Source organism: Blastocatellia bacterium (assembly GCA_025055075.1).
GTDB lineage: Bacteria > Acidobacteriota > Blastocatellia > HR10 > HR10 > HR10.
This window is the reverse complement of record JANWYV010000054.1, coordinates 57,672-100,891: the sequence shown is the minus strand read 5'-3', so window position 1 is coordinate 100,891 and position 43,220 is coordinate 57,672. Positions and strand designations below refer to the sequence as shown.

The window sequence follows — 43,220 nt, the reverse complement described above, 5'->3', positions numbered from 1 at the left end:
CGCTCGCCGATGCCGAAGATCCGCGAGATGCGGATGTCGAGGAGATTCACGTTCGGCAGGCGCACCTTCCCACGCTCGACCAGATCAACGGCCTGGCTGACCTGGGTCAGATTGGGAACATGAGCTGTCGTCACGGTGAAGACGCGGCGCAAGGGGTAACCGGTGAAGTGTTGGAAATTCCCACTGATCTCAAACCCCCAGGGGAGTTGATACGTTCCGGCGAGCTTGAAGATATAGGGCGAATCGTTGCCGACGATGCCCTTGCGATTGATGTTGAAGTTCGGGTTGTTCAGGTCGTCGAGTCCGAGGACGAGGTCGCCACGGAATGCGCCGCGCTCCCGTCCGATGGTCAAGCCGCCCAGAAGCTGCCATCGCTGCGACATCCGCTTCGTGAAGGTGATGTCCACACCGTTGTATTCGCTGTCCAGCGCCTTGAAGTTCGTGAGCAAAAAGTCCACGCGGCCACGTGTCGCCGGATCTTGGTTGTAAACGGTGATCGTCTGTCCGGCGAAGGGGGCCGGCAAAGTCGCCGGGAGCGTGAGCCGAACAGGGGTGTAAGCGGAAGGAGGAACGGCCATGTTCGCTCGCCCTACCTGTCGCCGGTTATCTCGGTGCCAGGCCGTGATCGAGACGACGAGATCGCGATAGATTTGCTGCTGGATGCCGAGCGAGTACTCCCAGGAATAGGGCCGCTCCAGATTCGGATCCATCCGCGTCGTCAGGCCGCCGACGAATCCAGGGCCGGGCCCGATCTCATCCCGTTGGGCGAGGCCATCGCCGTTGCGATCCGTCCACGTGCGAGTCTCGACGCTCAAGCCCAAGGGATTAACGCTCGTCGGATATGCCATCCCAACGTTTTGTAGGTAGCGACTGGCGCTCGCCTTGAGGACCGTTCGCCCTGTGCCCATGATATCCCAAGAGAGTCCGAACCGCGGCGCCCAATCTTTGAAGTTCGGCACATCTCGGATCTCCGGAAACCTCCGTTCGGGGACAAACGTCCCGGCAGCCGACCGCTGCGGCGGGATCACGCCGAGGACATATTCGTACCGCAAACCGAGATTCAATGTGAGCCGTCCGCGAATAGTCCAAGCATCTTGAGCGAACCACGCGAATTGATGGAGGTAGTTCGCTTGCTCGATCGGCGTGTTATAGACCCGCACGAAGGCCGGCCGACCGTTGTCGAAGATCAAGCCGTGATCGCCGTTCATCGTGTAGATCTGGCGAAAGAGGCTACGCATGAATTGGATCCCGAACTTGAAGCTGTGCGCTCCACCGAGCCCTGTCGTCACATACGAAGCCGCCGAGTCGATGGAGATTCGGTAGGTGGGATTCAGGTAGTTGTAGAGCGCCGCATTGCTGCGCGTCGAGAGCGTGATGTCCTCTTTCATGATGTCGGTCGGCTTGACCTCTTTCTGATAGCGCAAGGGGAACACGATATGCGTCCCGGCGATCCCGGAATCAATGACCCATTTCGCCGAGGGCGTGTAGGTCCACTTGATGTGAGTGCTATAGCCGGGCATGTCTTGTAGCCAGGAGGCCTTGTCCTCGATGAAAAACGGCGGCGTATCGCGTCGGTGGAAGCGATTCTTCTCGTTGCGATTGTACATGAACGAAAGTCGGTGTTGCCCGCTCACTTGCCAGGTCACTTTCGCGGAGGCATTGCGGATGCGATTGTCGTCAATGGCTTGCGTTTCGTCGGGATTGAACGCGCCGGAGACGAGCTGATCCACCCCCCACTGACGCAGGGAAACGAACCACCAGAGCTTATCCTTGATAAAGGGACCGCCGATGTTGCCATTCAGGTCGTAGACGTTCTTGATGGGATTACCGGCCTTCACGTCCGGGCGCTGACGAAGTCGTGCGGGCACGCGTGCCAGTAGCTTTTCCCGCAGCTCCGGCGTCACATTGTTCGCTTGCATCCCTTCAGTGGCGCCGATGAAGAGGATGGAGCCGTGGATCTCATTGCCGCCATCTTTGGTCACCATGTTCATGTAGACGCCCCCTTGGGAGATCTCCGCGGGCAGAGCGCCGACCTGATAGTTGACCTCTTTGAACATACCAGCGTCATAGTAGATGGCTGTGGCGCCTCCGGTGCCCCCCGGCCAGTTGATCTCCAGACCGTCAATGGCGAACTTCTTGTCGCTATCCCGCGAGCCATGGACCGTCAGCGCGTACTGCTGCATCCCTTCAGTTCCTCCCACGTCGAAGCGTCCCGCAGTGACGCCTGGGACCATTCGGGCAAGCACCCATGGGTCGCGCGGGTTCGGAATGCGCTCGAGAATATCTTGTGAGATCACCGTCTGCGTCACCACGTTGCTCGTGTCAATGACGGGAGACTCACCACTGACCGTGACGACTTCGACGACCTCTCCCACATCGAGTTGGACATTGACCGTCGCTTGAAAGGCCGAGGTGATGACGATCCCCTCTCGGACATGGGTTTTGAATCCGGGACGCTCAAAGCGCAAGGTGTATTCGCCCGGCTTCAGATCGAGGAACTTGTAATACCCATTCTCGTCGGTCGTCACCGTGCGCGGGCCGCCGATCAGCGCCGGTCCGCTCACAGTGACCGTGACCCCCGGCAGGACCGCGCCCTGAGCGTCCTTCACGGTTCCGGCGATCGAGCCCACCTGGACTTGGGCGAGGCCGACCGCAGCTGTTCCGAATGTGAGCGCGACGCTCACGAGAATCACGAGCGCTCGAGATGAAATCTTCACGACGTCGCGGTTATGTGCTCTCGTTCCCATGGTCGATCCCTCCTTAGTTTGATTTGGCCGCGGATTCGAATACGGGTTCCGCGCACCGAAAAACTTTTATGGGGAACCCCACAGTTCCCCCTCCCCATGAGGGCGCGCGCTCTATCGCACACCTTGCGAAGTCGCGTTCGATTCCGGCACCTGACGGCGCTTGGCTTCGGCGACCATGCGCGCCACATCGGCCAGAAGTTTCTTCGCGTCGTAGATGATCCCGTCCTTGATCGTGTATTTCACCCCGCCGACGCGCTCGACCTTGCGCGTTTGATCGTTGAGCCGGATGGCTCCAGTGCCGTAGAGCACCTTCAGATTTTGGATCGGATTCTCCTCGACGAGGATCAGATCGGCGAGCATGCCCGGGCGGATGACGCCGAACTCAATCGGTTTCCCCTTGGGCTTGAAGAGCGCTTCCGCGCCCCACAAGGTGGCCGAGCGAATGACCTCCAGCGGATGGAAGCCCGCTTCCTGCAGAAGCTCCAGCTCGCGAATGTAATCGAAGCCGTAGAGCTTGAAGATGAATCCGGAATCGGAGCCGGTCGTCACGCGTCCGCCGCGATTCTTGTATTCGTTCACGAAGGCCATCCAGAGGCGATAGTTGTTCTTCCACTCGATCTCATCCTGCGTCGTCCAGTAGAAGAAGAACGAACCGTGAGCCTCGCGGTTCGGTTGATAGAACTCCCAGAGCGATGGCAAGGTGTACGTGTCGTGCCATTCGGCGCGCATGGCGCGCATGAGGTCGCGGCTCGCTTCGTAGATGCTGAGCGTCGGATCGAGCACGAGCCCGAGCCGGATCAACTCATCCATGACGGCATTCCACTTCGGGCTTCCCGGCGGCGCGGCCTGCTTCCACAATCGTCCGGCTTGTCCGAAGCGGTGTTGCTCGTCGTTGTAGTTGTAGTCGTAGGGGAAGTCTTGGACGGTGCGATCCGCGAAGAGGGCTTCTGGCAAGCCGTACCAGTGTTCGAGCGTCGTCAGACCCAGGCGCGCAGCATCCAGGGCGTTCATTCGGGCGACGCCCGTCTGCGCCAGGTGCGCGGCCGTTCCAAGCCCGTGCTTTTTCGCTTCGTCAATGAGCGCCGCCATGATCTCAGGATCATACGCTGTGAGTTTGAGCCCATCTACTCCTTTAGCAGCGGCCCATCGGACGTACTCGCGCGCCAGCTCCGGCGTGGTGATCGGACCGCGATCCCAGCCCATGCCCGGACGGACGTAGACGAAGATGCGCGGGGCGACGATTTGATTCTTCGCGCTGCGTTCGCGTTCGCGCAACGTCCAATCCACACCATTGCCGGAGCCCGGATCGCGAACGGTGGTGATTCCGTGCGCCATCCACAGCTTGTACACGTATTCGGCTGGCGTGCCTTGTGCGGCGCCACCAATATGTCCATGCAGGTCTACGAATCCAGGCAGCACGTACATGCCGTGCGCGTTAATCTCGCGCGTCGCTCCCTGCGGACGGCCCGCTTCGCGGATTGGGACCCCCGGATACCCGACACTGCGGATCTCCTTGATGCGATTCCCCTCGATGACGATGTCCACCGGGCCGATGGGCGGCGCTCCCGTCCCATCAATGAGCGTGGCGCCGCGGATGATCAAGCGCTCGAACGGCCCCTCTCCTTCATCGGGTCGCCGATCCGGCGCTGGCGGAACGCCACGGCGCTCCTGCGGCGCCGTTTGTGAGAAAGCCGAGAGAACCATGCCCCAGATCACGACGATGAGAAGCGCGATCAGTTGCTTTCGTCTAGCACCTCGCATCATTCACCTCCTGGATTGAAGGCATTCCCTCCATGTTCAAAGCCTCAGCCAACACCACTCGCGGGTGAGCGGCGTCTGATTGAGGGCCACGCCGCGCTCTCGCGTCACGAGCACGCAATTGGAGTGGTTGTAGCCGAATCCGGCTTCGGGATTGTAGAGCCCCGGTTCGTTGCTGAACATCATGCCCTCTTCGAGGACGGTCTCGTCACCCGGAGCGATGTATGGCGGTTGATGTCCTTCCATCCCCTGACCATGTGCTGGTCGGTGATAGATGTAGCGCTCGAGCCCGGCGCGCACGGCGATCTCCAAGACCTTCTCGGCGATCTCCTGGCAGCGGACGCCCGCCTTACTGAGCTCCTGTTGCTTGAGAACCATCTCCGTATGCACATCCCACATCTTCCGTTGCAAGTCAGTCATCGGCTCGATGTGCAAGGCGCGATAGCCCTCCCCCCCGTAGCCGCCGATCGTGATGACGGCGGCGATCTGGACGGCCTCGCCACGTCGAATGCGCGCGTAGAAGAACTGGTTCGGATGGGGATAGGCCGTCGCCACGCCGGCACGGCAACTGAAACGGAGGCTCACGCCGACGGCGTCATGGGGGCGCCCGGTGGGTTGCATGAGCCGCATCAACTCGTGCGTGGCGAACTCTTCGGTCCGATGGCGCACTTCGAAATCAGTCGCGTCCGTCCCGTGCTTGAGGATGTAGTCACGAGCGAAAGCGAGCATCCGATCATGCAGCGCGATCGCCTTGCGCGTCAACTCGATCTCTTCAGGCGTCTTGATCATCCGCATGCGGAGTAAGAGATCTCCGGCCACTTCGAATCGCGCTTCGGGCAAGGCCTCCTGCATGCGCCTCATCGTCGTCGGCCCCACCTCTTCCTCGATGCCCAGACGCGCGCGCCCGAAGCCGCGCTTGGCTAGTCCCTTGAGCATCCATTGCAGCAAATCAGCCCTCGGTCCCGCCTTGTACGCGAGTGTGTTGAACGGACCGGCGTGCGGATAGTCGAAGTACCATTCGCCCTCTTTGATCCACCAGGTGTTGACGAGGTCCTTATCGAGACCCGGATAGAAGAAGACGGGCTCCCCACGCGTCGGGACGAAGAGCCAGAACGGCCGTTCCGTCGTCGTGTGGAATAGGCCGGAGACGTAGATGATGTTCCACCGGTCTTTCAGGATGATCCCATCGAGTCCCCGTTGGGCCAATCTCTCCTGCAGACGCTTCACTGTCTGTCGGTACCAGCTCTCCGGCAGGCGAAATGGTGGAGAAAGTGGAGTGACTTGGGGAATCGGCTCCCGCGGATGATCCCATCCGGCGGAGACCAGATCGCCGCGCGATCCGAAAAGGCGCATCGGAGATCCCAACGATGCGGATACGCCCAGGGAGGCCAGAAAAGCTCGTCGCGTCAAACGCTGCATAGATCCCCTCCCTTGCCGCCTCAATTTCAAGCGATCGAGAATATATGCCTCGTTTCGAAGGAGTGTCAAGCGAGGAGGGGAAAAACACGTCCTTGCCCGTTTCTCACGATGGCTTCGGGCCAGGTCATGGCATCATGGGCTCACTTGAAGCTGGCGCTGTCGAATCGCGTGAGCGGTGCGCCGAGCTTGTTCGCGCACAGCTTCGGGCCATTCCGATCCGGCTTGCGCGTAACGTTCGACTTCGGGAAGATCCTCCTCTCGCCCGATGAAGTAGAGTGCGCGCAAGGCTTCATAGACCTGTTGACTCTCTGGGGCGAGCGAGAGGATCACCTCTCCAGCGCGCACGTGTGCTCCACTGGCGACCAGCAGGCGTTCGATGCGCCCCGGCCAAGGCGCGCGCACATCCACCTGGCGTCCATCGGCGCAACGGATCCGGGCGAGCAACGTCTCCGCTCGCACATCGTCCCCGGCGGAGACCCCTACGGTGACCGTTCCTTCCTCCGGGGCGCGAATTGGCTCGAAGCGAAGCATCTGCTGAATTTCCGTGCGTCCACTCCCATCCCCGAAGCGCACCAAGCCGAGTGCCGCATTGCGCCGCACCATTGGAGCAGGATCATTCAAAAGGCGTTTGAGCGCGCGGTGGAATTCCTCCGAGCGATTATCTTGCCCCATCACCCACGCCACCATCACGCGGATCTCCGCGCGCGAGTGCTCGGCGAGACTCACGATCTTCGGATACCATCGTCGCACGGAGGGATCGCCGCGCAGGATTCGATCGGCGATCTGCGAGAGGGCGTGTTGGATGTGGCGCGGCTTCTCCTGATCGTCGAGGTAGCGCTCGATCTGCCGGTCCGTGAGGGGCCGTCCGAACCATGTGAGGTACCACGTCAGGAAGGGAACGAAGATGAAGAGGAAGGCCAGGAAGATCATCAGCAAGACCGATCGCGGGCGTGGCGCTGTCGTTGGCGTCTTCATGTCCCTCTCTCGGGTGGCGCTTTGGAAGAAGCAGTGTACCGAGGGCTTCGGCTTAGAGCAAGGGGAGAGAATCCGACGAGTGGGCGGATTTGCCCGCATGGCGTGGGAGTTGATACAATTCGCGCCCTATGAGGCGAGCACAAGGTGTGGCGATCATCGGACTTCTCCTGGCGCTTTGGCTGGTCGGCTGTCGAGAACGCGCTTCCGAGCGAACATATGCGGTCAAGGGGCGCGTCGTCGCCGTCGCGGCCAATCGGCAATCGGTCACCCTCGCCCATGAGGAGATCCCCGGCTACATGCCGGCGATGACGATGCCATTTCCCATCAAAGATCCGCGCGTGCTCGAGGGGATCGAGCCCGGTGACGAAGTCGAGGGGGAACTGGTCGTCACCGAAAAGGAGGGATGGCTCGCGCGTTTGCGCGTCGTGAAGAAGGGACAGCCCCAGCCGCTTGATCGGTCTAAGGCCGTTCCCATTGAATATCTTCTCAATCCGGGCGACGATGTTCCCGACATCACCTTAGTGGATCAAGATGGGCGCACGTTCCGGCTCGGCGACTGGCGGGGTCGGACGATCGCCCTCACTTTCATCTTCACCCGGTGCCCTTTCCCGAACTTCTGCCCGTTGATGAGCCGCCGCTTCGTCGAAGCGCAGGAAGCCCTACGGAAGCGGCGGCCCGAGTGGTTTGAAGCCGACCGAGTGCGCTTTTTGACCTTGAGTTTCGATCCCGAATATGACACGCCGACCGTACTCAAGGCCTACGGCGAGCGGTGGAAAGCGGACTTCCGCCATTGGACATTCGCTACGAGCCCCGCTGCGGAGATGGCGCGCTTTGGCGCAAGCTTCGGACTCTCGTTCTGGACTGAGGGGGGAACGATCAATCACAATCTCGCGACGGCGGTGATTCGTCCTGATGGGAAGCTACAGAAGGTCTTTCGCGGCAACGAATGGACGGCGCTTGAGCTGGTACAGGAGATCGAAGCGGCCACGCGGTGAATCCCTCGCCCATCAGCGCGCCGCGTCTTCCGAGCGAGAGCGGCTCAGGACGTAGTCTCGCACCTTCTTCAAATCCTCCCAGGCTTCGCGTTTTCGTTCGGGCGCGCGCAGGAGGAAAGCCGGATGGAAGGTCGGCAGGACCTTTGTCCCATGTGCGTCGAAAAATCGTCCGCGGATTTGGCCAATGGGCGCTTTCGTCCCTAAGAGCGATTGCGCGGCGATGGCCCCGAGGGCGACGACGACGTCGGGCTTGATCACGCGAATCTTCCGGAAGAGGAAGGGCTCGCATGTCGCGATCTCATCGGGTTCGGGCGTGCGATTATTTGGCGGGCGGCACATGACGACGTTGGTGATATAGACCTCCTCTCGCCGAAAGCCCATGGCTTCGATCATGCGATTCAAGAGTTGCCCCGCGCGTCCCACGAACGGGCGTCCTTGCGCGTCCTCTTCGGCTCCGGGGCCTTCGCCGACGAACATTATGCGCGCACGCGGATCGCCTTCGCCGAAGACGATCGTCGTACGCGATCGGTGGAGCTTGCAGCGCGTGCAGTCTCCGACATCGGTGCGAATGTCGTCCAACGTGCGGTCCTGGACGGGCGGCGCTGTGGAGAGAAGCGGAAGATCGCCAAAGAGCGCCGGCTGCTCCGTCGCGCGTTCGGGTCGTGCCTCAACCGAATGTGTGGAGCGTCGCTTGCTCGCCATAGGCTTTTCCTCCTCCGGAGTATCCTCCTCGACGACTGCCTCGGAGACTGCGCCCGGCGAAGCCGGGAGTCCCCGAACGCCCTCCTCGTCGCGCGCGGTCGTCGAAGAGGAGTGGGCGCGCTCGAGCCATTCTTTCAAGAGATCGCGCGAGGCTGAGCCTTCCTCCACATGCGTCGCGCCCAATTCCGCGAGATATTGCAGATGGGCGCGCACGTCTCGGATCAGTTCGATCGCGCGAGATCGAAGATCGTGGTCCGCAGCGTTCATCGGCTCATCCCTCGTCCGCTTTGCGCAATTCGCTCGCCGGAAATCCGCGCGCAGATTCTCCGATCTCCTGTGCGCGTTGGCGCTGCGCCAGCAGCGCCCGCACGCGATCGAGGATGCGCATGGCCATCTCGTACTTGGACATCCGCGGCAGTTCGAGAGCATTGCCGTCGCGATCCAGGAGCACACCAGCGTTCTCCTCGGCGGCGAATCCCGTCTCCGCGCTCGCGACATCGTTGACAAGGATGAAGTCGAGATTCTTCTCGATGAGTTTCCGCCGTCCGTATTCCAGATGGGCTTCCGTTTCCGCCGCGAATCCGACGAGCACGCGCGATCCCTTCCGTCGTCCGAGTTCGGCCAGGATATCGGGAGTGGGCTCGAGCGCGAGCTGGAATTCAGCTGCGGCCTTCTTGAGCTTCGTCGGAGAGAACGCCGCGGGACGATAATCGGCCACAGCGGCGGCTTTGATGATGATGGTCGCGCGCTCCATGTGCGAGAGGACGGCGCGATACATCTCCTCGGCGCAGCGCACGAAGATCGTCTCAGCGTCTGGAGGGGGAAGCAACGTCGTCGGTCCACTGATGAGCGTCACCTGAGCGCCGCGGGCGAGCGCCGCATGCGCCAACGCGTAGCCCATCTTGCCCGTCGAGCGATTGGTCAGGTAGCGGATCGGATCGAGATCTTCGCACGTGGGGCCGGCGGTGATCAGAACGCGTTCTCCTTCCAGATCGCGAGCGTATGGGCGGGCGGCCAGGATCACCAAAGCGCGCGCGACAATTTGTTCGGGCTCGGCCAGGCGGCCTTCACCTTGGACGCCCGAAGCAAGATACCCACGCTCCGGCGGGATGATGGCGATGCCTCGCTGCCGCAACCGAGCGAGATTCTCTTGCGTCGCGGCGTTCTCCCACATCTCGGCATCCATAGCCGGAGCCAGCAGGACCGGACAGCGCGCCGAGAGATAAAGCGTCGTGAGGAAATCATCGGCCAAGCCGTGCGCAAAGCGGGCCAGAGTATGCGCCGTCACCGGGGCGACCAGCAGCAGATCGGCCCATCGCGCCATCTCCACATGCCGGACGACGACGTTCACGTCCGGCTCGAACATCTCGACGATGACAGGGTGGCGCGAGAGCGCCTCGAAGGTCACGCGACCGATGAAGCGTGTCGCCGCGCGCGTCAGCACGACGCGCACCTCAGCGCCGCGTTGTTGGAGTTGCCGTAAGATCTCCGGCGCCTTGTAGGCGGCGATGCCGCCGGTGACGCCGAGGACGACGCGATAGGGACGATCCGGACTCATGATTCCTCCGCGCGGATTGGACCTTCGAACGTTTGGAGAATTCGTTGAACGTCCTCCTCTAAACGCTCTCGGCGGTGGCGCTCGGCGAGAATGACCGCCTCCAGGAGAGCGAGGGCTTCTTCCAATCGGTCGTTGACGATCACGTAGTCGAAGTCCCGATAGTGCCGTACTTCTTCGCGAGCAATGGTCAGGCGGTGCTCCACGCTCAGCCACGCATCGGTCTTTCGCGCCCGCAAACGCTCAGCGAGCACCTCGAACGAAGGCGGGAGGATGAAGATGCTCACCATCGGTAGCGAGAGCTTCCGGAATGTCGCCGCTCCTTGCACGTCAATACTCAGGATCACATCGCGCCCAGCAGCGAGTTCCCGTTCGATGGCGACGTGCGAGCGCCCATAGAGGTGTCCGTAGACCTCCGCCCACTCGATCAGCTCTCCGGCCGCGCGCATGCGCTCGAATTCCCGTCGGGAGACGAAATAGTAGTCCCGCCCCTCGACTTCCGTCGGTCGTTGCGGTCGCGTCGTGTACGAGACCGAATAGACGAGCCCCGGCACGCGCGCGATCGCGCGATTGACGAGCGTGGATTTCCCCACGCCCGAGGGGCCGGAGACGATGAAGAGCAATCCCCGCCTATTCGACATTTTGCACCTGTTCGCGCAGCTTCTCGATTTCGACTTTGATGGCGAGCGCTCGTTCCGCGAGGGCGACATTCCCGGCCTTCGCCAGGATCGTATTGATCTCGCGATGCATCTCTTGGAAGAGGAAGTCGAGGCGCTTACCCACGGCCGTTCCTTCATCCAAGAGATCGCGGCATTGAGCGAGATGGCTGCGCAGCCGGGTGATCTCTTCGCTGATGTCGGCGCGATTCACGAAATGGAGGATTTCCTGCATGACGCGCGTGGGATCCAGAGGAAGCTCGCGGGCCCATTCGTTCCAGCGCTCCGTGAGTCGCTGACGATAGAGCTCCGGCAGCGCGGCCGCCTCTCGCTCGATCGCGTGCAGATGTTCGGCGATGAGCGCAAGCCGAGCGAGCAAATCCTGGCGGAGATGTGCTCCTTCGGCCGCGCGCATCTCGGCGAGGGCGCGCAACGCGTCCTCGGTGACCGTCTCGAGCTTCTCAGCGAGCGTCGGAGGGATCTCCACAAGTGGGCGCGGCCGCAATAGGTCCCTCACTTGAAGGAGGGCGTTGATGTCCACCTCTCCCGAGAGACCGAATTCGTCCCGAATTTGGCGCAGCGCCGTCACATAGGCCATCACGAGCGGACGATTGACCTCATAGGTGAGCCAGACGGGCGTCGCCGGCATGAATTCTAACGCGAAGACGATACGCCCGCGCTCGAAACGCTCCTGAATCTTCTTGCGCAGCACGGGCTCCCACGCCCCGAGCGCTTCAGGAAGGCGGATGTGGATCTCCAAGAAGCGGTGATTCCCACTGGAGACGGTCGCCCGCAGCGAGAAATCCTCGCCCTCGTAAGCGGCGCTGCCATATCCGGTCATGCTGCGCACCATCGTCGCTTCACTCGGAGAGAACTTCGGACATCTGATGAGCGAATTGCCGCTCGTAGAGGCGGCTGTAAAGGCCGCCGCGCCGAAGCAAGTCGGCGTGCGTGCCCTCTTCGACGATCGTCCCGCCATCCAGAACGACGATGCGATCGGCGCGACGAACAGTCGAGAGTCGATGGGCGATGACGATGACCGTGCGCCCGGCCATCAGGTTGAGCAGGGCCTGCTGCACGCCGTGCTCGGATTCCGCATCGAGCGCCGACGTCGCTTCGTCCAAGATCAGAATGGGTGCATCTTTCAAGATGGCGCGGGCGATCGCGATTCGCTGGCGTTCTCCACCGGAGAGGCGAATGCCGCGCTCTCCGATCACCGTCTCATACCGCTCGGGCAATTCCTGGATGAAATCGTGAGCGAGCGCCGCACGCGCCGCTCGCTCGATTTCCTCCGGCGTGGCTTGCGGTCGTCCGTAAGCGATGTTGTGTCGCACCGTGTCGTTGAAGAGGATCACCTCCTGTGTGACCAGCGCGATCAAGCGGCGCAACGCATCCAGACGAATGTCGCGGATGTCCACGCCGTCAATGAGAATGGCGCCTTCGGTGACGTCGTAAAAACGCGGTAGCAGCTTCACGAGCGTCGTCTTCCCGACACCGCTCATCCCCACGATGGCGACCATCTCTCCGGCGCGAATGGTCAGATTCACATTTCGCAGAACGTACTCCTCGGCATCGGGGTATCGGAACGAGACGTTGCGGAATTCGATCTTCTCGCGAAAGCTCGTGAGCACGATCGCGTCGGGCCGATCCGTCAGCTCCGTGTGAGTATCCAGCAACGTGAAGACCCGGTGGCAGGCGGCCAGAGCGTGTTGCATCGCGTTCTGAATCCGGCTCAACTTCCGCACCGGATCGTAGAGGCTGAAGAGGAAGAAGAGGAAGACGAAGAACTCGCCCGGAGTCATCTCGCGCCGAGCGATGATCCGCTGGGCGTAGAGGATGAAGCCGGAGGCCGCGACGATCCCGATCAACTCGATGATCGGCGGGGAGAGCGCCGCCGTGCGCGCCGCCTTCAAGACCGAGCGCATAACGGCATGCGCAGCGCGCCGAAAGCGCTCCGATTCCAGGGATTCGGTCCCAAACGCTTTCACGACGAGATTCCCCGAAAGCGTCTCTTGGGCGACGTTCAGGATTTGCTCGTACCCCTCTTGCACGCGCCGCCCCGTCCGCCGCAAATGGCGACCGAAGTAAACCGTCGCCTGATAGACGAGCGGTCCCAACCCGAGCGCCAACAGGGCCAGCTTCCAATTCAGCTTGAAGACGATGACCAGGAAGACGATGAGCGTGAAGGATTCACGCAGCGCGTCCGTGAGGGTGCGCGAGACGGCCATCTCGATCTTCTCGACGTCGTTGACCAGATGCGAGGTGAGCACGTTCGTCGGATAGCGCGAGAAGAAAGGCGCCGATTGCCGGAGCAGATGATCGTAGAGCGCGCAGCGGAGATCGAAGACGGCTCGTTGCCCGATCCGCGCCATGAGATAGTTGGAGAAAAATTCGGCCATCCCCTTCGCGATCGTGATAAGGATCATCAACGCAGCGAGCAAATACCAGCTTCGTTCGCTCTCCAACGGGAGATAGCGATGGAAGTCCACGAGGTTCTTCGCTCGCGGGGCCGAAGCGACGATGCCGCTGGAAGCGAGCAAACCATCGGAGATCGGAACAAGGAGGCTCCGCAGCGCCCCTTCGAGCACAGCCACCGCGTTCATCAGAAAGAGCGCCAGGAGGAACACCCCCCAGTACGGGCGCACATAGCCGAGGAGCCGAGAGAATTCCCTCCATCCGCGCGCGCGTGACGTCTCCGTCCTTCGCGACCCATCGAGACGTAAGGATGAAAGGGTCGCGCTCGATCCCTGCGAGGTTTCTTCACTGCGCCAGAACGCGAGGTTCATGGCAAGTGCGTCGCGACTTCGATGATTTCCTCCCTCGTGTTATACAGATGCGGAGAAATGCGCAGCCGTCCCAAGCGCGCTGAGACGATGATCCCGCGCTCCTCAAGCCGCGCGGCCAACTCCCGCGCCGAGTAGCGAGGATGCGTGAAGCAGAAGATGCCGGACGTCTCGCCCGGGCGCCGCGAGCTGACGAGGTGATACCCCTTTGCCTGCAACCGTTCGCACAATTCTCGCCCGAGGGCGGACACATGCTCTTCGATTCGTTCGATGCCTACCTCCAGCAGCAGCTCCACGGAGGCGCCGAGGCCGCAGAGGCCACACGCATTGAGCACTCCCGATTCGAAGCGAAGCGCTCCATCGCGATAGGTGAGATCGTAGGTCAGCTCGTCCGCGGAGATCGAGTCCATCCAGTTTCGCACGGACATCCAGCCCACGAGCGTCGGCTCCAAGCGATCGATCACCCGCGACGAGATGTAGAGGACGGCGGCGCCTTCCGGGCCGAGCAGCCACTTATGGCCATTGGCGGCGAACACATCCACGTGAAAGCGCTCGACGTCGAACGGAAGCACGCCGAGCCCTTGAATGGCGTCCACGACGAAGAGGATGTCTCGTTTTCGGCAAAATTCTCCCAGCCGTTCCAAGTCCACGCGGAACCCGCTGGCGTATTGGACGAAGCTGATGGCGAGCACGCGCGTACGGCGATCCACGAGTGCGAGTAGGTCATCCGCTTCGACGCGCCCGTTGCGCTCGGGAGCCAGACGCAGCTCGACGCCGTAGGCCCGCAACCGCATCCAGGGATACACATTGGCCGGGAATTCGCACTCGGCCGTGACGACGTTATCCCCATCCCGCCATCGAAGCCCGTTGGCGATGACCGAGAGCCCATCGGAGGTGTTCCGCAAGAAAGCGATCTCTTCGGGCCGCGCGTTCACCAAGCGCGCCACTTTCTGGCGCGTCCGCTCGATGGCCTCCCACCATTCGGCCAGCTTCACCGTCCCATGCCGCATGACTTGCTCGGTCTGATACCGCATCGCTTCGACCGTCGGTTTGGGCAAGGGGGAGACGGCCGCATGATTCATGTAGATGTATCGCTCCGTGATCGGAAAGAGTCGTCGGAGAGCCTCGTTCATGTCCCCTCCAGTCGGAAACACGGTCGAACAGCTCCAACGATCATCCCTCGATGATCTTTCACCGGCTTGCCGGAATAGGCGGACAGCTTCTCCAGAGCAGTGCGATCGAGCACCTCGAGCTGTCGCAAGACTTCGAGGACGACGGGATTCCGAGCTCGACGCTCATCACCGTCTTCGATCTTGATGGCGATGCCCAACCCCTGGGGAAAGCGCGGGCACGGGAAGATGCCGAGCGCGAAGACTCCTTCGGCGCCCGCCTTCGCGAGCACACGTCCTTCGGTCTCGCGCATGAGATCGGTGTCCAAGCGGTGGCGCGTTCCCCCCACCATCTCCGGATGCTCGCGCATGGCGCGCGTGACCTCAGCGATAGCCGCGCGCATGGGCGCCTCCAACTCGGCCGCTTCGGGATTCACCAAACGCGCATACGCGAGCGCTATTCGCTCAAGCGGTATCGCGAAGGTCGGCGCCCCACATCCATCCCCTCCCAGGCTGATCGCTGTTGGCGAGAGATCAACCAATTGAGCGAGCGTCCGTTGGATCTCCTGTTGAACGGGATGCTCCGGGTCGAGGTACCGATCGAGGTCGCTGCTGAGGAACCGAGCGAGCGCGAGCATCCCAGCGTGTTTGCCCGAGCAGGCATTGTGCAATGGGGTCACGCCCGACGGTCCCAAGCGGCGCGCTGTCTCCGCGTCGAGAGGCGGATGAAGCCCGCATTGAAGGGCCGTCTCTTGAAGACCGATCTTCCGAAGGAGCTGCGCGATCGTCTCGGTATGCAGCGGTTCGCCGCTATGCGAACCGCAGATGACGGCCAATTCCTTCCGGGTGATCTCGAAATGGCGGGCTGCGCCACTTGTCACCAACGGCAACGCTTGGATTGGCTTAGCCACGGAGCGCAGGTAAGTCATGAACCCGGAGTCGCCGAGTCCGAAGAGCTTCCTCCCCCGCGCGTCGCACGCGACGATCATCGCGCGATGACGCGATTCTACGAGAGCACCGCGCACGACTTCGACGACCACCGGCGCCGCATCCATCGGCAGAAGGGTACCAAACCCGTTGGAGGACGGCAAGAAGAGCGTGTATCCCCCTCAGGAAGGCCACGGGGATATTCGGCTCGAGAAACCGCGCGGGCCGTTGCGCTAAGGAGGGAGCATTCGATATCTTCCGGCCTTCGAGGGATCCAGCGAACTCGGTGGTGGGAGGAACGAGTTATGAAGCGCATGGCTCAAGGCCTGAGTCTGTGGCTCATTCTGAATGGGGTGGGAATCGGCGCTTCGGCGCCGCTGCGTCAAGCGGAAGCTCCATTACCCCTGGTCTCCCCAGAGACCGTCGGGATGTCGGCGCAGCAACTGGCGCGCATCGATGAAGTCGTGCAGGAGGCGATCGCGCGGCGGGAATTGCCCGGTGCCGTCATCCTCGTCGCTCGTCACGGCCGCATCGTCTATTGGCAGGCGTTCGGACACCGTGCCATAGAACCGGAGCGCCTCCCGATGACGCGGGACACAGTTTTCGATCTCGCCTCACTCACGAAGGTCATCGCGACGGCCACGTCGGTGATGATCTTGGTCGAACGCGGCAAGATCCGTCTCGGCGATCCGGTCGCTCGCTATATTCCCGAATTCGCCCAGAATGGGAAAGAGCGGATCACCATCGAGCAGTTGCTCATGCATCGTGGTGGGCTCGTCGCCGGTAACGATTTGGCCGACTATCGCGATGGTCCGGAGAAAGCGCTGGAGCGGATTTACGCATTGGGGACGGTCGCTGAGCCAGGCACGCGCTTCATCTACAGCGATGTCGGCTATATCGTGCTCGGAGAACTCGTGCGCCGCGTATCGGGCCAGCGCTTGGACGAATTCGCTCGCGAGAACATTTTCCGTCCGCTCGGCATGACGGAGACGACGTTCGCGCCCGCGGGAACGTTGCGCCAGCGATGCGCGCCGACAGAGCGCCGCGAAGGACGATGGATGCAGGGCGAAGTGCACGACCCGCGCGCGTATGCGCTCGGCGGCGTCGCCGGTCATGCGGGCCTCTTCTCGACGGCGCGCGATCTGGCCATCTATTGTCAGATGATCCTCAACGGCGGGGAATTTCGCGGCGTGCGCATCCTCAGCCCGCTGAGCGTACGGCGCATGGTCGAGAGTCGTGGTCTCCCGTTCAACGAGATGCGCGGCCTCGGATGGGACATCAACACCGGTTACTCCTCCAATCGCGGGGATCTCTTCCCGATCGGCTCTTTCGGACATACGGGGTTCACGGGAACCTCGTTCTGGATTGATCCGGCGAGTCAGACGTTCGTCATCTTCTTGAGCAATCGGGTGCACCCGGATGGACGCGGCGATGTGACGTCGCTGCGCGGGCGCGTGGCTTCGATCGTCGCGGCGGCGATCCGACGACCACCCTTTCCAGAGCTATGGCCAGCGCCGCTTGCGTTCTGGCGCGAGACCGAGCGCCCTCGCGTTCGGGAGGGTTTGGAGACGGCCACGGTGCTCAACGGCATTGACGTTCTGCGCCGCGACGGATTTCGATTGCTCGAGGGCCGACGCGTCGGGCTGATCACGAATCACACGGGACGGGCTCGCGATGGGACGAGCACGATTGATCTCTTGGCGCGTGCTCCTAATGTGACGCTTGTGGCACTCTTCAGTCCCGAGCATGGCCTGCGGGGACAAGCCGACGAGCCTGTGGGGGATGCGGTGGATGAAAAGACAGGGCTTCCCGTCTACAGCCTCTATGGGCCGCGGCAGCGACCGACGGCCGAGATGTTGCGAGGTTTGGATACGCTCGTCTTCGATATTCAGGACATCGGCGCGCGGTTCTACACGTACATCACGACGATGGGGTATGCCATGGAGGAAGCCGCGGCGCGCGGCATCCGCTTCATCGTGCTCGATCGTCCGAATCCGATCAATGGGCAGGACGTGGAGGGCCCGGTGGCCGATCCCGATGCCCTCTCGTTCACCGCGTATCATTCGATCCCAATTCGGCACGGGATGACGATCGGCGAGCTGGCGCTGCTCTTCAACGCGGAGCGAAAGATCGGAGCCGATCTTCACGTCGTGAAACTGGAGGGATGGAAGCGCGAGTATTGGTTCGATCAAACGGGGCAAGAATGGGTGAACCCTTCGCCTAACATGCGAAGCCTCACAGCCGCGACACTCTATCCGGGCATCGCGCTCCTGGAGACGACGAATGTCTCGGTCGGACGAGGAACGGACCGACCCTTCGAGCTGTTCGGAGCGCCGTGGATGGATGGACGACGCGTGGCTGAGGAATTGAATCGGCGCAATCTTCCTGGCGTGCGCTTCATCCCCATTCGGTTTACCCCTCGTTCGAGCACCTTCGCCGGAGAGGAATGTGGCGGCGTGGCCATCGTCGTCACCGAGCGTGCGGCAGTGCGCCCGGTGCGCTTGGGGATCGAGATCGCCGTCATCTTGCATCGGCTTTATCCCCAGGTGTGGCAGGTCGAAGCTTTCGGGCGCTTACTCGCCGATCGCCGAGCCTTGGAGTGGCTCAAAAGTGGCGCCGATGCCGAGACGATCGAGCGCGCGTGGCAGACCGAATTGGAGGAGTTTCGACGAATCCGCCAACGGTATCTGCTCTATTGAGCGTGGACGCGGAGCCTCGGGGGGGGCCTTCGAGAGCTGTTCTCGCACTTTGTGTGTGCGGACTATGCGATCGCATAGGACAAGATGTGTTACTGCCGAGCGAGCGCGTTGGCGGTGACTCTCGCGGCTCCAGAGTGAGTGCGCCTCCTCTTTGCAAGGGCACCACGGTCAGGGAAGGCTCACTCCGTCTCGCCGCGAAAGATAGCGGGGAGAGTGAGCAGCAGGATCTTCAGGTCGAGCCAGAGCGACCAGTGCTCGATGTAATAGAGATCCAGTTCGACCATGCGATCGAAGGGGAGACGATTGCGACCGCTCACTTGCCAGAGGCCGGTGATCCCGGGCTTCACCTCCAATCGCTTTCGATGCCAGCTCGAGTAGTGTTCGACCTCATAGGGGATCGGAGGGCGCGGCCCGACCAGGCTCATCTCGCCTTTGAGGACGTTGATGAGTTGCGGCAGCTCATCCAAGCTCCAACGTCGAAGCCATCGCCCGACGCGCGTGATACGGTGATCGTTCGGGACTTTGCCGTAAAGCATTTGGCGCGCGTCGCGCTCGGGGTGAGCCTCACCCGGCTTTCCCGGCGAGGCCGTCCCTGAGACGGCGCGGAGCGAACCTCGGATGATGTCAGCCATCAACTCCCGATGCGGTCGTTCATCCGCGTCGGCGCGCATCGTGCGGAATTTGTAGAGCGTGAAGAGGCGTCCATCCATGCCGACGCGCTCCTGGCGAAAGAGGATGGGACCGCGCGAGTCGAGCTTGATGAGCGCGGCGATGAGCAGGAGCCATGGGCTCAAGAGGATCAATCCCAAGGACGCGAGGACCACGTCGAAGGCTCGCTTGAGATAGCGATTCGGACCGCGCAGCGGCTCTTGGAAGAGCTTGATCATGGGGAGCGCGCCGACCTGATCGAGCTCCGTCTTGCTGGGAAGGCAACTCAGCAGGTTCGGCACGACGCTGAAGGCGACGCGACTCGTGCGCCAGCAGCGCAAGATCGTCTCGAAGAGCAGGTCCGGGTTGAGCGCCGGATCCGTGATGAAGACCTGTTCGATGCGGAATCGGCGAACGATCTCCGGGAGGTCTTCGACGCGTCCCACGCGAAGGGATGAAAGGGAAGAGGTGCCCTCCGGTGTGGAAGAGGTCGAGAGCACTCCTACGATGCGATAGCCCAGGTGCGGTTTCGCCCGCATTTCGGAAAGGCAAAGCTCGGCCAGATCCCCCTCGCCGACGAGCACCGCCGGAATGAGGTTGTGACCACGTCGTCGCGCCAAAACTTGCGCGCGACGCACGAGCGCACGCACGCCGAGCACCGTGAGCGTGAGCAGCCCCCAATGCATGAGGAAGATGCCGCGCGAGTAGGAGAATTCGCGGAATTCGAAGACGCCGCGATACATGAAAGCGATGACGATCAAGACGAGCGAAGTCATTGTCGTCGCTCGCAGCACGCCGAAGGCATCTTCGAGCCAGGAGAACGCTCCCTTGAGCGCATACAATCGCGCCGACCGCAACCAGAGGATGAGCGGGAGGGGAGCCGCCAGGCAGATCTCCAAGTAAGGTCGAAAGGCCTCCAGCGCGAACGTCCGCATCATCTCGCCCGGATGTAGGAGGGCGAGAACATCGCTCCCTGTCGGAGGCCACGGGAGATAGCGCAGCCGATACGCGAGCAGAAACGTCCCCCACGCGAGGAGAGCATCCGTGAGCCCCAGGAGCACTTGGGCGACAACGGGAGAAAAGATGCGAGAGATCGCGGACTCCGATCTCCCTTCTTCTTTCGATTCCACGGGCGTGATGTGGGCGACACCAGCCACGAGCGTGATTATATTCGGTCGGTCATCGGTGACGCAAATTCACGGCACCTCGTCGGCTCTTGCGCGCCATGAGAGTGCGGTAGAGCTGCTCGATCGTTTTGACCATCCGCTCCCACGAAAATTCCGTCCGAACGCGCTCGCGCCCTCGTCGTCCCATCTCGCGCGCTCGATCCGGATGGGCCAGCAGAAATCCGATGGCTTCCGCGAGTCGTTCCGGCGCCCGAGGGGGAACCAAGAGTCCCGTCTCACCTTCCGCGACGACTTCTGGCACACCGTCCACGCGCGTGGCCACGACGGGACGCGCTGCTGCCATCGCTTCCAAGATCGCAAAGGGCATGCCCTCATAGATGGAGGAGAGGACGAACACGTCCATCGCGGCGAGAAGGCGCGGCACGTCCTCGCGATATCCCGCGAAACGGAGGCACGCCTTGAGTCCTCGGGTCTCGACCAGTCGCTCCAGCTCGAGACGGCGTTCTCCCTCGCCAACGATGAGGAATTGCGCATCGGGGAATCTTTGGCGCAGAAGCGCCGCCGCCTCGATGAAATCCTCCGTCGCCTTTTGGATCGAGAGTCGCCCGACCGTTCCCACAATAGGGGCGCGTGCCTCCAAGCCAAATTCCTCGGCCACGGAAGCGCGCGTCCCCTCGATGGGGAAGTTCTCGACGCGGATGCCGTGCGGGACGATCCGAATTTTCCCGGACGCGATGGGATAGTGAGCGAGCGCGCGACGCTGATTCGTCGCTGAATCCACGAGCATGGCGTGCAGGCACTGATAAGCGAGCCGCAGCGCGAGCCGCCCCTTCCAGGTGTAGACGTTCGGCGGGATCGTGGGCAGATGATTCGTGGCGACCCGCACGGGAACGCCTGCGAGTGTCGCCGCGAGAATGGCGTAGCGACAGGCGAAGGGATGATGGAGGTTGAAATGAACGACATCTGGCCGATGCATTCGGAAGAATGCAACAAGGGCTGGCAGATGCCGGGGGCGTTCGCCGGGCAGCGCGTGCACGCGCAATCCCTCTCGCTGCGCCCATCGCAAGAGTGGGGCAAGGGTCTCCATCCGAGGGCAGACCAGGTGCACGTCCCACGCTTCGCGATCCAGTCCCTCGATGACGTAGCGGACGTAAGCTTCAGCGCCTCCCCAAGTGCGGCTCTCCAGCACGTACATGAGCACAGGGGGGCGTGTCCCCTTGTTCAAAAGATCTCGCTGGGGGCGCCATCGTCGCGCTCTCTCGGCGCCCTCTTCGCGCACACGCTCCTTCATCGCGTCACTCCCGCGCGCCCTCCTTGCGGGCGTATACCTCAATCCCCTCGGCATAGGCCAAAGGGGAGAGGAGCAGTTTGTGATGACCAATGATGGTCCAACGCACGATGCGTCGAGTGATCGAATAGAGGAACCAAAGAGGCGTCCGGCGGTCATGCCGATCGCCCAGGCACTGGCGAGCGCGCGCGATCCGATGTTCGATCCATTCCGGCGCTCGGTAATTGGGGGCGATGGCGCGAACGCGAAGCACGTGGAATCCGCACGCGGAAAGCAAGCGAAGCAATGTCTCCGCCGTGAAGAAGCTCAGATGTTCCGGCGGCTTGAACTCCTTCCAGAGCGCGGGCGCTCGTCGCACGAGGCGCTGTCCGGCGTTCGGCGTCGAGAGCGCGAGCAATCCGCCGGGACGCAGCAACTGATGGAAGCGGTGCAACTCGGTGCGTGGGTCGGGAACATGCTCCAGGTATTCCCAGAGTGTGATGACGTCGAAGAGGCGTCCCTCGTGAAGGAATGGCTCGGGCGAAGGGACGACGCGACATTCCGCGAGTCGCTCGGCCTCGCGGGCCGCCTCCGGCGCGATCTCAATGCCCGACACAGTCCATCCGCGCTCCCGCGCGACTTTGAGGAAGATGCCGGTCGCACATCCAACGTCAAGGAGTGTGCCTCGAGCCGCATATCGTTCGATCACCGCCAAACGCTCGCGCGCCTGCGCTTCCCAGAAGGGACGCAGGGCGGCGTAGTCCTCGTAGCCGAAAGGTCCCTTGCTCCGAAAATACGCGGGATCGGCATAAAGCGCGTGCAAAATCGCTGGATCCGGAGGGGGATGAACGAAGAGGAAGGTGCACTCGGTGCATTGCACGATCCCATATCCGTTCTTCTCTAAGAACGGGGCAAAACGATCGCTGCCGCACACAGCGCACGCGCGTTCCATAAGTGCGGATCAAGAGGCTATCTCATCCGGTGTCAGGCCGGCCATCTCTTCCAGGACTTTGAGGACAGCCGAGTAATCCTCATCGCCGAAGCCGCGAGCCGTCGTCGCAACGAAGAGTTCGCGAATGACGCTCAAGACCGGCAATGGCACATTCGCGCACCGCGCGGCGTCGAGCGCCAGATCAATGTCCTTCAGCATATGTCGGGTGTAGAAGTTCGGGCGGAAGTCCCGCTCGCGCATGGTTCGTCCTTTCGATTGATACATCGGCGCGTTCAAAGCCGAGGCGTCCAGGATTTCGAGAATGCGCGTCGGCGTGATCCCGACGCGACGACCGAAGACGAAGGCTTGCGCGAGCGTGAGGATCATGCTGGCGATGAACGAATTAGCGATGAGCTTCATGTGCGTCGCTTGGGTGATCCGCTCGAAATACCAGATCTTTCGTCCGAGCGTGCGCAGGACGGGCTCGCACCTCTCGTACGCGTGGCGATCTCCTCCGACGAAGATCAAGAGGTTCCCTTCGCTCGCATGTCGCCAATTTCCCAATACCGGCGCGTGCAAGAATGTCGCGCCGCGCTCCTGATAAACGCGCTCCAGGCCCTCGACCGTGCGGGGAGCCACAGTGCTCATATCCACGTGGATCGCCATCGGACGAATGCCGCGCAGCACTCCTTGCGGACCGCGGGCGACGTCCTCCAGAGCGTCGGAGTCAGAGACTATCGTGATGAGCATCTCGCTGCGGCGTGCGACGGCCTCGGGCGAATCGGCCCAATGCGCTCCCCGCGCCAGAAGCGGTTCGGCCTTCTGTCGGGTGCGGTTGAAGACCATCACCGTGTATCCGGCATCCAGAAGGCGTTCGGCCATCGGACGCCCCATGATGCCCAGACCAATGAAGCCGATGTCGCGCATGCATTCCTCCTCCGAAAAGGGTCGTGGTCTTCGCGCGTGGAACATCTTAAAATCGGCGCGTCCTTGAAGCAAGAAGGGGCATCGAGTTGCTCATCCTCCGGTCTCCCCCCTACAATTAGGCCGGAGGATGCGGAGCATCGTGAGGGGAATGATCGGAAAAACGCTGGGGCATTATAAGCTCCTAGAGGAGCTGGGACACGGAGGCATGGGGACGGTCTACAAAGCGCGCGATCTGGCGTTGGATCGGACCGTCGTCGTGAAAGTTCTCCTGCCCGATCTCATGGCGGACGCGGAAGCCCGACGTCGCTTCTGGCGGGAAGCGCGATTGGCCTCGGCCTTGGATCACCCCAACATCTGCACGATCCATGGGATCGAGGAGGCCGACGGGTATTCGTTCATCGTGATGCAATACGTCGAAGGGAAGACGCTGAAGAAGCTGATCGGCGGGCGTCCCCTTCGATTGGAAAGCTTGCTCTCCATTGCGTTGCAGGCCGCGGATGCATTGACGACGGCCCACGCGCGAGGAGTCATCCATCGCGACATCAAGTCGGCCAACATCATGGTGACCGAGCGCGGACAGGTCAAAATCCTCGACTTCGGATTGGCGAAGCTCATCGAGCGATCGCGCGCAACAGAGGCGACGGCGGATTTGACGCAGGCTGGAGCGACGCTTGGAACGCCGTCGTACATGTCGCCAGAGCAGGCGCGGGGCGAACGCGTGGATCATCGGAGCGACATCTTCTCCTTCGGCATCGTGCTCTACGAGATGGCCACCGGGCGCGTGCCGTTCAAGGGAGAGAGCCGCGTGGAGACCATGCATGCCATCGTTCACGAACGAGCGCGACCGGTGCGCGAGCTGAATCCTCGGATCCCGCCCTCCTTAGCGGCGATCATCGAACGGGCCATCGAGAAAGATCCGAACGATCGGTATCAAACGATGGCGGATCTGCTCGCGGACCTCAAACGGGTGGCTGTCGAGGTGGGACTCGCGGCGCGCGTGCCCGATGGGGTGATCGCGCCGTACGTCCCGGCTGGTCGGCCCGCGCGTCTGCAGGCCCTATGGCAAAGGCTGCGACGTCTCGCTGGGGCGAGCCGCTACGAGCGCACTCCTCCGAGCGATGCGCGCGCATCCGCCAGTGCGGAATTCTCACTCGTCGAAGGGCCACGACGCGCGCTCGCCATTCTTCCGTTCCGAAATCTCAGCGGTCATCCGGAGGACGAGGTCTATGGACGTTCCCTGGCGGAGAATCTGACGACTGAGTTGGCGAAATTCAAGACGGTGACCGTTCGCTCGGCGAGCCTGCTCGAAGGGGAAAGAGATCGTCCGAAGGACCCACGGCGGATCGGACAACAGCTTCATGTCGATGCGGTGCTCACAGGCGCCTTCTTCCGATCGGGCGAACGATTGCGCGTGACGGCGCAACTGCTCGATGCGCGAAGCGGCGACATCCTCTGGAGCGAGAAGATTGATTCTCGGATCGAGGATGTCCTCGCGCTGCAGGATCACATCTCGCAGAGAGTGATCGAGGGATTAACGGCAGGGGCGACGCCGGTCAATCCGTTGGAGCTTGTGCGCGACGAAGACGAAGCCGTTCGGACCGATGCCGTACGCATGCTCGCCTTCTCGCGCGATCCGCGCGCGATCCCGGCGCTAGTGGAGGCGCTGACCGATTCGAGTCTCGCGGTCAAGGCCGCGGCCGTGGAGGCGCTCGTGCGAAAGGGAAGCGCAGCGGTGGGGCCGACGATCGAGCGGTTGACAGAGGCGCTGGATGCTGGGGACGTCGTGACAGCGCGCTTCGCAGCGAAAGCACTCGGATTGATCGGTGACGCGACGGTCGCGCCGGTGCTCCGCGAGTTGCTGGCCAGCGAGGATCGGTTCGTCGTCGCCGAGATCGCGTTGGCTCTCGGTCGGTTGCGGGATCATGAGGCGGTCCCCCGACTCCTGGAGATGCTTGCCATCGAGGATCGGAACGTCCGCTTCGCCATCGTCTCCGCGTTGGGGCAGATTGCCGATGCGCGGGCCCGTGCCGCGCTGGAGGATTGTCTGCGAGATGAAGATGAGGGCGTGCGCGCCCAAGCGCGATGGGCGCTCGCGCGTCTCCAGCGCGCATTCGGCATATGGGGGCATCCTCCTTGTTCTCGCGACGAGAACGAAGGGCGATCAGTCGAAGACCGAGAACCCTCATCAGCGCTGTGAGAGGAGACGCGAGGCCCCTTGACGACTGCGATCACGTATGGGGAATTTTGAATCGGGATCGTTGCTCTTCATCGGTGTGGACATCGGGCGGACGATTCGGGCGGCGCTCGTGGATGAGACCGGGCGCATTTGGCTTCAGAGTCGCGTCCTGGCCGAGCGTCGCGATCCGCGCGCATTCCTCGATCAAGTGATCGCCGTGCTGCGCGCATTGCGCGAGTCCGAGGAGGGGCGGGGACGCGTTGCCGCCGTCGGGATCGGCTGGCCTGGATTGATCGATCGGCAGACGCCGCGCATCGAGTTGGCGTCGCACTTGGTGGATGTGACGGGGTGCGATGTCTATGGGGAGATTCGCGAGGCCCTGGGGATGCCCCTCATCTTCGAGAACGAAGCCAATGCGGCGGCCTACGGCGAATGGGCGTGCGGAGCTGCCCAAGGGCTTCAGGATGTGTTCTACGTGACGATTGGGACCGGCATCGGCGCCGGGCTCATTCTGGGCGGACGCTTGCAGCGCGGTGCTCATGGGTTCGCGGGGGAATTCGGCCATGTGAAGGTCGAACTAGGAGGGATCGAATGCGGTTGCGGAGGGCGGGGCTGCTTGGAGACGATCGCTTCCGGTCCCAATATCGTGCGGCGTGTGCGCGAGCGACTCTTCTCCGATCCCGCCTTCTCGCTCTCCCCTCTGGCGGTGCAAATGGAGGGGACGCTGACCGTTCCTCAGATCGTTCAAGCCGCGCTCGAGGGGGACGAATTAGCGCGCGCCGTGCTTCGAGAGACGGGACGATATTTCGGCTTGGCCATCGCCAATGTCCTGAATCTGCTCGACGTCGAAATGGTCTGCTTGGGCGGTCCGGTGATGTTGGCCGGTGAGATCCTGCTCGATGCCGTTCGCAAAGAAGCGCGCAAGCACACGCTGCGCGCGACCTTCGAGAGATGTCGGTTCACGATCGGCGCGCTTGGACAAGATGCCGGCATCATCGGCGCGGCGTTGCTCGCTCGCGAGGCCATCGCTCTCCCATGAGCATCGCTCGCGCGGAGAGCGCCATTGGCCGACAGGCATCAAACCATAATCAAGGAGGGACATATGCCGCTGCGAATCATCCAATATGGCGTGGGACCCATTGGGAGTGCGATCGTGCGCCTGCTCCTCGAACGAGCGGGAGCGACGATCATTGGGGCCATTGACATCGCCGCGGATAAGGTGGGGCGCGATCTCGGGGAGATCGCGGGCACTTCTCCGCTGGGCGTCGTCGTATCGGATCGGGCCGATGAGGTCCTCGCGCGAAAAGCCGACGTCGTCGTCCATTCCACGTCTTCATATTTCGAGCAAGTCTTCGACCAACTGCTCGCCTGCGTGCGAGCGGGGTCGCATGTCGTCTCAACGTGCGAGGAATTGGCCTATCCGTTCCGCAAACATCCCGAACTCGCCCGTCGCTTGGATGAAGAGGCGAAGGCGAATGGCGTCGCCGTGTTGGGAACCGGCGTGAATCCGGGCTTCGTGATGGATAAGCTGGTGCTCACATTGGCGACGGTTTGTCAGCGCATCGAGCGCGTCTCCGTCCGTCGCGTGGTGGACGCCTCGCAACGTCGGCTTCCCTTGCAGCGGAAGATCGGCGCTGGGATGACGGTCGCGGAATTCCACGAGGCCGTAGAGGCCGGACGCATCCGCCATGTCGGCTTGCCGGAATCGGTCGCGCTGATCGCCGACGGATTAGGTCTGGAGGTGGAGACGATCTCGGAGACGATCGAACCGATCCTTGCTGAGGAAGATGTGACGACCGAATACCTCCACGTGCGGAAGGGACAGGTCGCTGGTGTGCGGCAGATCGGTCGCGGGCTCGTGGGCGATCACGAACGCATCACCCTCGAGCTGCAGATGTACGTGGGGGCCAAAGAGCCCGTGGACGAAATCCGCCTCTTCGGGACGCCAGACCTCTGCGCGCGAATTCCTGGGGGGACGCATGGGGATCTGGCGACGGCCGCCGTCGTCGTGAACTCGATCCCGCTGCTGGTGCAGGCGTCGCCGGGATTGCGAACGGTCACGGATCTCCCGGTGCGATTCGCGGCGGCCTTTTGAAGTCATGCGATGCGCGAGGAGGAGGCGAGCATGTCGGAAGGATTGGTATGGCTCAATGGAGAGATCCTGGATTTCGCTTCGGCGAGGGTCTCGGTTGAAGACCGGGGCTTTCAATTCGGCGATGGGGTCTACGAAGTCGTGCGCGTCTATCAGGGGAAGCCCTTCGCCTTGAGAGAGCACCTGGAGCGATTGCAGCGCAGCGCGGGGGAGATCGAACTACTGTTGCCGCTCTCGCTCTCAGAACTGGCCGCGGCAGCGGAGACCCTCATCGCGCGCGCGGGAATCGCCGAAGCCGAGCTGTACATCCAGCTCACGCGTGGGGCGGCGCGCCGGAATCATCTCTTCCCACAGGACACGCCACCGACGCTCGTGATGACCGTGCGGCACGTGCGGATCATCCCGCCAGAGTTGCGCGAACAGGGGGTTCGCGCCCTCACGGTGCCGGACGAGCGGTGGGCGCGCTGCGACATCAAGTCCATATGTTTGCTCCCGAACGTTCTCGCGAAGGAACGCGCTCATCGCGCAGGGGCATTCGAAGCCCTCTTCGTGCGCGATGGGTTGGTCATGGAGGGAACAAGTAGCAACGTCTTCGCCTGGACGGGGGAGGAGTTGGTGACGCCGATCGCCGACCGTCGCATCCTCTCCGGCATCACGCGAAGCTTCGTCCTGCAATTGGCTCGGGAGCAAGGGTATCGGACTGTCGAGCGCGATCTCCCACTGTCGGAACTCAAATCGGCGCGCGAGGTGATCATCGCCGGTACGGTCACCGAGCTTCTGGCCGTCATCGCCGTTGATGGAGAGCCGGTGGGCGATGGAAAGCCCGGTCCCATCTTCCGACAGCTCTACGCGGCTTACCGACACATGATCGCCGAGCGCGCGCGTTGAATGGGAGTCGGCCTCCGAGCGCTCTCGCAGTGAGGAAGAGCAGAGAGCCTCATGGCGCCGATTCGCCTTGGCGGCAGGACAACCGCTTCATTCAGCGTGGATGGGCTTCTGGCGTTCGCGTAGGAACGTCCCGACTCGACGGTTCCTCACAGCCAGGATCTCGCTCACGATCGAGAGGGCGATCTGCTCCGGCCCTTCGGCGCCAATGTCCAATCCCACCGGAGCGTAGAGTTTCTGCACCTCCTCCGGGCGCAGCTCGACTCCTTGCTCGCGCAAGTTTCGCAGCAGCAATTCGCGCCGCTCCTTCGGGCCCAGCAAGCCAATGTACCCTACTGGGCTCTTGAGCAACCACGCTAGGAGCTTCGCGTCTACGTGGAAGTTGTGCGTGAGAAGGACGACGAACATTCCCGGCGTGAGTGTGAGATGCTCAGGTGCTTCCTCCGGGTGAGCCGAAATCAAGCGATCCGCCCAGGGGAAGCGCTCCGATGTGACGAACTTCGATCGATGATCCACGACCGTGACCCGAAACCCGGCTTCTTTCGCCAATCGGACCAGGGGAACGGCGTCGGCCCCCGCGCCGAAGATGATCACTTGCGGCGGAGGGAGAAAGCAATCAATGAACACGCGCGCGGCGCTGGTCCACGAAGCGCAATGACCGCCCAACTGCATCGGATCGTAGGTCAACGTCTTCGATCGCCCTGAGGCGAGAAGGGCGCGCGCATCGCGCTCGACCGCTGCGTCGAGCGCCACGTCCCCGAGCGTCCCCACGGGAGAACCGTCGATAGGAATCAAGCGCTTCGCCCCCATCTTCAATCCCGAATTCTCCGGAACCTCGATGAGCGTCGCCAAAGCTACCCCACGCTCTTGCTCGAGAATCTGTCGCGTGCGTTCCAGGTACGATCGCACGAGCGGCAGCGGCTCGATCAGCACATCAATCTTCCCATTGCATCCCATCCCGAAGCCCCATACCAGCTCGTCTTCGCTCGTGAGATCATAGCGCCGGAGAACGGGTTCCCCGTGCACGAGCACATGGCGCGTCCATTCCAAGACATCGCCTTCCAGACAACCGGCGCTGATACTGCCGATCATCTCTCCCTCTGGCGTGAGCAACAGCTTCGCTCCCTCTCGCCGATAGGCCGATCCCTCTACGTGAACGACCGTCGCGAGGGCCGCAGGACCTTCCATCGCGCGCCGCTCGTCCAAGGTCTGGAAGATGTCGCGCAGTTCCTTCATAGGCTTCTCTCAACCCAGCTCTCTCGCAGGAGGGTCCATTGTAAATCGCGTCCCTCGTCGTCGCAAGACGTGATCCGGTTTGCCTTGATGGGAATCGCTGTGCTTCTCCCCACACTCACGCGCACGCGCGATCTTCACCTCGCGCGCGATACAGCTCATAAAGGGTCAGCAGACCTGTGAAGACGAGCACCCCCACCCCGAGCCCGCGATAGAGCGCGGGCAGTGTCAACACCGCGGCGAGGCGCCCTAAGCCAATTGCCGCGATCGCTTGCGTGGCGAATAATAGCGACCACGCGAGACCGCCCGTGCGACCCAGGAGACGCCAGGGGGTTCGCTCTTGAACGAGCGTCTGCGCTGGGACGAGGAACGCGGCCGCCGCCACTCCCATCAGAAAAGCGCCAACGAGGACGTCAATCACCCGGGTGAGGAGAGTCATCCCAATGAGTCCGGCTCCAATCGCAACAGCGCTTGCTCGAATGAGGAGCATGCGCGGGATGGCGTGGGCATATCGGCCCACAAACCAAAAACCCACCGCAGCGCCCGCGCCCAAGGAGGAGAGAAGCAGACCGAAGTCACGCGGACCGGCGCGCAGGACATCTCGCACGTAGAGGACGCCGAATATATTAATGGCGCTCGCGATCACGATCATCACCATCGCTAAGCTCATCACTGAGAGGAGCACTCGATCATGCGCGAACTTGTTCACAGCGTCGCGCAGATCGTGCCAAAAGGGGCGAGACCGGTGCGCAGCCGATGCCTCAAGGTGCGGCGCAAGACGAGACAAACAGAGGGCCGAGAAGATGAAGCTCGCGCCATTCAAGGCGAAACAGAATCGCTCACCGAACCGCGCGATCACAAAACCAGCCAGAATCGGAGCAAGGATGCCATTCATCTGCTGCGTTTGAGCACCGAGAGCATTGGCAGTTAGGAGTTCCTCGCGATCCACTACGGCAGGGAGTAACGTCAATTGCGCGGAGAGGAAGAAACATGTGGCGCATCCGGTCAGGAGAAAGATCGGATAGAGCAGATCCGGCTCCCATACGAACCAGAGGAGGAACATCAAGCTCGCGCGAAAGCCATCGGAGATGATCATCACTTTTTGGGCATGGGTGCGATCCACGATGGTTCCAGCGAAGGGGAAGATCAAAGCTAGGGCGAGGAAGAAAAGAGCCGCCATCCCCCCAAGCTCTCCCGCCGCAAGTTTGAACCGGAATCCTCCCAAGCTCACGAGAGCGAACATCGCCAGCCAGCTCCCCAATCCGCTCACGGCCTGCGCCAGCCAGAATGTTCGGAAGTGGCGATTCCGTAAGACATCCAGGAAGTCTTTTCGCTGCCTCACCGCGGGCCGTTCAGAGGCAATCGGATGAGGTCCCGTGTTATCCATCGCCAAGAGCCGGTAATGAAAATGGCTGGGAGCCAGGGATTCGAACCCCGATTCGCGGATCCAGAGTCCGCTGTCCTGCCAGTTGGACGAGCTCCCAGCTTTGAGTTCTCACTATAGCGGGAGGTTGGCGAGGTTGTCAAGAACCGCTTCCCCTCCGCGCCAGCCGGTGGGAAGCTGTCACGTCGCGGGGACGCTTTCAGCGGATGGGATCGTCCGCTCCTTCGCCCGTTGACAATCCAAGGAGCGTCGGATACACTCTCGTCAGATTTTGACCAGGAGATCGAAAAATTGAACAAATGGTCAAAGTCCGTAAGGCGGAAGGCGCGAATCGAGCGGACGCGGCTTGAGATCTTGCGGTGCGCCGCCGAGGCGTTCCGGCGAAATGGGTTCTCGGCGACGACGATGGACGAGATCGCTCGGCGGCTGGGGATGACCAAGGGGAATCTCTACTACTACTTCAAGAGCAAAGAGGAGATCCTCTACTTCTGCCAGGACTATTCGCTCGATCTGTTGCTCGCGCGACTGGAAGAGGTACGGAGCAGCGGGGAGCCTCCCGATGAGCAATTGCAGCGGTTGATTCGGGAGCAAGTGAGCATCATCCTCGATGAATTGCAGGCATCGGCCATGCACACCGATTTCCAGATGCTCTCTCGGCGTCGGTTGGCCAAGATCATTCAGAAGCGCGATCGGTACGAGCGCGGGCTTCGGGAGATCATTCGAGAGGGAATGGAACGAGGGATCTTTCGGAGAGGCGATCCGAAGCTGCTCGGCTTCGCGATTCTCGGAGCGATCAACTGGACGGTTCGATGGTTCTCTCCGCAGGGACCACTATCGGCACAGGAGATCGGCGAGGCGTTCGCCGATTACCTGGTCCGAGGTTTGAGGGCCAGTTAGAACGATCGCGAAACGAGAGGATCATGGGAGGAGGACCATGGACGTGCGGATCATCACGTTGAGAGTTAATGGGGAGTCGCACGCGCTCGCTGTGCCCGTGCATAAGACGTTGCTCGAAGTCTTACGCGAAGATTTGCATTTGACGGGAACGAAACACGGGTGCGAGCTGGGAGAATGCGGCGCGTGCACGGTCCTCGTGGATGGGGAGCCCGTTTTATCCTGCTTAGCGCTTCCCATCGAGCTGGAGGGTCGTGAGATCCTCACGATTGAAGGACTCATGGAGAATGGACATCCGCATCCGCTGCAGATCGCCTTCGCCGAGACAGGAGCTGTGCAGTGCGGGTATTGTACGCCAGGCGTTGTGCTCTCGGCCAAGGCCCTGTTGGATCGAAATCCCATGCCGACGCGACGGGAGATCGCGGAAGCGCTCTCGGGGAATCTCTGTCGCTGCACGGGGTACATCCAGATTCTGGAGGCTGTGGAGCGAGCCGCGGCGCGGATGCGGGAAATGCGCTCGATTTCGGATGAAGGGTGATCGAGGGAGGAGAGTATGGCCTTTGAGATTGTCGGTAAGTCGCTGCCGAAAATTGATGCGCTCCCGAAATGTACGGGCGAGACGCGCTATGCGGATGATTTGCAATTGCCGCGCATGCTCTATGCGAAGATTTTGCGCAGCCCACACGCGCATGCGCGGATTCGGCGGATAGACGTAAGCCGCGCACGAACGTTGCCGGGCGTTCATGCCGTTCTCACTGGGCGCGATCTTCCGATCCGCTTCGGGATCCTACCGGTCAGTCAGGACGAAGAGGCGCTTTGCACGGAGAAGGTGCGATTCGTAGGCGATGCGGTTGCCGCCGTCGCGGCGATCGACGAGTGGACGGCTGAAGAAGCGCTTCGGCTCATCGAGGTAGAGTATGAGCCGTTACCGGCTCTGTTGACGCTGGAAGAGGCACTGGCTGAGTCCTCCGTGCGCATTCACGACTATGGAGACGGGCCGAATATCCATAAGCTGGTCTCATTGGAGTTTGGCGACGTCGAGGAGGGATTTGCGCAAGCGGACTATGTGCGCGAGGACATCTTCTTCTATGCTGGGAGCACGCATCTGCCATTGGAACAACACGCCGCGGTAGCGCATTATGGGCCTGATGGGAAACTCACGCTCTGGAGCAGCACGCAGACGCCGCACTATGTGCATCGCACTTTGGCGAAGGTGCTCGGCTTGCCCCCCAGCCATATTCGCGTGATCGCCACACCGGTCGGTGGGGGATTCGGAGGCAAGAGCGATCCGTTCTCGCACGAGATCGTCGTGGCGAAATTGGCCATGTTGACCGGTCGTCCGGTGAAGATCACGCTCACGCGCGAGGAGGTTTTCTACGTACATCGGGGGCGTCATCCCGTGCTGATGTGGATCAAGACGGGCGTCCGGCGCGATGGGAGCATCACGGCCATGCACGTTCGATCATTTCTCGATGGAGGGGCCTACGGCAGCTATGGCGTCGCGACGACCTATTACACGGGCGCGCTGCAGACGGTCACCTACAAGATCCCGCGCTACAAGTTCGAGGGAGTGCGCGTCTTCACGAATAAGCCGCCTTGCGGCCCTAAGCGAGGGCATGGGACGCCGCAGCCGCGTTTCGCTTTGGAGGTCCACCTGGATAAGATCGCCGAAGACCTCGGACTCGATCCCGTGGAGCTGCGCCAGCGTCAGATCGTCGAGGCCCCATCGGTCACGGTGAATTGGCTGCGCATCTCCAGTTGTGGGCTCCGCGCATGTATAGATCGCGTCGTCGAGGCGTCGGGATTTCGCGAGAAATTCCGGCGTCTGCCCTTTGGCCAAGGAGTGGGATTCGCCTGCAGCACATACTTGAGTGGTGCGGGCCTTCCGATCTATTGGAACGATATGCCGCATTCGGGGGTACAGATCAAGATCGATCGAGGGGGAGGGGTCACCGTCTTCTGTGGGAGCACAGATATTGGACAAGGATCGGACTCCATCCTCGCCTATATTGTCGCCGAAGTCTTGGGGATTCTTCCCGAAGATATTCGCGTCGTGACGGCGGATACGGACCTCACGCCAGTGGATTTAGGGAGTTATTCGAGCCGTGTGACCGTCATGACGGGGAATGCGGCCGTGGAAGCAGCAGAGAAACTTCGGAAGTTGCTCTTTCGCGCAGCCGCCGAGCGACTCGATGTCCCCGAGGAGCAGCTCATGGCCCGCGGGCGTCGGATCTTCGATCAGGCTGATCCGGATCGAGGACTCGATTTCGCGGAAGCTGTCCAGCTCGCCGAAGCACGGTTTGGGACTTTGGGAGCCGTGGGCAGCTATAAACCGCCGAAGTCACTCGGACGATATAAGGGAGCGGGGGTAGGACCGTCGCCCTCTTATAGCTACTCGGCGTGCGTGGTGCAGGTGCACGTAGATCCCGAGACGGGATTCGTCCGAGTCGAGAAGGTGTGGATCGCTCATGACATCGGGCGCGCGATCAATCCTCGCTTGGTCGAAGGGCAAATTCATGGGAGCGTCTACATGGGGTTAGGCGAAGCGCTCATGGAGGAGCAAACCTTTCGTCCGCGCCTCGGCGTGCACAAAGTGCCCTCAATGCTCGACTACAAGAGCCCGACGCCACTGGAGATGCCCGAAGTGGAATGTTTCCTGATCGAGACCGAAGACCCGAACGGTCCATTCGGCGCCAAGGAGGCGGGACAAGGTCCCTTGCTCCCGATCCCGCCAGCCGTCGCCAACGCTGTCTACGATGCCATCGGCGTGCGCATTGATGAGTTGCCCATTACTCCGGAGAAAGTCCTCAGGGGCTTAGAGGACAAAGCACGTGGGGGATCAGGACGGGTTGGTCCGAAGTTCATTCCATCGCTCGCGTGGCCAGAGCCAATTCGCGTCGAGCCTCCATCGGAGTGGCAATAAGCATTCTTCGAGGAGGAGAGCCATGCTCCGCCTTCCACCCTTTCGATATTACGCACCGCGGTCGCTTGATGAGGCGCTCCGGATCTTGAGCGATCATGGTTCGGAGGCGCGGATCGTCGCGGGAGGGACGGATCTCTATCCCAAGATGAAGCGGCGGCAGATCGAGCCGCGAGTCCTCATCAGTGTCCAACGCATTCCCGAGCTATCGCGCATAGCGTGGACATCGCGCGAGGGAGTGACGCTCGGAGCTGGCGTCACGCTCGCACGCCTGCTCGCCCAGGAGGAGCTCGCGACCACTTATCCGGCCCTCGCTCGCGCCTGCGCTGCGATCGCCCATCCGCCGATTCGCTCGATGGGGACGATCGGCGGTAATTTGTGCATTGACACGCGATGCACGTATTACGACCAGACCTTCTTCTGGCGTGAAGCGCTCGGGTTCTGTTTGAAGAAGGATGGAACGGTTTGTCCCGTCGCGCCAGGAGGGACGCGATGCTGGGCGGTCTCGTCATCTGATGGGGCCCCGGTGATGATCGCTCTGGGCGCCGTGCTTCGGCTCATTGGCCCGCATGGAGAACGGACGATCGCTGCTGAGGAGTTCTATCGCGATGATGGGATCCAATATTTGGCTAAAGCCCCCCAGGAGATCCTCGTTGAAGTGACGCTTCCGCGCCAGGAAGGATGGAGGAGCACGTATTGGAAGTTGCGCCGACGAGGCGCTATAGACTTCCCCGTTTTAGGCGTCGCTGTGGCCGTGCGGATGGAATCAGGGGAATGTCGAGACGCCAGAATTGTCCTCGGAGCCGTTGGATCATGTCCAAAAAGGATCCGCGAAGCTGAGCGCATTTTAGAGGGAAAGCGGCTTGAGCCGGACGTCATCGAAGCCGCCGCACACACGGTCTCTCGCGTGATCCGCCCGCTCGACAATACCGATTTTCTTCACCTCTATCGCAAGAGGATAGCCTCAGTTTTCACTCGACGGGCCTTGAGTGAAATCGCCGGTGCCCCCCTCGCTGAGGGAGTGTTCGAAATGTGAATACCGTGCGATCATTGAGCGGGGCGTTCAGGAGAGCGGCGTCAATGAGGGGATAATTTTTGGAGCGCCTACGAACGGATCAGGCATTTCGCAAGAAAGTGCGTCGTCACCTTCTGACGGGGGAACTGCTGGCGCTTCCTGTGGAATTCGAGCGCCTCGTGGCGCTCGTTCGAGAGGCAGTGACGATGCTCGCTCGGCTTATTGAGGTGGTCCAATATTTAGCTGAGGCACAGGCGCGGATGGAGGAGCGCGTGGGGCAATGGGAAGAACGAGTGCAACGGGTTGAGGAGCAGGTGGGACGGCTTGAGGAAGCCATGGTGCAATTGGCCGAGGCACAAGTACGGACCGAAGAACGAGTAGGTTGGATGGAAGAGATGATAGCGCGGTTAGCCGAGGCGCAGGCGCTGACGGAGGGGAGAGTGGGGCGGATGGAGGAGGCGGTGAGGCAGTTAGCTGAAGCGCAGACGCAGGCGGAAGCACGCATGGGGCGGATGGAAGAAGCAATGGCGCAATTGGCCGAAGCACGAGCGCGGACGGAAGCTCGTGTAGAAGAGCTAGCTCAAGCCCATCTCCAGATGCAGGAGGTCATGCGATCCCTGGTCCAACAAGTGGTCCAACTCGGTCAATAGGTCGGACGATTGAACGACGTGGTAGGGGTCACGTTAGAAGATTTCGCGCGCGAAGTGGCCCTGGCTTATCTGGCTCAGCACTACGGCGTTCGCGTGGAAGGACTCGAACGGCGGTTCTTCACGATTGGAGGGGGCAGGAGATTGAGATCAACCTCTATGGCAAAGGGTGGCGGGACGGGGAACGGGTCGTTGTGCTCGGAAAGGTGCGAAGTCGAATTTATGGGCGAGGGGTGGAGGTCGTCGTGCGTCGAGCACATGAGCTGCGATCCCCAGTCGTTGGGACGCCCATCGTCGCCCCGTTTGGGTTTGTGATTCATCCTTCCGATGACTTCAAGGGCGTGAACCTGCGGCAAAAACTGCTTTGGGGATAATTCCATGATCCGCGGTGCTCATTCGTGGGCGTTCAGCCCGGGTAGCGGCGTTGCTTTTCATGAGTCAAAGGCTCCGATGATTGCGGCGACCGAACGATATGCGCATGGTATGGCGGGAGCGGGAAGCGGCGAGTCTCCTGGACGGGAAAGGCGCTCGAAGCCCTACAGTTTTTCCTTGGGCGGGGCGATCTCAAGGGAGGCATGAAATTTCGCTGGAGGCGGCGCTGGGATTCGAACCCAGGTATCGAGGTTTTGCAGACCTCCGCCTTACCACTTGGCTACGCCGCCTTCTTCTTCCGGCCAAAATTATAATCGGCGAAGGCTCAAATTTTCAACCACCCCATTTGGGCGGTTCGTCAGGACCCGAGTTCTGACAGTCAGCCTTCGCCGATCTCGATAAGTCCCTGGAGCGGGAGACGGGATTCGAACCCGCGACTTCAACCTTGGCAAGGTTGCACTCTACCGCTGAGTTACTCCCGCTTCAGAAGCTTAATTTTACTCCCTTCCCGGTCTGTGTCAAGAGGGCGGCGAAGCAGGACGAAGGATCGCTGCTCAACGAGGGAGCGGCCGAGAAGCTTGCTCCCCATCGCCCTTGGTCGAGGGGAGTCGCTGGTATGCGCGTGATGAATTGGTAAGGGAATCTCGCTCATGGAGGCATTGGCCTCAAGTGGGGCTCGAGCGAAGAGGTGGCTTGATTCTCTCTCGCTTCTCTGCGTAGAATACGCCACCTGAAAAGCTGAAAGAGGCGGAGGACGGCGGTGACGTCGTCATGGGGTGCACGGAACATGCGCGTTGGGCATGTACATCGCACAGCGAGATGGGGATGGACTTTTATCCTTTTGCTCATGGTGAGGGGTATGAATCCGACTATTTTGGACGCTCAAGAGGTCTCTCGGGAAGCTCGCCTCGCGCAGGCCGTTGAGCAATTGCGCGAGCGACTCGTCGCATGGCGGCGGGATTTTCACATGTATCCGGAGCTTTCGAATCGCGAGGAACGGACCTCACGGGTTGTGGCTGAATATCTTCGTCAGCTCGGCCTTGAGGTGCAAACTGGGATCGCCCGACACGGGGTCGTGGCTCTCCTAAGGGGAGCTTTGCCTGGTCCGGTCGTCGCCTATCGCGCGGACATGGATGCTTTGCCAATCGAGGAGACCATAGAAGTCCCCTATAAATCTCGGAATCCGGGAGTGAAGCATGCGTGCGGGCACGACGCGCACACTGCGATCGGGCTGGGCGTGGCGACTGTCCTCAGTCAGATGCGCGATCGTCTGCGGGGAACGGTGAAGTTCATCTTCCAGCCGGCGGAAGAAGGGCCTCCTCCAGGCGAGGAAGGGGGCGCGCGATTGATGATCAAGGAGGGAGTCCTGGAGAATCCGCGCCCGCAGGCGATCTTCGGTCTGCATGTTGATCCACGCGTGGACGTGGGGAAGATCGCCTATCACATCGGACCGGCCATGGCGTCAGCCGACCTCATCGAGATCACGATTCGAGGGAAGAAGGTGCATGGGGCGTATCCCCATGAGGGCGTGGATGCGATAGTCATCGCCGCTCATGCCATCACGGCGCTTCAAGTAATTCGCAGCCGGCGCGTGGATACGTTTCAGCCCTTTGTCCTCACGCTTGGAAGCATTCACGGAGGAAATCGGCACAACATCATCACGGACGAGGTGAAGCTGCAGGGGACGCTGCGCACGCTCGATGAGAAGGTCCGCGCCCAAGTGATTCAGATGATGCATCAAACCCTGAAGGGGGTGACCGAAGCACTGGGCGGATCATACGAACTGAAGATCGAAGAAGGCGCGATCGTGACCTACAATGATCCTCGTTTGGTCGAGGAGACGCTTCCAACGCTTCGACGGGTGCTCGGCGGGGAGAATCTCGTCACGACGCGTCCTCACATGGGGGCCGAGGATTTCAGCTACTACGCCCGTGTGATCCCTGGGTTCTTCTTCTTCCTCGGCGTGCGGAACGAGGCCAAGGGGATCACCGCGATGATTCATACGCCGGAATTCGATCTTGATGAGGATGCGCTCCCACTGGGCGTGAAGGTGGCGGCGAGCATCCTGCTCGATTATCTGGAGCGGCAGGCCGCCTCTTCTGCGCAATGAGAGAGCGCGCGACCGGCGAAGGCTTCTCAGACGAATCGCGAGGGAGGGGAGATGGCAGCGTCGTCGCTGGTGGAATTAGCTCAAGCGTATATCGAACAGGAGCAGCCGCGAAGAAGGGAACAGGCTGAAGTGCGGGTCCTTCCCGTCCGCAAGCGGCTCACGGCTGAGGGAGAATTTCGCCTCGTACATCCTGGAGTGATTTGGGAAGCGTGCCAGACGTGGCTCGAGGAGACGCGACGCTTCGGCTGCGATATCGTGGACCATGTCGTGCGGCATCCGCAGGCGTCATCGCTCCTACGACAACCGGATGAGGTGGAACGCTTCCGCCGATTCATCGCCGGATGGCTCGCCCGCGAGTTGGAAGAGTACATCATTCCCAGTTGCTTGGCGTTCATGAAGGAACGAGGCATCCAAGTGGAACAAGAGGAGCGTATCGTCCGACATCGTGCCGAGACGATCATCGCTCAGATGACCAAGGAACTGCTCACGCAGATTCATCTGGCGACTAGGCGTATGGCCTCCACGTCGTCCTGATGGAGACCTACGCTTCATTTTGATTGGCGGATGGGGAACGTCGTTTCTTCAGGAGGATTAAGAACACCACGAGAACGGCCGCGCCCAGAAGAAACCACGGCGAAGCACGTTTGATAAGGGACATCGCTGCCGACCCGAACCGCGCCGCCAGATAACCCTCTAGTCCATAACGCGTCAGGCGTCCCAGTAGGACCCCCATGAGAAATCGTTCGCGCGGTATCCCCAAGATCCCAGCCATAACGAGCGTCGGTTTTGCCGGAAATGGAGGAGGAAGGAAGACAGCGAGGGCAATGGCCAGAAGACCGTATTGATTGAGGAATTGGCGGAGCTGCTCTTGACGGGATGGAGAGAGGCGCGAGAGCATGCGTTCGCCCACTCGCCGCGTGAGCGTGTAGAGGACAAGACACCCGAGCGCGGACCCGATCGTCGCGGCTCCGGTATACAACCAGACCCGTGTGGGATTCCACATGGAGAGAAGCACCAAGACGCCGTCTGGACCTCCGGCCAGCGGGAGCATCGCCGAATCGAGGAGCGCGATCACAAAAAGGCCCACCAAGCCGAGGTCGAGCAGGATTTCTTCCATGGCCTTCATGCGCGCCGATGCTCGGGATCCAGCGAAGAGGGATTCGCCGCCGAGGAGGGGGGCAAGTCATCAACGAACAGCGGCGCGCGCCGCCGAAGCACGCGCACGATCCCATAGCCGATCACCGTGATCGCTCCGATTCCGAGTGCGATCGTGACCCCATGTTCGCGCATGTATCGCAAGATGGCGTGACCGTAGATCAAGGCGAGAGCCCCCTCGATGTAATATCGCGCGGATCGCGCCAGCAAGATCGTCAGTATGAACTTCATGCGCGGATATCGGAGCGCCCCAGCCGTCGCGACGAAGATCTTAAAGGGCGCTGGTGGAGGACACAACGCTGGGATGAGCAATACGAACGCTCCATATTGCGCGTAAAGCCGCTCCACGCGACGCACCTTCTCGGGCGAGAATCGCTGGCGCAGAAACGCCTCGCCGCCCACGCGAGCGAGCGTGTAGAGGAGGAGACACCCGAGGACAGATCCCGTGGCGGCGAGCAGCGGCCAATAAAGCGCTTCCGCCGGATGGTGGAGGACGCGCGTGACGACAATCACGTCGTTGATCTCTGGGATTGAGAGGAGTGAGGAGTCGAGCGTGGCAATGAGGATCATCCCCGCCGGACCCAGTCCAAGGAGGAGATCCTTGAGAACATCCCAAAAGGTGTCCAGCACGGCATCCCCTCCGTATCATTCGATCGCGAAAGCGGAGAGTTTAGCTGCTTGCGCCGAGGCTGTCAAAAATCGGTGGGGAGTTGACGCCTCCGGCGTCGTCGGGTATCGTTTGGGCCTATGCTCGAAGGGAAGACGGGGATCATCTTCGGTGTCGCGAATAAGCGGAGCATCGCGTGGGCGATCGCCCAGCGCTTCGACGAAGCGGGCGCTCGGCTCGCGCTGACGTATCAAAATGAGCGGCTCGGAGAGAACGTGCGCGAACTGGCAGCAACCTTGCGGCATCCTCCGCTCATTCTCCCGTGCGATGTGACCGAGGAGGAGCAGATCGAGGCGGTCTTCCAAACACTCGCGCGTGAGTTTCAGCATCTCGATTTCCTCATTCACTCGGTCGCGTTCGCTCCGCGCGAGGATTTGGAAGGGGCATTCCTTCACACGTCGCGAGAGGGATATCGCATCGCCCATGAGGTCAGCGTCTATTCGCTCATCGCCGTGGCGCGTCGTGCGGCCTCGCTTATGGCGGAGCACGGGGGGAGCATCGTGACGCTCACCTATCTGGGGAGCGAGCGCGTGATGCCAGGCTACAACATCATGGGCGTGGCCAAGGCCGCGCTTGAGTCCACGGTAAAATATCTCGCTGCCGAACTTGGGCCGCGGGGGATTCGCGTCAACGCACTCTCGCCCGGTCCAATCAAGACGCTCGCTGCCAGCGGCGTTCCCGGTTTCTCCCGCATGCTGAAACACGTGGCGCAGACCGCCCCACTTCGGCGCAACACCGATCCAGCCGAAGTGGCTGATGCCGCCCTCTTCTTCGTGAGCTCGCTCTCACGCGGCATCACCGGCGAGATCCTCTTCGTTGATGGCGGCTATCACATCATGGGAATGGCTGTCGCCGATTCTGCGAGCGAGGCGTGAGGACGTTGTCTCTCTCGCGCGCATCTCGCCGGAATTGATCAAGGACGCCACGCGATGAGCCGCTTCCGTGCGCCCGAGCGCTTCGGCGTCTCGAAACGCTCGAGCCAAGATCCGCATCGCGGAGTGCCTCAGCGCAAGTATTTGCCGAAGAATTCCAAAGTTCGCCGCCAGGCGTCTTCCGCAGCCTCTCGGTTGTACACTTCCGGTCGCGTGTCATTGAAAAACGCGTGGTCCACTCCCGGATAAATGTGGAATTCGACCGTCTTCCCGAGCTGCTTCAACTGCGCTTCCAATTGACGCACCGATTCCGGCGTCACGAATTGATCCCGCTCCGCATAGATGCCGAGCACGGGCGCGTGCAGTTTCTCCAACTTCGGTTTCACATTCGGATGCCCGCCGTAGAAGACAACACATGCGCTCACCTGAGGGTTCTCGCACGCGGCGTAGAGCGAGAGCGCTCCCCCCATGCAGAATCCGATCGTGCCGACCTTCTTCGGTTCGACCGACGGATGAGCAAGCAGGTATTGGATCGCTCCCCGCAGCTCTTTCTCGGCTTCATCAATTCGAAGCGCCATCATGAGCTTTCCCGCTTCATCGGGGGATTTCGTCGTCTGCCCATGATACAGATCGGGAGCCAGAGCGACGTATCCGGCCGCCGCAAAGCGGTCGCAGACATCTTTGATGTGATCCACCAACCCCCACCACTCTTGAATGACAACGACGCCGGGACCCTTCTCGGCAGGGAGCGAAAGATACCCCGACGCCGTCTTCCCGTTCGCCGTGAATTCAACCATTTGTCCGGCCATTGGTTTCCTCCTCGCCGTGTTCCGGAAATTCTCTTCGTCGAACGAAGGTGAAGTTATATCGGCCTGTGCTCACATACGTCAAGCTCATGCGTCCGATGGCCGTCCTTCATCATCGTTTTCATTTGGATCGCGAATTCTTCACTTGCTTCTGGGTTCCTCTTTGAACATGATACTTGCCCTATGGCGGGAAGGACGTTTCAGGTGGTGACCGCGGGGATGCTCGCGCTGACGCTGCTCTGTCTGGGGATAAACGTACTCGGATGGACTCGATTGCGGGCGCTGGCGCGAGTGACCTCGGATGTCCCAGCGACACTCACGCCGCGCGAGATCGAAGGACTCGGTCAATTGACCGGGTTGATTCGGTTGGAAGCCGTGTACTTCACGTTGCTTTTCCTTTATGCGCTCGCCTATCCGGGGGCGCTCGCATGGGGGCCTGTCCTCTTCGTCGTTCTCTATCACTGGTTTGGATGGGCGGCCAACGAGTGGACAGGGGCGACGTCGCAGGCCGTCGCTCACCTGCAACAGGATTCGAAGCCTGCTCCCTCCTTTCGCGCGCGAGCGCGCACGGCGCTCACCGTGATTGGTGTGTTGGATGCTCTTGAAGCGATCGTTCTGATTTACATCATGCTCGCGCTTGCTGGAGCATTACGTCATGCGGGAGCGTGAAGGAAGGACCGCCAGAGGGAACGAATCGGCCCATCAAAGGGTTCGAGGCCGATGCTTTGCTGAGATCTATCGTCTCGTGCGACGCATTCCGCGCGGGC

37 protein-coding genes and 3 tRNA genes (1 of these 40 only partly in view) are annotated in these 43,220 nt (G+C 61.5%); 17 read left to right on the top strand and 23 right to left on the bottom strand.

Going from position 1 to position 43,220, the window contains the following annotated elements; genetic code table 11:
- From NZ746_12860 to NZ746_12845, 4 genes are all read right to left on the bottom strand, one after another.
- On the bottom strand, positions 1-2,747 hold a 2,747-nt coding region (locus NZ746_12860), incomplete at its 3' end, for a TonB-dependent receptor (protein MCS6818245.1).
- A 111-nt stretch (positions 2,748-2,858) separates the two neighbouring features.
- On the bottom strand, positions 2,859-4,451 hold the full coding sequence (locus NZ746_12855; GenBank protein MCS6818244.1) for an amidohydrolase family protein: 1,593 nt from the start codon (positions 4,449-4,451) through the stop codon (positions 2,859-2,861).
- Between the two features lie 93 nt (positions 4,452-4,544).
- Entirely contained in the window at positions 4,545-5,924 is a 1,380-nt protein-coding gene (locus tag NZ746_12850) for a Xaa-Pro peptidase family protein (GenBank protein MCS6818243.1), read from the bottom strand.
- A gap of 132 nt (positions 5,925-6,056) precedes the next feature.
- Positions 6,057-6,899: a biotin/lipoyl-binding protein gene (locus NZ746_12845; GenBank protein MCS6818242.1), complete on the bottom strand. Its 843-nt coding sequence runs from the start codon at positions 6,897-6,899 to the stop codon at positions 6,057-6,059.
- Between the two features lie 128 nt (positions 6,900-7,027).
- Between NZ746_12845 and NZ746_12840 the strand changes: the two genes are divergently transcribed.
- Positions 7,028-7,894, top strand: coding sequence for an SCO family protein (locus NZ746_12840; GenBank protein ID MCS6818241.1), 867 nt, complete (start codon positions 7,028-7,030; stop codon positions 7,892-7,894).
- 12 nt (positions 7,895-7,906) lie between these two features.
- On the opposite strand, the gene NZ746_12835 is transcribed toward NZ746_12840, so the two are convergent.
- From NZ746_12835 to NZ746_12805, 7 genes are all read right to left on the bottom strand, one after another.
- Entirely contained in the window at positions 7,907-8,596 is a 690-nt protein-coding gene (locus NZ746_12835; protein MCS6818240.1) for a uracil-DNA glycosylase, read from the bottom strand.
- Positions 8,597-8,867: 271 nt separating this feature from the next.
- On the bottom strand, positions 8,868-10,154 hold the full coding sequence (gene coaBC, locus NZ746_12830) for a bifunctional phosphopantothenoylcysteine decarboxylase/phosphopantothenate--cysteine ligase CoaBC (protein ID MCS6818239.1): 1,287 nt from the start codon (positions 10,152-10,154) through the stop codon (positions 8,868-8,870).
- Positions 10,151-10,792: a guanylate kinase gene (gmk, locus tag NZ746_12825; protein MCS6818238.1), complete on the bottom strand. Its 642-nt coding sequence runs from the start codon at positions 10,790-10,792 to the stop codon at positions 10,151-10,153. Before gmk ends, coaBC begins: the two co-directional genes overlap by 4 nt.
- Entirely contained in the window at positions 10,782-11,660 is an 879-nt protein-coding gene (locus tag NZ746_12820; GenBank protein ID MCS6818237.1) for a YicC family protein, read from the bottom strand. The genes gmk and NZ746_12820 overlap by 11 nt, the downstream gene beginning before the upstream one ends.
- 7 nt (positions 11,661-11,667) lie before the next feature.
- Positions 11,668-13,593, bottom strand: a complete 1,926-nt coding sequence (locus NZ746_12815) for an ABC transporter transmembrane domain-containing protein (GenBank protein ID MCS6818236.1) — start codon at positions 13,591-13,593, stop codon at positions 11,668-11,670.
- The gene (locus NZ746_12810; protein ID MCS6818235.1) at positions 13,590-14,723 is read right to left on the bottom strand and encodes an aminotransferase class V-fold PLP-dependent enzyme; all 1,134 of its coding nucleotides are present in this window, start codon (positions 14,721-14,723) and stop codon (positions 13,590-13,592) included. The genes NZ746_12815 and NZ746_12810 overlap by 4 nt, the downstream gene beginning before the upstream one ends.
- On the bottom strand, positions 14,720-15,739 hold the full coding sequence (locus NZ746_12805) for an asparaginase (protein ID MCS6818234.1): 1,020 nt from the start codon (positions 15,737-15,739) through the stop codon (positions 14,720-14,722). The genes NZ746_12810 and NZ746_12805 overlap by 4 nt, the downstream gene beginning before the upstream one ends.
- A gap of 192 nt (positions 15,740-15,931) precedes the next feature.
- Between NZ746_12805 and NZ746_12800 the strand changes: the two genes are divergently transcribed.
- A complete protein-coding gene (locus NZ746_12800) occupies positions 15,932-18,325 on the top strand; it encodes a DUF1343 domain-containing protein (protein MCS6818233.1) in 2,394 nt (797 codons plus the stop codon).
- A 179-nt stretch (positions 18,326-18,504) separates the two neighbouring features.
- On the opposite strand, the gene NZ746_12795 is transcribed toward NZ746_12800, so the two are convergent.
- The 4 genes from NZ746_12795 to NZ746_12780 are packed head-to-tail and all read right to left on the bottom strand — an operon-like array spanning position 18,505 to position 23,225.
- A complete protein-coding gene (locus NZ746_12795; GenBank protein MCS6818232.1) occupies positions 18,505-20,130 on the bottom strand; it encodes a sugar transferase in 1,626 nt (541 codons plus the stop codon).
- A gap of 22 nt (positions 20,131-20,152) precedes the next feature.
- On the bottom strand, positions 20,153-21,391 hold the full coding sequence (locus tag NZ746_12790) for a glycosyltransferase (GenBank protein ID MCS6818231.1): 1,239 nt from the start codon (positions 21,389-21,391) through the stop codon (positions 20,153-20,155).
- A 4-nt stretch (positions 21,392-21,395) separates the two neighbouring features.
- Positions 21,396-22,319 carry a class I SAM-dependent methyltransferase gene (locus NZ746_12785; protein MCS6818230.1) on the bottom strand — a complete coding sequence of 308 codons (924 nt, stop codon included), beginning with the start codon at positions 22,317-22,319 and terminating at the stop codon, positions 21,396-21,398.
- A gap of 9 nt (positions 22,320-22,328) precedes the next feature.
- Positions 22,329-23,225 carry an NAD(P)-dependent oxidoreductase gene (locus NZ746_12780; protein ID MCS6818229.1) on the bottom strand — a complete coding sequence of 299 codons (897 nt, stop codon included), beginning with the start codon at positions 23,223-23,225 and terminating at the stop codon, positions 22,329-22,331.
- A gap of 148 nt (positions 23,226-23,373) precedes the next feature.
- Here NZ746_12780 and NZ746_12775 point away from each other — a divergent pair, with 148 nt between their 5' ends.
- From NZ746_12775 to dat, 4 genes are all read left to right on the top strand, one after another.
- Entirely contained in the window at positions 23,374-25,422 is a 2,049-nt protein-coding gene (locus NZ746_12775) for a protein kinase (protein ID MCS6818228.1), read from the top strand.
- Between the two features lie 37 nt (positions 25,423-25,459).
- Complete coding sequence (locus tag NZ746_12770; protein ID MCS6818227.1) at positions 25,460-26,440, top strand: ROK family protein; 981 nt, start codon at positions 25,460-25,462, stop codon at positions 26,438-26,440.
- 63 nt (positions 26,441-26,503) lie between these two features.
- A complete protein-coding gene (locus tag NZ746_12765) occupies positions 26,504-27,496 on the top strand; it encodes a dihydrodipicolinate reductase (protein MCS6818226.1) in 993 nt (330 codons plus the stop codon).
- Between the two features lie 30 nt (positions 27,497-27,526).
- Positions 27,527-28,381: a D-amino-acid transaminase gene (gene dat, locus NZ746_12760; protein ID MCS6818225.1), complete on the top strand. Its 855-nt coding sequence runs from the start codon at positions 27,527-27,529 to the stop codon at positions 28,379-28,381.
- An 87-nt stretch (positions 28,382-28,468) separates the two neighbouring features.
- Here the strand turns inward: dat and NZ746_12755 are convergent, their stop codons facing one another.
- The 3 genes from NZ746_12755 to NZ746_12745 all read right to left on the bottom strand — a co-directional run bounded on the left by NZ746_12755 (position 28,469) and on the right by NZ746_12745 (position 31,095).
- The gene (locus tag NZ746_12755) at positions 28,469-29,614 is read right to left on the bottom strand and encodes an XdhC family protein (GenBank protein ID MCS6818224.1); all 1,146 of its coding nucleotides are present in this window, start codon (positions 29,612-29,614) and stop codon (positions 28,469-28,471) included.
- Positions 29,615-29,729: 115 nt separating this feature from the next.
- On the bottom strand, positions 29,730-30,953 hold the full coding sequence (locus NZ746_12750) for an MFS transporter (GenBank protein ID MCS6818223.1): 1,224 nt from the start codon (positions 30,951-30,953) through the stop codon (positions 29,730-29,732).
- 67 nt (positions 30,954-31,020) lie between these two features.
- Positions 31,021-31,095, bottom strand: a tRNA-Gln gene (locus NZ746_12745).
- A 191-nt stretch (positions 31,096-31,286) separates the two neighbouring features.
- Between NZ746_12745 and NZ746_12740 the strand changes: the two genes are divergently transcribed.
- The 6 genes from NZ746_12740 (at position 31,287) to NZ746_12715 (ending at position 36,845) form a co-directional block, all read left to right on the top strand.
- Entirely contained in the window at positions 31,287-31,892 is a 606-nt protein-coding gene (locus NZ746_12740) for a TetR/AcrR family transcriptional regulator (GenBank protein MCS6818222.1), read from the top strand.
- Positions 31,893-31,929: 37 nt separating this feature from the next.
- A complete protein-coding gene (locus NZ746_12735; GenBank protein ID MCS6818221.1) occupies positions 31,930-32,427 on the top strand; it encodes a (2Fe-2S)-binding protein in 498 nt (165 codons plus the stop codon).
- A 15-nt stretch (positions 32,428-32,442) separates the two neighbouring features.
- On the top strand, positions 32,443-34,812 hold the full coding sequence (locus NZ746_12730) for a molybdopterin-dependent oxidoreductase (protein ID MCS6818220.1): 2,370 nt from the start codon (positions 32,443-32,445) through the stop codon (positions 34,810-34,812).
- A 22-nt stretch (positions 34,813-34,834) separates the two neighbouring features.
- Complete coding sequence (locus NZ746_12725) at positions 34,835-35,845, top strand: FAD binding domain-containing protein (protein MCS6818219.1); 1,011 nt, start codon at positions 34,835-34,837, stop codon at positions 35,843-35,845.
- A gap of 59 nt (positions 35,846-35,904) precedes the next feature.
- The gene (locus tag NZ746_12720) at positions 35,905-36,474 is read left to right on the top strand and encodes a hypothetical protein (protein ID MCS6818218.1); all 570 of its coding nucleotides are present in this window, start codon (positions 35,905-35,907) and stop codon (positions 36,472-36,474) included.
- 242 nt (positions 36,475-36,716) lie between these two features.
- Positions 36,717-36,845 (top strand): hypothetical protein, encoded by a 129-nt coding sequence (locus tag NZ746_12715; protein ID MCS6818217.1) that lies wholly within the window; start codon positions 36,717-36,719, stop codon positions 36,843-36,845.
- Positions 36,846-37,058: 213 nt separating this feature from the next.
- Here NZ746_12715 and NZ746_12710 read toward each other — a convergent pair.
- Together NZ746_12710 and NZ746_12705 are read right to left on the bottom strand one after the other, a co-directional pair.
- Positions 37,059-37,133 (bottom strand) — tRNA-Cys (locus tag NZ746_12710).
- Between the two features lie 117 nt (positions 37,134-37,250).
- Positions 37,251-37,325: transfer RNA gene (locus tag NZ746_12705), tRNA-Gly, on the bottom strand.
- Between the two features lie 377 nt (positions 37,326-37,702).
- Here NZ746_12705 and NZ746_12700 point away from each other — a divergent pair.
- Together NZ746_12700 and NZ746_12695 are read left to right on the top strand one after the other, a co-directional pair.
- On the top strand, positions 37,703-38,953 hold the full coding sequence (locus tag NZ746_12700) for an amidohydrolase (protein MCS6818216.1): 1,251 nt from the start codon (positions 37,703-37,705) through the stop codon (positions 38,951-38,953).
- 51 nt (positions 38,954-39,004) lie between these two features.
- A complete protein-coding gene (locus tag NZ746_12695) occupies positions 39,005-39,487 on the top strand; it encodes a hypothetical protein (protein MCS6818215.1) in 483 nt (160 codons plus the stop codon).
- A gap of 7 nt (positions 39,488-39,494) precedes the next feature.
- Here the strand turns inward: NZ746_12695 and NZ746_12690 are convergent, their stop codons facing one another.
- Together NZ746_12690 and NZ746_12685 are read right to left on the bottom strand one after the other, a co-directional pair.
- The gene (locus NZ746_12690; GenBank protein MCS6818214.1) at positions 39,495-40,070 is read right to left on the bottom strand and encodes a VTT domain-containing protein; all 576 of its coding nucleotides are present in this window, start codon (positions 40,068-40,070) and stop codon (positions 39,495-39,497) included.
- Positions 40,071-40,075: 5 nt separating this feature from the next.
- The gene (locus tag NZ746_12685) at positions 40,076-40,738 is read right to left on the bottom strand and encodes a VTT domain-containing protein (protein MCS6818213.1); all 663 of its coding nucleotides are present in this window, start codon (positions 40,736-40,738) and stop codon (positions 40,076-40,078) included.
- A 117-nt stretch (positions 40,739-40,855) separates the two neighbouring features.
- Between NZ746_12685 and NZ746_12680 the strand changes: the two genes are divergently transcribed.
- Positions 40,856-41,650: an enoyl-ACP reductase gene (locus NZ746_12680; GenBank protein MCS6818212.1), complete on the top strand. Its 795-nt coding sequence runs from the start codon at positions 40,856-40,858 to the stop codon at positions 41,648-41,650.
- A gap of 128 nt (positions 41,651-41,778) precedes the next feature.
- Here the strand turns inward: NZ746_12680 and NZ746_12675 are convergent, their stop codons facing one another.
- Positions 41,779-42,456 carry a dienelactone hydrolase family protein gene (locus NZ746_12675; GenBank protein ID MCS6818211.1) on the bottom strand — a complete coding sequence of 226 codons (678 nt, stop codon included), beginning with the start codon at positions 42,454-42,456 and terminating at the stop codon, positions 41,779-41,781.
- A 180-nt stretch (positions 42,457-42,636) separates the two neighbouring features.
- Here NZ746_12675 and NZ746_12670 point away from each other — a divergent pair, with 180 nt between their 5' ends.
- Both NZ746_12670 and NZ746_12665 read left to right on the top strand, forming a co-directional pair.
- Positions 42,637-43,122 carry a hypothetical protein gene (locus NZ746_12670; protein ID MCS6818210.1) on the top strand — a complete coding sequence of 162 codons (486 nt, stop codon included), beginning with the start codon at positions 42,637-42,639 and terminating at the stop codon, positions 43,120-43,122.
- A 64-nt stretch (positions 43,123-43,186) separates the two neighbouring features.
- Positions 43,187-43,220, top strand: partial view of an MGMT family protein gene (locus NZ746_12665; protein ID MCS6818209.1) — the 5' end (the start) only. It continues 314 nt past the right edge of the window; 34 of the gene's 348 nt are visible here — the first part of the coding sequence; its start codon is at positions 43,187-43,189; the stop codon falls past the right edge of the window.

Bases quoted from the DNA above. Each gene is read 5' to 3' on its own strand.
- NZ746_12855 (MCS6818244.1), bottom strand. From the start codon at position 4,451: ATGGTTCTCTCGGCTTTCTCACAAACGGCGCCGCAGGAGCGCCGTGGC.
- NZ746_12850 (MCS6818243.1), bottom strand. From the start codon at position 5,924: ATGCAGCGTTTGACGCGACGAGCTTTTCTGGCCTCCCTGGGCGTATCC.
- NZ746_12845 (MCS6818242.1), bottom strand. From the start codon at position 6,899: ATGAAGACGCCAACGACAGCGCCACGCCCGCGATCGGTCTTGCTGATG.
- NZ746_12840 (MCS6818241.1), top strand. From the start codon at position 7,028: ATGAGGCGAGCACAAGGTGTGGCGATCATCGGACTTCTCCTGGCGCTT.
- NZ746_12835 (MCS6818240.1), bottom strand. From the start codon at position 8,596: ATGGCGAGCAAGCGACGCTCCACACATTCGGTTGAGGCACGACCCGAA.
- coaBC (MCS6818239.1), bottom strand. From the start codon at position 10,154: ATGAGTCCGGATCGTCCCTATCGCGTCGTCCTCGGCGTCACCGGCGGC.
- gmk (MCS6818238.1), bottom strand. From the start codon at position 10,792: ATGTCGAATAGGCGGGGATTGCTCTTCATCGTCTCCGGCCCCTCGGGC.
- NZ746_12820 (MCS6818237.1), bottom strand. From the start codon at position 11,660: ATGGTGCGCAGCATGACCGGATATGGCAGCGCCGCTTACGAGGGCGAG.
- NZ746_12815 (MCS6818236.1), bottom strand. From the start codon at position 13,593: ATGAACCTCGCGTTCTGGCGCAGTGAAGAAACCTCGCAGGGATCGAGC.
- NZ746_12810 (MCS6818235.1), bottom strand. From the start codon at position 14,723: ATGAACGAGGCTCTCCGACGACTCTTTCCGATCACGGAGCGATACATC.
- NZ746_12800 (MCS6818233.1), top strand. From the start codon at position 15,932: ATGAAGCGCATGGCTCAAGGCCTGAGTCTGTGGCTCATTCTGAATGGG.
- NZ746_12790 (MCS6818231.1), bottom strand. From the start codon at position 21,391: ATGAAGGAGCGTGTGCGCGAAGAGGGCGCCGAGAGAGCGCGACGATGG.
- NZ746_12785 (MCS6818230.1), bottom strand. From the start codon at position 22,319: ATGGAACGCGCGTGCGCTGTGTGCGGCAGCGATCGTTTTGCCCCGTTC.
- NZ746_12780 (MCS6818229.1), bottom strand. From the start codon at position 23,225: ATGCGCGACATCGGCTTCATTGGTCTGGGCATCATGGGGCGTCCGATG.
- NZ746_12775 (MCS6818228.1), top strand. From the start codon at position 23,374: ATGATCGGAAAAACGCTGGGGCATTATAAGCTCCTAGAGGAGCTGGGA.
- NZ746_12770 (MCS6818227.1), top strand. From the start codon at position 25,460: ATGGGGAATTTTGAATCGGGATCGTTGCTCTTCATCGGTGTGGACATC.
- NZ746_12765 (MCS6818226.1), top strand. From the start codon at position 26,504: ATGCCGCTGCGAATCATCCAATATGGCGTGGGACCCATTGGGAGTGCG.
- dat (MCS6818225.1), top strand. From the start codon at position 27,527: ATGTCGGAAGGATTGGTATGGCTCAATGGAGAGATCCTGGATTTCGCT.
- NZ746_12755 (MCS6818224.1), bottom strand. From the start codon at position 29,614: ATGAAGGAACTGCGCGACATCTTCCAGACCTTGGACGAGCGGCGCGCG.
- NZ746_12735 (MCS6818221.1), top strand. From the start codon at position 31,930: ATGGACGTGCGGATCATCACGTTGAGAGTTAATGGGGAGTCGCACGCG.
- NZ746_12730 (MCS6818220.1), top strand. From the start codon at position 32,443: ATGGCCTTTGAGATTGTCGGTAAGTCGCTGCCGAAAATTGATGCGCTC.
- NZ746_12725 (MCS6818219.1), top strand. From the start codon at position 34,835: ATGCTCCGCCTTCCACCCTTTCGATATTACGCACCGCGGTCGCTTGAT.
- NZ746_12700 (MCS6818216.1), top strand. From the start codon at position 37,703: ATGAATCCGACTATTTTGGACGCTCAAGAGGTCTCTCGGGAAGCTCGC.
- NZ746_12695 (MCS6818215.1), top strand. From the start codon at position 39,005: ATGGCAGCGTCGTCGCTGGTGGAATTAGCTCAAGCGTATATCGAACAG.
- NZ746_12690 (MCS6818214.1), bottom strand. From the start codon at position 40,070: ATGGAAGAAATCCTGCTCGACCTCGGCTTGGTGGGCCTTTTTGTGATC.
- NZ746_12680 (MCS6818212.1), top strand. From the start codon at position 40,856: ATGCTCGAAGGGAAGACGGGGATCATCTTCGGTGTCGCGAATAAGCGG.
- NZ746_12675 (MCS6818211.1), bottom strand. From the start codon at position 42,456: ATGGCCGGACAAATGGTTGAATTCACGGCGAACGGGAAGACGGCGTCG.
- NZ746_12670 (MCS6818210.1), top strand. From the start codon at position 42,637: ATGGCGGGAAGGACGTTTCAGGTGGTGACCGCGGGGATGCTCGCGCTG.